General features: G+C 67.8%; 54 protein-coding genes, 3 pseudogenes and 1 riboswitch (2 of these 58 only partly in view). Of the genes and pseudogenes, 23 read left to right on the top strand and 34 right to left on the bottom strand.

The features are described from left to right. Positions 1-39 carry the start of a hypothetical protein gene (locus ACHAAJ_RS10390; protein ID WP_435728064.1) on the bottom strand. The gene continues 153 nt to the left of window position 1, outside the view, so only the first 39 of its 192 coding nucleotides appear in the window; it begins with the start codon at positions 37-39; its stop codon lies beyond the left edge, outside the window. Positions 40-187: 148 nt separating this feature from the next. On the opposite strand from ACHAAJ_RS10390, the pseudogene ACHAAJ_RS10385 reads away from it, so the two are divergent. Next, positions 188-412: pseudogene (locus ACHAAJ_RS10385) on the top strand (hypothetical protein); the annotation flags it as partial. 38 nt (positions 413-450) lie between these two features. Here the strand turns inward: ACHAAJ_RS10385 and ACHAAJ_RS10380 are convergent. Together ACHAAJ_RS10380 and ACHAAJ_RS10375 are read right to left on the bottom strand one after the other, a co-directional pair. Continuing rightward, the gene (locus ACHAAJ_RS10380; RefSeq protein WP_435728063.1) at positions 451-1,953 is read right to left on the bottom strand and encodes a multicopper oxidase family protein; all 1,503 of its coding nucleotides are present in this window, start codon (positions 1,951-1,953) and stop codon (positions 451-453) included. Continuing rightward, positions 1,950-2,216 carry an SHOCT domain-containing protein gene (locus ACHAAJ_RS10375; RefSeq protein ID WP_435728062.1) on the bottom strand — a complete coding sequence of 89 codons (267 nt, stop codon included), beginning with the start codon at positions 2,214-2,216 and terminating at the stop codon, positions 1,950-1,952. Before ACHAAJ_RS10375 ends, ACHAAJ_RS10380 begins: the two co-directional genes overlap by 4 nt. Positions 2,217-2,358: 142 nt before the next feature. On the opposite strand from ACHAAJ_RS10375, the gene ACHAAJ_RS10370 reads away from it, so the two are divergent. Then, positions 2,359-2,709 carry a hypothetical protein gene (locus tag ACHAAJ_RS10370; RefSeq protein ID WP_435728061.1) on the top strand — a complete coding sequence of 117 codons (351 nt, stop codon included), beginning with the start codon at positions 2,359-2,361 and terminating at the stop codon, positions 2,707-2,709. A gap of 221 nt (positions 2,710-2,930) precedes the next feature. Here ACHAAJ_RS10370 and ACHAAJ_RS10365 read toward each other — a convergent pair whose 3' ends face one another. Next, the gene (locus ACHAAJ_RS10365; RefSeq protein WP_435728060.1) at positions 2,931-3,440 is read right to left on the bottom strand and encodes a hypothetical protein; all 510 of its coding nucleotides are present in this window, start codon (positions 3,438-3,440) and stop codon (positions 2,931-2,933) included. 41 nt (positions 3,441-3,481) lie between these two features. Between ACHAAJ_RS10365 and ACHAAJ_RS10360 the strand changes: the two are divergent. The 3 genes and pseudogenes from ACHAAJ_RS10360 (at position 3,482) to pstS (ending at position 5,985) form a co-directional block, all read left to right on the top strand. Continuing rightward, positions 3,482-4,395, top strand: a pseudogene (locus tag ACHAAJ_RS10360) (DUF2254 family protein). Between the two features lie 14 nt (positions 4,396-4,409). Then, the gene (locus ACHAAJ_RS10355) at positions 4,410-4,670 is read left to right on the top strand and encodes a GlsB/YeaQ/YmgE family stress response membrane protein (protein ID WP_435728059.1); all 261 of its coding nucleotides are present in this window, start codon (positions 4,410-4,412) and stop codon (positions 4,668-4,670) included. Positions 4,671-4,842: 172 nt separating this feature from the next. Further along, positions 4,843-5,985 (top strand): phosphate ABC transporter substrate-binding protein PstS, encoded by a 1,143-nt coding sequence (gene pstS / locus ACHAAJ_RS10350; protein WP_435728058.1) that lies wholly within the window; start codon positions 4,843-4,845, stop codon positions 5,983-5,985. Between the two features lie 20 nt (positions 5,986-6,005). Here pstS and ACHAAJ_RS10345 read toward each other — a convergent pair whose 3' ends face one another. Next, the gene (locus ACHAAJ_RS10345; RefSeq protein WP_435728057.1) at positions 6,006-7,154 is read right to left on the bottom strand and encodes a lipid II:glycine glycyltransferase FemX; all 1,149 of its coding nucleotides are present in this window, start codon (positions 7,152-7,154) and stop codon (positions 6,006-6,008) included. A 105-nt stretch (positions 7,155-7,259) separates the two neighbouring features. On the opposite strand from ACHAAJ_RS10345, the gene ACHAAJ_RS10340 reads away from it, so the two are divergent. Genes ACHAAJ_RS10340 through ACHAAJ_RS10330 form a run of 3 tightly spaced genes read left to right on the top strand, consistent with a single transcriptional unit; the run spans position 7,260 to position 10,200 of the window. Next, positions 7,260-7,589 carry a metal-sensitive transcriptional regulator gene (locus ACHAAJ_RS10340; RefSeq protein WP_435728056.1) on the top strand — a complete coding sequence of 110 codons (330 nt, stop codon included), beginning with the start codon at positions 7,260-7,262 and terminating at the stop codon, positions 7,587-7,589. A 22-nt stretch (positions 7,590-7,611) separates the two neighbouring features. Continuing rightward, positions 7,612-7,836, top strand: a complete 225-nt coding sequence (locus ACHAAJ_RS10335; protein ID WP_435728055.1) for a heavy-metal-associated domain-containing protein — start codon at positions 7,612-7,614, stop codon at positions 7,834-7,836. 12 nt (positions 7,837-7,848) lie between these two features. Then, complete coding sequence (locus ACHAAJ_RS10330) at positions 7,849-10,200, top strand: heavy metal translocating P-type ATPase (RefSeq protein WP_435728054.1); 2,352 nt, start codon at positions 7,849-7,851, stop codon at positions 10,198-10,200. A 6-nt stretch (positions 10,201-10,206) separates the two neighbouring features. Here ACHAAJ_RS10330 and ACHAAJ_RS10325 read toward each other — a convergent pair whose 3' ends face one another. After that, the gene (locus ACHAAJ_RS10325) at positions 10,207-11,151 is read right to left on the bottom strand and encodes an EamA family transporter (protein ID WP_435728053.1); all 945 of its coding nucleotides are present in this window, start codon (positions 11,149-11,151) and stop codon (positions 10,207-10,209) included. 88 nt (positions 11,152-11,239) lie between these two features. Here ACHAAJ_RS10325 and ACHAAJ_RS10320 point away from each other — a divergent pair, with 88 nt between their 5' ends. Further along, positions 11,240-11,797: a CGNR zinc finger domain-containing protein gene (locus ACHAAJ_RS10320; RefSeq protein ID WP_435728052.1), complete on the top strand. Its 558-nt coding sequence runs from the start codon at positions 11,240-11,242 to the stop codon at positions 11,795-11,797. A gap of 90 nt (positions 11,798-11,887) precedes the next feature. Beyond that, a complete protein-coding gene (locus tag ACHAAJ_RS10315) occupies positions 11,888-12,214 on the top strand; it encodes a hypothetical protein (protein WP_435728051.1) in 327 nt (108 codons plus the stop codon). A gap of 2 nt (positions 12,215-12,216) precedes the next feature. Here ACHAAJ_RS10315 and ACHAAJ_RS10310 read toward each other — a convergent pair whose 3' ends face one another. From ACHAAJ_RS10310 to ACHAAJ_RS10295, 4 genes are all read right to left on the bottom strand, one after another. After that, a complete protein-coding gene (locus tag ACHAAJ_RS10310) occupies positions 12,217-12,519 on the bottom strand; it encodes a hypothetical protein (protein ID WP_435728050.1) in 303 nt (100 codons plus the stop codon). A gap of 36 nt (positions 12,520-12,555) precedes the next feature. Further along, the gene (locus tag ACHAAJ_RS10305) at positions 12,556-13,134 is read right to left on the bottom strand and encodes a hypothetical protein (RefSeq protein ID WP_435728049.1); all 579 of its coding nucleotides are present in this window, start codon (positions 13,132-13,134) and stop codon (positions 12,556-12,558) included. A gap of 28 nt (positions 13,135-13,162) precedes the next feature. Beyond that, positions 13,163-14,314 carry a S1C family serine protease gene (locus tag ACHAAJ_RS10300; protein ID WP_435728048.1) on the bottom strand — a complete coding sequence of 384 codons (1,152 nt, stop codon included), beginning with the start codon at positions 14,312-14,314 and terminating at the stop codon, positions 13,163-13,165. A 65-nt stretch (positions 14,315-14,379) separates the two neighbouring features. Continuing rightward, positions 14,380-15,744, bottom strand: coding sequence for an MATE family efflux transporter (locus tag ACHAAJ_RS10295; protein WP_435728047.1), 1,365 nt, complete (start codon positions 15,742-15,744; stop codon positions 14,380-14,382). Between the two features lie 62 nt (positions 15,745-15,806). On the opposite strand from ACHAAJ_RS10295, the gene ACHAAJ_RS10290 reads away from it, so the two are divergent. Then, positions 15,807-16,670 (top strand): NYN domain-containing protein, encoded by an 864-nt coding sequence (locus ACHAAJ_RS10290; protein WP_435728046.1) that lies wholly within the window; start codon positions 15,807-15,809, stop codon positions 16,668-16,670. Positions 16,671-16,684: 14 nt separating this feature from the next. Here the strand turns inward: ACHAAJ_RS10290 and ACHAAJ_RS10285 are convergent, their stop codons facing one another. The 5 genes from ACHAAJ_RS10285 to ACHAAJ_RS10265 all read right to left on the bottom strand — a co-directional run bounded on the left by ACHAAJ_RS10285 (position 16,685) and on the right by ACHAAJ_RS10265 (position 23,519). After that, entirely contained in the window at positions 16,685-17,851 is a 1,167-nt protein-coding gene (locus ACHAAJ_RS10285; protein ID WP_435728075.1) for an MFS transporter, read from the bottom strand. 60 nt (positions 17,852-17,911) lie between these two features. Then, positions 17,912-18,673, bottom strand: coding sequence for a CPBP family intramembrane glutamic endopeptidase (locus ACHAAJ_RS10280; protein ID WP_435728045.1), 762 nt, complete (start codon positions 18,671-18,673; stop codon positions 17,912-17,914). 55 nt (positions 18,674-18,728) lie between these two features. Further along, positions 18,729-20,750: an ABC transporter ATP-binding protein gene (locus ACHAAJ_RS10275; RefSeq protein ID WP_435728044.1), complete on the bottom strand. Its 2,022-nt coding sequence runs from the start codon at positions 20,748-20,750 to the stop codon at positions 18,729-18,731. Next, complete coding sequence (locus ACHAAJ_RS10270; protein WP_435728043.1) at positions 20,751-22,484, bottom strand: ABC transporter ATP-binding protein; 1,734 nt, start codon at positions 22,482-22,484, stop codon at positions 20,751-20,753. A gap of 237 nt (positions 22,485-22,721) precedes the next feature. Continuing rightward, positions 22,722-23,519, bottom strand: a complete 798-nt coding sequence (locus ACHAAJ_RS10265) for a dioxygenase family protein (protein WP_435728042.1) — start codon at positions 23,517-23,519, stop codon at positions 22,722-22,724. Between the two features lie 145 nt (positions 23,520-23,664). Between ACHAAJ_RS10265 and ACHAAJ_RS10260 the strand changes: the two genes are divergently transcribed. From ACHAAJ_RS10260 to ACHAAJ_RS10245, 4 genes are all read left to right on the top strand, one after another. Next, complete coding sequence (locus ACHAAJ_RS10260) at positions 23,665-24,777, top strand: WD40/YVTN/BNR-like repeat-containing protein (RefSeq protein WP_435728041.1); 1,113 nt, start codon at positions 23,665-23,667, stop codon at positions 24,775-24,777. 8 nt (positions 24,778-24,785) lie between these two features. Beyond that, positions 24,786-25,073, top strand: coding sequence for a MoaD/ThiS family protein (locus ACHAAJ_RS10255; protein ID WP_435728040.1), 288 nt, complete (start codon positions 24,786-24,788; stop codon positions 25,071-25,073). A gap of 32 nt (positions 25,074-25,105) precedes the next feature. Next, the gene (locus tag ACHAAJ_RS10250) at positions 25,106-26,140 is read left to right on the top strand and encodes a pirin family protein (RefSeq protein WP_435728039.1); all 1,035 of its coding nucleotides are present in this window, start codon (positions 25,106-25,108) and stop codon (positions 26,138-26,140) included. Positions 26,141-26,218: 78 nt separating this feature from the next. Continuing rightward, on the top strand, positions 26,219-26,734 hold the full coding sequence (locus tag ACHAAJ_RS10245; RefSeq protein WP_435728038.1) for a GyrI-like domain-containing protein: 516 nt from the start codon (positions 26,219-26,221) through the stop codon (positions 26,732-26,734). 42 nt (positions 26,735-26,776) lie between these two features. Here ACHAAJ_RS10245 and dnaB read toward each other — a convergent pair whose 3' ends face one another. Continuing rightward, positions 26,777-28,153 (bottom strand): replicative DNA helicase, encoded by a 1,377-nt coding sequence (gene dnaB / locus ACHAAJ_RS10240; RefSeq protein ID WP_435728037.1) that lies wholly within the window; start codon positions 28,151-28,153, stop codon positions 26,777-26,779. Between the two features lie 753 nt (positions 28,154-28,906). On the opposite strand from dnaB, the pseudogene ACHAAJ_RS10235 reads away from it, so the two are divergent. Next, positions 28,907-29,194 (top strand): annotated as a pseudogene (locus ACHAAJ_RS10235) (DUF1801 domain-containing protein); the annotation flags it as partial. A 28-nt stretch (positions 29,195-29,222) separates the two neighbouring features. After that, positions 29,223-29,669: a hypothetical protein gene (locus ACHAAJ_RS10230; RefSeq protein ID WP_435728036.1), complete on the top strand. Its 447-nt coding sequence runs from the start codon at positions 29,223-29,225 to the stop codon at positions 29,667-29,669. 37 nt (positions 29,670-29,706) lie between these two features. Here ACHAAJ_RS10230 and ACHAAJ_RS10225 read toward each other — a convergent pair whose 3' ends face one another. From ACHAAJ_RS10225 to ACHAAJ_RS10165, 13 genes are all read right to left on the bottom strand, one after another. Next, on the bottom strand, positions 29,707-30,213 hold the full coding sequence (locus ACHAAJ_RS10225; protein ID WP_435728035.1) for a flavin reductase family protein: 507 nt from the start codon (positions 30,211-30,213) through the stop codon (positions 29,707-29,709). Positions 30,214-30,228: 15 nt separating this feature from the next. After that, positions 30,229-30,344, bottom strand: a riboswitch (SAM riboswitch). 147 nt (positions 30,345-30,491) lie between these two features. Further along, positions 30,492-30,944 (bottom strand): 50S ribosomal protein L9, encoded by a 453-nt coding sequence (gene rplI / locus ACHAAJ_RS10220; protein WP_435728034.1) that lies wholly within the window; start codon positions 30,942-30,944, stop codon positions 30,492-30,494. A gap of 15 nt (positions 30,945-30,959) precedes the next feature. Further along, positions 30,960-31,199 (bottom strand): 30S ribosomal protein S18, encoded by a 240-nt coding sequence (gene rpsR, locus ACHAAJ_RS10215; protein ID WP_149956646.1) that lies wholly within the window; start codon positions 31,197-31,199, stop codon positions 30,960-30,962. 63 nt (positions 31,200-31,262) lie between these two features. Next, a complete protein-coding gene (locus tag ACHAAJ_RS10210) occupies positions 31,263-31,847 on the bottom strand; it encodes a single-stranded DNA-binding protein (protein ID WP_435728033.1) in 585 nt (194 codons plus the stop codon). Positions 31,848-31,888: 41 nt separating this feature from the next. Next, positions 31,889-32,194, bottom strand: coding sequence for a 30S ribosomal protein S6 (gene rpsF / locus ACHAAJ_RS10205; RefSeq protein ID WP_435728032.1), 306 nt, complete (start codon positions 32,192-32,194; stop codon positions 31,889-31,891). Between the two features lie 227 nt (positions 32,195-32,421). Then, on the bottom strand, positions 32,422-33,024 hold the full coding sequence (locus ACHAAJ_RS10200) for a GNAT family N-acetyltransferase (protein ID WP_435728031.1): 603 nt from the start codon (positions 33,022-33,024) through the stop codon (positions 32,422-32,424). Positions 33,025-33,061: 37 nt separating this feature from the next. Then, positions 33,062-34,342, bottom strand: a complete 1,281-nt coding sequence (locus ACHAAJ_RS10195) for a M18 family aminopeptidase (RefSeq protein WP_435728030.1) — start codon at positions 34,340-34,342, stop codon at positions 33,062-33,064. Beyond that, positions 34,332-34,547: a hypothetical protein gene (locus ACHAAJ_RS10190; protein WP_435728029.1), complete on the bottom strand. Its 216-nt coding sequence runs from the start codon at positions 34,545-34,547 to the stop codon at positions 34,332-34,334. Before ACHAAJ_RS10190 ends, ACHAAJ_RS10195 begins: the two co-directional genes overlap by 11 nt. 10 nt (positions 34,548-34,557) lie before the next feature. Then, positions 34,558-35,331 carry a response regulator gene (locus ACHAAJ_RS10185; protein ID WP_435728028.1) on the bottom strand — a complete coding sequence of 258 codons (774 nt, stop codon included), beginning with the start codon at positions 35,329-35,331 and terminating at the stop codon, positions 34,558-34,560. After that, positions 35,309-36,625: a sensor histidine kinase gene (locus ACHAAJ_RS10180; protein ID WP_435728027.1), complete on the bottom strand. Its 1,317-nt coding sequence runs from the start codon at positions 36,623-36,625 to the stop codon at positions 35,309-35,311. Before ACHAAJ_RS10180 ends, ACHAAJ_RS10185 begins: the two co-directional genes overlap by 23 nt. Positions 36,626-36,718: 93 nt before the next feature. Then, positions 36,719-37,537: an ABC transporter permease gene (locus ACHAAJ_RS10175; protein WP_435728026.1), complete on the bottom strand. Its 819-nt coding sequence runs from the start codon at positions 37,535-37,537 to the stop codon at positions 36,719-36,721. Beyond that, positions 37,534-38,460, bottom strand: a complete 927-nt coding sequence (locus ACHAAJ_RS10170) for an ABC transporter ATP-binding protein (RefSeq protein ID WP_435728025.1) — start codon at positions 38,458-38,460, stop codon at positions 37,534-37,536. The genes ACHAAJ_RS10175 and ACHAAJ_RS10170 overlap by 4 nt, the downstream gene beginning before the upstream one ends. 74 nt (positions 38,461-38,534) lie before the next feature. Continuing rightward, positions 38,535-39,992 (bottom strand): glycosyltransferase family 87 protein, encoded by a 1,458-nt coding sequence (locus ACHAAJ_RS10165; RefSeq protein ID WP_435728024.1) that lies wholly within the window; start codon positions 39,990-39,992, stop codon positions 38,535-38,537. Between the two features lie 229 nt (positions 39,993-40,221). Here ACHAAJ_RS10165 and ACHAAJ_RS10160 point away from each other — a divergent pair, with 229 nt between their 5' ends. Beyond that, the gene (locus ACHAAJ_RS10160; protein WP_435728023.1) at positions 40,222-41,307 is read left to right on the top strand and encodes an inositol-3-phosphate synthase; all 1,086 of its coding nucleotides are present in this window, start codon (positions 40,222-40,224) and stop codon (positions 41,305-41,307) included. A 93-nt stretch (positions 41,308-41,400) separates the two neighbouring features. Here the strand turns inward: ACHAAJ_RS10160 and ACHAAJ_RS10155 are convergent, their stop codons facing one another. The 3 genes from ACHAAJ_RS10155 to ACHAAJ_RS10145 form a co-directional block, all read right to left on the bottom strand. Next, complete coding sequence (locus tag ACHAAJ_RS10155; RefSeq protein WP_435728022.1) at positions 41,401-43,086, bottom strand: formate--tetrahydrofolate ligase; 1,686 nt, start codon at positions 43,084-43,086, stop codon at positions 41,401-41,403. An 834-nt stretch (positions 43,087-43,920) separates the two neighbouring features. After that, positions 43,921-44,511 carry a histidine phosphatase family protein gene (locus ACHAAJ_RS10150; protein WP_435728021.1) on the bottom strand — a complete coding sequence of 197 codons (591 nt, stop codon included), beginning with the start codon at positions 44,509-44,511 and terminating at the stop codon, positions 43,921-43,923. Continuing rightward, a complete protein-coding gene (locus tag ACHAAJ_RS10145; protein WP_435728020.1) occupies positions 44,508-45,959 on the bottom strand; it encodes a CCA tRNA nucleotidyltransferase in 1,452 nt (483 codons plus the stop codon). Before ACHAAJ_RS10145 ends, ACHAAJ_RS10150 begins: the two co-directional genes overlap by 4 nt. A 111-nt stretch (positions 45,960-46,070) precedes the next feature. Here ACHAAJ_RS10145 and ACHAAJ_RS10140 point away from each other — a divergent pair, with 111 nt between their 5' ends. From ACHAAJ_RS10140 to trxA, 5 genes are all read left to right on the top strand, one after another. Next, positions 46,071-46,604, top strand: a complete 534-nt coding sequence (locus ACHAAJ_RS10140) for an NUDIX hydrolase (protein ID WP_435728019.1) — start codon at positions 46,071-46,073, stop codon at positions 46,602-46,604. Further along, a complete protein-coding gene (gene murJ / locus ACHAAJ_RS10135) occupies positions 46,594-48,291 on the top strand; it encodes a murein biosynthesis integral membrane protein MurJ (protein ID WP_435728018.1) in 1,698 nt (565 codons plus the stop codon). Before ACHAAJ_RS10140 ends, murJ begins: the two co-directional genes overlap by 11 nt. Positions 48,292-48,391: 100 nt before the next feature. Then, a complete protein-coding gene (locus ACHAAJ_RS10130) occupies positions 48,392-50,149 on the top strand; it encodes an ABC transporter substrate-binding protein (RefSeq protein WP_435728017.1) in 1,758 nt (585 codons plus the stop codon). A gap of 107 nt (positions 50,150-50,256) precedes the next feature. Then, positions 50,257-51,237 carry a thioredoxin-disulfide reductase gene (gene trxB, locus ACHAAJ_RS10125; RefSeq protein ID WP_435728015.1) on the top strand — a complete coding sequence of 327 codons (981 nt, stop codon included), beginning with the start codon at positions 50,257-50,259 and terminating at the stop codon, positions 51,235-51,237. Between the two features lie 27 nt (positions 51,238-51,264). Next, complete coding sequence (trxA, locus tag ACHAAJ_RS10120; RefSeq protein WP_435728013.1) at positions 51,265-51,588, top strand: thioredoxin; 324 nt, start codon at positions 51,265-51,267, stop codon at positions 51,586-51,588. Positions 51,589-53,201: 1,613 nt separating this feature from the next. On the opposite strand, the gene ACHAAJ_RS10115 is transcribed toward trxA, so the two are convergent. Both ACHAAJ_RS10115 and ACHAAJ_RS10110 read right to left on the bottom strand, forming a co-directional pair. Continuing rightward, complete coding sequence (locus tag ACHAAJ_RS10115) at positions 53,202-54,350, bottom strand: ParB/RepB/Spo0J family partition protein (RefSeq protein ID WP_435728074.1); 1,149 nt, start codon at positions 54,348-54,350, stop codon at positions 53,202-53,204. Positions 54,351-54,840: 490 nt separating this feature from the next. Next, positions 54,841-55,145 carry the final stretch of a ParA family protein gene (locus ACHAAJ_RS10110; RefSeq protein WP_435728011.1) on the bottom strand. Its footprint extends 814 nt past the window's final position, so only the last 305 of its 1,119 coding nucleotides appear in the window; its start codon lies off the right edge, out of view; it ends in the stop codon at positions 54,841-54,843.

Below are 55,145 nucleotides of genomic sequence, written 5' to 3'. Positions count from 1 at the left end.
TGGTCCCGGACGGTCCCGCAAACGTCCGGACCGCGGCATGGCCGACAAAGCCTACTCTTCCAAAGCAATCCGGACGTACCTACGCGGCCTTGGCATTGAATGCGTCATCCCCGAAAAGGAAGATTAGAAAGCCAACCGAAAACGCAAGGGCACCACGGGCGGACGTCCCGTCACCTACGACAAGGACGCCTACAAGCAGCGCAACGTCGTCGAACGCAGCTTCAACACCCTCAAGCAATGGCGATCCCTGTCCACCCGCTACGACAAACTGGCCCTCACGTACCGCTCGGCGACCGTTCTGCCCACCGTCATCATCTCTCCCTATTGGGAGACACGCCCTAGTACCCGGCGGTCCCATGGGACGGGATTCTGCTCGGGGGTCCCCTGCCGTCGGACGCAGCTATGGCACTAACGGTCAGGCAGCGACCTCGCGCTCCGGCCGCCCTAGCCTCAGCGAGCTTCGACGATGCCCATCATTCCTTGATCCTCGTGGTCGAGGATGTGACAGTGATAAACGGTTCGTCCAGGGAAGTCGTCGAAGGCGATAAGGACTTTGACCTGCCCGAAGGCTGGGACGTTGACGACGTCCTGCCACCTCGGCTGGGAGACGTCGCGGTCACCGTCCTCGATGACCTGCATCGGCCACACGTGCAGGTGTACGGGGTGGTCCATGGGGCTGGAGTTGACCAGTGTCCACTCCTCCACGGCCCCAGCCGCCACCGTGGTATCAGTCCGGGCGGGGTCGAACTCCCGGCCGTTGATGGAGAAGGCCATCATGGTGTCTGCACCGCCTCCATCGCCCATCATCGGGCCGTCACCGTCCATACTGCCGGCCATACCCATGGAGAAATCCAAAGTGTGGCGACCGGTGACGGATTCCCCGCGCAGGTCCCGCAGCGCAGGCCCTGCCGGCACGGGCTCCGGCGTCTGCGCCGGGTCACCGGACACCTTGAGGGTGAGCAGCTCGATCACTCCCCCGCTGCCTGGACCGTTTCCGCCCATCATGCCCCCACCCATCATGGCGCCCATGCCGCCGCGGTCTACGGGCGCCGCGGCTAGGACCGATGAGCCCGCGGTGGTCTCGACGAGCAGCTCGATGCGGTTGCCGGGAGCGATCACCACTTCGGTGGTCTCCTCAGGGGTCGGCAGGCGCCCGAGGTCACGGCTGAGCAATCGGACCTGTTGGCCTTCCAGCTGCAGGCGCAGGTACCGGGAGGGGCAGGCGTTGACGATCCGCCACCGCTCCCGTTCCCCCGGTGCGGCGTCCAGTCGCGGGTGAACCTGACCATTGACGAGGACGACCTCACCCTCCCGGCCCATCATCTGTTGCATCCGGTCGACCTCAGCGAGGTTACCGGAGGAGTCCAGGGACAGGTCCGAGACGACCAGGACCCGCTCGCGGGTCACCGGAATCAGCTCTGGGTCCTCAACCACTATCGCCCCATACAGGCCGGCGGCGACCTGATCGGCAGCATGTCCGTGGCGGTGTGGGTGGTACCAGTAGGTGCCCGCCGGGTGGTCCTCGGGCAGGACGAATTCATATTCAAACGACTCTCCCGGGCTGATGCTCAGGAAAGGGTTGTCGCCGTTGCCCTCAGGGGAGACGTGCAACCCGTGCACGTGCAGGTTCGTCGGGGCCCGAAGCGCGTTCGTCATCGTCACCCGGATCGTGTCCCCGGGCGCCACACGCAGGGTCGGGCCCGGCAGGGACCCGTTGAAGGCCAGCACAGAGGCTTCACGCCCGCCGACCTGGAGACGTAGCGGGGCGGCCTCAAGATCCAGTTCCAGCACGCCGTCGCGGCTGGACAGCACCGAGGGCTCGGTCAGTTCCTCGGTGCCTACGTATCGGGGGTCGTTGCTGGTTATCCACCACATCCCCGCCCCGCCGAGGGCTGTGGCACCGGCACCGGCGGCACCCAGAGCCAGCAGCTGACGGCGGTTCAACGGACTCACCGGCCGCCCTCCTTCAGAATCCTCAGCCGCTCCCGGTACTCCTCGGTGCTCAGCTCCCCACGGGCGTAGCGCTCTTCAACGATCTGCCTCCCTCGGTCAGGATCCCCGCCCGGTCCCCGGCCGGCGTCGGGGCTGTCATTGTTCGAGGACTTGCCGGAGAAGGCCTTCACCAACACGATCACCAACACGAGCACCCCCACGAGCACCAGCAGCCCGAAGATCCATATCAATCCCATGCCGCCCATACCATCGCCGTTCATCATGATCGTGCTCCTCAATCTCTCGTCGTACGCGGTCAGTTCTCTCGTAGCTATGCGCCTTCTGGCGCGCACGCCCGAACAAGTCTTGACTCTCGCCGGCTAAGGATGTCAACCGAACGCAGCGACCAGCCCGGACCTGCCCATCATGATCCGTCCGCCCGCAGAGCTCTTCAAGGGCCGCGCCCTGGCCTACAACCTCAAGGACTTCGACGCCGCGGCCCTGAAGAACGCCGAGCACCGGCTCCTCACCCAGGACGTCTCCCAGCACCTCTGGACCCGCAGGAACCCCGACGGCTCGGACTTCTGCGACGGCATCCAGTTCCGCTCCCGGCACGGGGACGACCTGCTGCTCTGGGCCGTGTACGAACGGGACACCGACGGCCAGACCAGCAGCCACGTCACCGACCTCGAACCCCTGGAACTCACCGCCGACACCCCGGAACTCCAGACCGCCCTCGCCCTGCTCGGACTCACCCGCCGCAACGAACGCCCGTAGCCGCCACCCCGACGCCGGACGGACCCGACGGTGCCCTCCGGGATCAGGGCGACCGGTCCCCCACGCAAAAGCCGGCTCCAGCGGGTTCCCGCCCGGCGCACAGAGGCCATACAGTCCGGTTCCGTAGTGTCGGGAGCGCCTCTTGGAGGTGCGAGTGATGATGAAGGTCCCGGTCTCCCCCGGGCCGGGACCTTCGCGCGTGATAGGGGCGGCCCGCGCGCCTACCGGTCGGTGTCGTCCTTGTTCCAGTACAGCTCGGCCTGTTCCTGGAGGACGGCGAGACGTCCGCGCATTTCGGCGAGCTCCTCCCGTGCGGCCGCGGCGGCGGCCCGCTCGGCGTCCAGCGCCGATGCCGCGTCCCGGCGTTGGCCCTCGGTCTGGGCGATCAGGGCGGCAAGGCGTTCGGTCAGGTGCGCAACCTGCTCCTCGGCCGCCGCGGCGCGCTGCGCTTCGGCGTCGACGCGCGCGGCTTCGGTGTCGACGAGGTCCCCGGCGCCCCTGGCCTCGACCTGCGCCGCCTCGACGAGCTGGCCGGCCGCTTCGCGGTCCGCCTGGTACCGGGCGGCGGCCCACGCTCCGACGAACGCCCGCTGCACGGCCTCCGGGATCGCGACCTCGGACTGCCGCGCCTGGGCCCGCCACTCCTCGACGCCGAGATGGGCGGCCTCCATGGAGACGCCCGCGCGGGAGCGCACCGCCGAGACGGTGACCTTCTCCCCCGCGGCGTCCATCTCCTCGCACGCAGTTGGCGAGCAGCCAATACACGCCCCGCATGCTCAGGACCTTCGCCTTCGTCCTCGGACTCTGCAGTATCGCCGCGCTGGCGTTCTTTCTGGCACACCTGGCCCGCGAGATCCGGGCGGAGAACATCCTGGACCAGCTCCGAAAAAACGGCATCGCCGCCATCGAGCGCCACTACCCCATCGCGGGATCCGAAACGCGGATCACGGCCCGGGCCCAACCACGGGTCATCATCCTCTCGCAGGCAAGCGCGTTCCCGACGTCGGTCGAGGTCGCCGACGTCGCAGCGGTCGGAAGGGAAATCGAGAGCGTCGTCCACCTGAACGCCATGCCGGGGACGACGTCCTGGAGGGCGCCATCCTGGCGGTGGCCGGCGGCCCCGACCTTTCCGAGGAGGAGATCACGCGGATCACCGCCAGCATCAACGCCGCGGTCAAGCTGGGCCCTGAACGGACGCAGCTCATGGACACCGCACTCTCGCTCAGCCAACTGGCCGACGTCGCTGCCCGGGCACTACCCCCGGGCACCAACGACCCCACCATTGCGGTCCACGCCATCCACCATGCCTCCGCCGTGCTCGTCAGGGCCCTGCGCCGCGACTGCGGACCGGTGGCCCGGCTCGACGCCGAAGCGCCGGGGGGCGGTCCTGCCACTGCCCAACTTCACGGACCCGCTGGCTACGGCCTTCGGGTCCATCCGCACCTACGGGCGCCAGGACCCCCAAGTCGCGGTTGCGTTGGCGGGGGCCATCGGCGGCCTTTCCGCCAACGATCCGGCGCGCCGCCACCTCCCCGCCCTCTCCGTATCGCACGGTTCACTTTTCCAGTGGAAGAACGCGTCGGCACACGCACGCCGGTATCCACGGACCGCCCGGGAGGCGCAGCGGCGCACACTGGCATAGGATTGCTGGCCGAGGAGCCGCCAAGGAGCGGTCCCGGAACCTAGAGAAGGGCTGGAACATGATTGGATTCATCATCGCGGGACTCGTCATCGGCGCGCTTGCGCGGCTCATCAAGCCGGGCAAGCAGAACCTCGGCCTGATCGCCACCTTGCTGCTTGGACTCGCGGGCTCGGTCATCGGCGGCGTCGTCGCGAGCCTGTTGGACACCGGAGACATCTTCGAGCTCAACGTCCTCGGCTTCATCGTCGCCGTCGTCGCGGCCGTCCTGCTGATCGGGGTCGCCGAAGGACTGGCGGGCCGCCGCAAGTCCGTACGCTGACCCGCAGGGATTTCCTCGGCCCCCACAGGCGCCGCACAGCGTGGCTCGGTAACGTAGTGCCTGCCTCTCAAGGTGCGAGTGAGCGAGTGATGGTGAAGGCCCCAGTCCCCCGGACTGGGGCCTTCTGCCGCTGTCGTCAGCCACGCCGCCGGATGTCCGTAGACTGGCTCTCATGCATTTCAGGTCGACGCCCCGTCCCCTCCCCGGCCGGCGTCGCGGTGCCGCGGCCGCATTCGCCGGCGCCGCCGTCGTCCTGACGCTCGCCGCCTGCGGTTCCGACTTCCCGCTCGGCGAAGAGCAGCGGCGCGCCGCCGAGGCCAACGCGTCCGACCTCTCCGGCACCATCACCGGCGTCGGCTCCTCGGCCCAAAGCGCCGCGATGTCCACGTGGATCTCGAGCTTCGGTGCGCTGAACCCCGGTGTGCGCGTGCAGTATTCCCCGGCCGGCTCGGGCGCGGGACGCACCGCCTTCCTCGCCGGCGGCGCCGCGTTCGCCGGCTCCGACGCGTATCTCGACGACGAGGAGATGGAGGACGCGAAGGCGTACTGCGGACCCGGCGGCGCGATGAACATTCCCGCCTACATCTCCCCCATCGCCCTGGCCTTCAACCTCCCGGGCATCAAGGAGATCAACCTGGATGCCGAGACCGTGGCGAGCATCTTCCGCGGGGAGATCACCAACTGGTCGGACCCGGCGATCGCCGCGCTGAACGAGGGCGTCGACCTGCCGGACATGCGCCTCACGGCGGTCCATCGCTCCGACGACTCCGGAACCACGGAGAACTTCACCGACTACCTCCATGCCACGGCGCCGGACACCTGGACGGACGAGGAGGACGGCTCCTGGCCCTCGGGGTTGGGCGGCGAGAACGCGCAGGGCAACGCCGGCGTCATGAGCACCGTCACCCGCACCGCGGGATCCATCGCCTACGTGGACGATTCCGTCGCGGGAAAGACCGCGGACAAGGCCAAGCTGAAGGTGGGCGACGAGTTCGTGGCCGTCAGCGCCGAGGCCGCCGCGCTGGCCGTCGACGCGGCCGAGCCCGCCGAGGGCCGCGGCGAGCACGACTTCGCGTTGAAGCTGGACCGCGTCACCACCGCGCCTGGCGCCTACCCGCTGGTCCTGGTCTCCTACCAGATCTACTGCGCGTCCTACGCCGACCCGGAGACGGTGGAGCTGGTCAAGGCCTTCGGCAAGTACGCGGTCAGCAACGAGGGCCAGCAGACGGCCGCCGACTCCGTCGGGAGCGCGCCGATGCCGGACGCCCTCGCCGAGCGCGCGAACGCCGCCGTCGAGAGCATCACCACCCGGTAGACCACCGGGTACGACGCCGGCTAGTGCTTGGTGCGCTTCTTCATGTAGAGGTTGAATCCGGCCGCCAGCGGGCGGTTGAGCTGGTAGTCCCACTCGCCGACCGTCTGGACGACGTCGCAGCCCAGCGTCGTCTTGAACAGGGTCAGCCCCGCGAGGTGGTGCTCCTTGTCCAGGGTCGCCGAGACGCCGCCGTGGTCCAGGAAGCGGCAGCCCTCCGCCAGCGAATCCTCCACCATGCGGTGGATCAGGGCCTTTGGCGCGAAGAGCTTGCGTTCGGCGGCCGACGACGCCCCGTACACGTACCAGGCGCCGTGCCCGCTGTGCACGCGGATGGCGGCGGCGAGGTCGCGCCCCTCGTGCACGGCGAAGTACACCGTGCACGTCCCGGGCGCGTGCGCGTTGAGCTCGTTGAGCATGGTGGCGAAGTAGTGCGCCGGCCGCCCGGTGAATCCGTCGCGCTCGGCGGTCTCGCGGTAGATGGCGTGAAAGCGCTCGATGTCCCCCTCCCCGCCCGTCTGGACCTCGAGGGGTCCCGAAGCGGCCTTGCGGGTCTCGCGGCGGGCGTTCTGGTTCATGCCCGCGAGGACACCGTCGACGTCGAGGGGCGTTCCGTCGTCGGACACCAGCGGGATCCGGGCCTGGAACTCGGGCTGGCCGGCGGCGAAGTCCTCGCCGACGTCCTGCTTGCGCCAGCCCGTGGTGCGCAGCTGGGCCGCCACGAGGGCGGCGCGTCCGTCGTCGTGCGCCGGCTCCAGCTCGGTGACCAGCGCGTGGCCGCCCGCGGACAGCGCCTTGCGGACCGCCGCACCGGTCCAGCGGCGGCCGATCAGCGGCACGCCCATCCGCACCAGGAAAACGCGGTTGCGGCGAAAGTGCGCCAGCATGGGCTCGAAGACGTCCGGTGCGGAGACGGACTCCCAGTCGATCACCGGGCCCTCCGGGAGGTAGGCCAAAGTCCATTTGATGACGGGCGCCGGACGGTGGAGGACCTGCGCGGAACCCCGGAGCTCGCCCGCGGCATCGAACCAGCCCAGGTATTCGGCGCGCCATTCGCGCTTGACGCCGGACCAGGCCGGCAGCTGCAGGAAGCTGGACTCGGGGCGCGTGGCCAGGTGGGCGCGGTGCTCGTCGGGGGTGATCGGGCGGACGGAAAGCTGGTTCACTGGCACCGGGACAGCATAGCAACGGGGCCCGTCCCGGCGGTGTCGGCACACCGGAAAGATACCCCCCAGGGGTACTTGACCCCGGATACCCACCGGGGGTATATTCGCAGCATGTCAATGGAACCAGCGCGCGGGGACGAACACCGCGAACACGCCTACACCACGGACACGGAGGGGCTCCTCCGGCGGCTCGGCCGGATCGAGGGGCAGGTGCGGGGCATCGCCCGCATGGTCGAGAACGAAAAGTACTGCATCGACATCCTCACGCAGATCTCGGCCGTCAACGCCGCCCTCCACAAGGTCAGCCTGGGCCTGGTGGAGGGGCACATCGCCCACTGCGTCGTCGGCGCCGCGCGCGACGCCGAAGCCGCCGGCAACCCGGAGATCGTCAACGACAAGGTCCGCGAGGCATCGGCCGCCATCGGCCGTCTGCTTCGCTGACACCCACCTGAAAGGATCCACCATGAACACCAAGACCATCAGCATCGACGGCATGACCTGCGGCCACTGCGTCGCCTCAGTCACCGAGGAAATCCAGTCCATCGCCGGCGTTCAGGACGTCCAGGTGGAACTCGTCGCCGGGGGCGTGTCCACCGCGACCGTCACCTCCGCCACGGACGTCAGCGAGGCGACGCTCAGCGAGGCCGTCGCCGAGGCCGGCTACACCGTGGTGGGAAACAACGCGTAAGGAGGCAAAGACATGGGCAACGAGGACACGGCCGGAGGTGCCGGCCGGATTGTCGAGCTGGACATCCGGGGAATGACCTGCGCCTCGTGCGTAGGTCGGGTCGAGCGCAAGCTCGGCAAGATCGAAGGCGTCGAGGCGCTGGTCAACCTGCCGCTCGAGTCCGCGCGGGTCACCGTTCCGGACGAGGTCACCGACCAGCAGCTCATCGACACCGTCGGCTCGGCCGGCTACCAGGCCAGTCTCAAGCGCGATGCCCACGCCCACCACCCCCCGGGTGCCCGGGGCGCCACGACGGGGAACGACGACGGCGCTGGCCCGGGATTCGGCGGCTCTCCCGGGGCTCCCGCGGACCACTCGGACCACGGCGCGGGCGACCACATGGGACACGGGGGCACGGCACGCCAGCTGGCGCCGCGGCTCATCGTCGCCGCCATCTTCACGGTGCCGCTGTTCATCGTCTCCATGGTCCCCGCCGCGCAGTTCCCGCACTGGGGCTGGGTGGCGTTCGCCCTCGCGACGCCGGTGACCCTCTGGTCCGGTTGGCCGTTCCACCGGGCAGCCGCAATCAATGCCCGCCACGGCGCGTCCACCATGGACACGCTGGTGTCCATCGGCGTGCTCGCCGCCTACTTCTTCTCCGCCTGGCAGCTCATCGCGGACCCCGGCCTCACCGAACACGCGGGCACCGGCATGGCGATGGACGGGGCCGGACACCAGCTCTACTTCGAAGTGGCCGGCGTCGTTGCGACGTTCCTGCTGCTCGGTCGGTTCCTCGAGGCGCGGGCCAAGGCCCGCGCCGGCGACGCGCTGAAATCCCTGCTGGACCTGGGCGCGAAGGAGGCCACGGTCGTGCGCGACGGACGCGAGGTCCGCGTCCCCGCCGCCGATCTGGTCCCCGGCGACGAGTTCGTGGTGCGTCCCGGCGAGAAGATCGCCACCGACGGCTACGTCGTCGAGGGCGCCTCCGCCGTCGACACCTCCCTGATCACCGGCGAATCCGTGCCGGTGGACGTCGGCCCGGACGACACCGTCACCGGCGCCACGATCAACGCCTCCGGCCGGCTCCTGGTCCGTGCCACGCGCGTGGGCCGCGACACCACGCTGGCGCAGATGGGGCGCCTGGTCTCCGAGGCGCAGACCGGCAAGGCGCCGATCGCCCGGCTCGCCGACCGCATCTCGGCCGTCTTCGTGCCGATCGTGCTGGCCATCGCCGTGCTGACGTTCGTGCTCTGGCTGGCCATCGGCGGCGAACTGGGACCGGCGTTCACGGCCGCGGTCACCGTGCTGGTGATCGCCTGCCCGTGCGCGCTGGGCCTGGCCACGCCGATCGGCCTGCTGGTCGGCACCGGCCGCGGGGCCCAGCTGGGCATTCTCATCCGCGGCCCGCAGGTCCTCGAGGACACACGCCGGGTGGACACGGTCCTGCTGGACAAGACCGGCACCGTCACCGAGGGCAAGCTGTCAGTCGTGGACGTCGAAACGCTCGGGGACTTCGGCCGCGAACAATTGCTGTCCCTCGCCGGGGCGGCCGAATCCGGATCCGAACACCCGATCGCCCGCGCGATCGTCGAGGCCGCCGAGGAGGCCGACGGCTTCCGCCGGGTCGCCTCCACGGTGCGGGACTTCGCCTCCGAGGCGGGCGGCGGTGTCCGCGCGGACGTCGGCGGCGCCGTCGTGCTGGCCGGCAAGGCCCAGTGGCTGGCCGACAACGACGTCGAGCTCCGGGACACCGATTACGCCGCGCTCCACGCCGCCCAGGACAAGGGCACGACGGCGGTGCTGGTCGCCGTCGACGGCGGCGTGGCCGGCGTCCTCGGCCTGCGCGATACCGTCAAGGCCGGATCCGCGGACGCGATCTCCCGGCTGCGCGCCCTGGGCCTGCGTCCGGTGTTGCTCACCGGCGACAACGGACCGGTCGCACGCCAGGTGGCGGCCGAGGTGGGAATCGACCCGGATGCGGTGTTCTCCGACGTGCTGCCGGAGGGCAAGGTGGAGGCGGTTCGCCAGTTGCAGGCGGCCGGGGCCGTCGTGGCCATGGTCGGCGACGGCGTGAACGACGCCCCCGCGCTGGCGCAGGCCGATCTCGGCATCGCCATGGGATCGGGGACCGACGTGGCCATCGAGGCCGCGGACATCACCGTGATGGGCAACGACGTAGCCCAGGTCGGGCAGGCGATCGAGCTGTCCCGCAAGACGCTCGCGACGATCAAGGCCAACCTGTTCTGGGCTTTCCTCTACAACACGCTGGGCATCCCCGTGGCGGCGCTGGGCCTCCTGAACCCGATGCTCGCCGGCGCGGCGATGGCGGCCAGCTCCGTGCTGGTGGTCGCGAACAGCCTCCGGCTCCGGCGGTTCGGGCGGTAAGGCGAGTCAGGGCGAGCGGAGCTCATCGGCGCGCACCAGCAGAACGCCGCCGACGATCAGCGACCCTCCGAGCAGCTGGATCCCCGCCGGCATCTCGCCGAGCAGCAGCCAAGCCCACAGGACGGCGAACAGGACCTCGGTCAGCGAGACGAACGACGCCAGCTTGCTGCCCAGGGCGCGTGCGGCCATGATGCCGGAAACGTACGCGATCACCGTCGCGACCACCACGAGTCCGAGCAGCGCGACCCACCACGGCGTCGCGAAGCCCACGAAGTCGACGTCCGTGAACGTGGCCTCCATCGGCAGCAGGCGCACGGCGCCGAGCAGGAACATCAGGACGGCACCCACCACCAGGCCTCCGGTGGCCAGCACCAGCGGCGGGAGCGTGGCGTTGGCCTTGGCGGTGATGAAGAAATACACGGCCAGCCCGACGGCGGCGGCGAGCCCCCACAGCACGCCGATCGGGTCCACGCGCTCGGTTCCCGTCAGGTTCAGCACCAGGACGAGCCCGAGCAACGAGACCACGGTCCCGGCGATGGTGAGCGGGGCCGGAAGGCGCCGGCTCCGCGCCCAGAGGGTCAGGACGATCAGGACGGGCGCCAGGTACTCGAGGAGCAGCGCGACCCCCACGCTCAGCCGCTCGACGGCCTGGAAGTAGGAGAACTGGCAGATGCCGACGCCAAAGAGCCCGAACAGGCTGATCGGCTTCCAGTTCTCCAACACGGTCGCCCACCGCCCGCGCAGGACGACGAGCGTGGGAATCAGGAGGATCAGCGCCGCACCGGCCATGCGGGCCCCAACCGCCGCTCCGCTGGACCATCCCGACTCCAACAGCGGTTTCGCGAAGGATCCCGAGATCCCGAAAACCGCCGAGGAGAAGAGCGCGATCCAAATGCCCGTCATTGCGGGGCCACGGATGGCGGTCTTCCCCGGTGCTTGTTGCGTTGCCATGGTTTGCTTTCGGGTGTCATGAGTAAAATCGGATACACTGATGACAAGAAGCATACGCCCAATCCACCGAAAACCGACAGGAGCGAAAGTGAGCTTTGCGCCTGACACATTGGTTGCGCTCGCATCCGTCGTGAATCTGGTCAACACCGCGGAGACGGATGTCGACGGACTCCTCACCGGGGCCGATTTGGACGAGTTCCTAGCCCGGGAGCAGTTCACCGGATCGCGCACCCACTCGGCGGGTGAGTTGCGCGCGGTGCGCCAGCTCCGCGCCACGCTGAGGTCCATCTGGTTGGCCGACGAGGACGCGGCGGTCGCCACGGTGAACAACATCCTGCGCAACGCCCGCGCTCTTCCCCAGCTCGTGAAGCACGACCATTGGGACTACCACCTGCACGCCACGACGCCGGAGGCCCCGCTGGCCGAACGCATGGCCGTCGAGGCCGCCATGGCGTTCGTCGACGTCCTGCGGTCCGGGGAGCTGGAGCGGTTGCGGGTCTGCGCCGCGGACGACTGCGGCGCCGTCGTGCTCGATCTGTCCCGGAACCGCTCCAAGATGTACTGCGACACGGGGAACTGCGCCAACCGCGAGCATGTCCGGGCCTATCGGCGGCGGCGCGCACGGGCGGCCGGGACGGACGGGTAGCCCGCAGGTGTGCCGTCCACGCGGGGGCATCCGGTCATAGACTGGGGTCAGGCGGTTCCACCCGCCGCAGGAACCACGAAAGGAACGACCGTGACCCACGAGATTCCGGCCGCGCACGCCTCGGCCGACTACGACGTCGATCTGGAAAAGGCAACCGACGGACCGTTCAAGGCCGCCGGACGCTGGTTCGTGGGCATCGCGGACGCGGTGCTCGGCGGCGACGGCTCGGACGCCATGGGCGCGACGGCGGTGGTCCGCCGCATCGACAACAACGCCGAGGTACTGCGCATCACGGGCAACAACATCGACGAGGCGGAGGGTCTTGTGGCCCTCATCCGGCGCGACCTCGAGGAAATGACCCGCGAACAGTTCCTGCGGGAATGGGACGGCAAGGACGGCGTCGAGACCGCCTCCTGAGGCTAGCCCTTGGGCTTGCGGCGGTCCGGGTTCAGCGAGGAACGGTTCACGCCGGCACCCCCGCCGTGGCTCTTCGGGTTGTCCTTGCTTGCCATCGTCAGCACGGAAATAACCAGCAGGCTCGCCACGAAGGCGATGCCGAACGCGGTCAATCCGATGTCGATGCGGAACGGCTCGTCGGAGCCTCCGGTGGCGAAGACGGACGCGGCCACGCCTGCGACCAGGCCCAGGACCAACGAGAAGATCAACGGCGCCTTGATGCTCTGCTGCCAGTCGGGCTTCTGCTGGGACGGGTTGTTGCCCACGGGGGTTCCTCCTGAAGGGATGGTGTGGCTCCCAGTCTAGCGAGGTTCGGCGGGGCGTCTGGCATCGTGCCGGTACCCGAACGCGGCGATCAGGCCGAACACGGCCACGATGATCGCACCACCGCCGGCGATGCCGAACAGTCCATGCGCGTCCAGATCGAGTCCCATCGCGAGCGACCCGAGCAGGCCGACGCCGGTCCCGACGGAGACCACACCCGTCACCAGAAAATCCCGAACGGCCACGAGACCGGCGCGGTGACGGAGCCAGGCGGTCAGTTCCAGCAGTCCCGACAGCACCAGCGCGGAACCTCCGGCAAGGGCCACGGCACTCCCACCCGGCATGAGCAACATGGAGACGGCGGCGAGCGACCAGGCGATCGCGGCTCCGCCGAGGAGTCCGCGGACGGGGGAGGGAACGACGGCGGCCTGTGCGAAATCCCACACGGCCTTGGAGGTCAGAACCAGGTACGCGGCGAACGCGTAGGCGAACACGTTCTCACCCGGCGTTGGCCAGAACACGGAGAGCCCACCGAAGACCGCGGCCACCACGGCCCTGAACATCACGGGTTTCCAGAGCGCTTCGGCGATTTCGGGGGGTGTCGTCAGGGCAGGCACCTCCCGATTCTAGTTCGCGACGGCCCGGTCAGTTGGTGCCGCTGGCATCCAGGACCGCCGAACCCGTCCGGTTCGCGCCATCGGCGTCCTTCCACGACATCGACACCGTGTCCCCGGGCTCGTGGTCCGAGAGGGTCCGCGCCAAATCCCCGTGGTCGCCGACGTCGACACCGCCGATCGCCGTGATGGTCGAGCCGACGGTCAGGCCCGCCGCGTCCGCGACCGATTCCGGCGTTACGTCCACGACCGCGGCGCCCGCCTCCATCGGTTGTCCGTCACCCCGGGGCCCAGATGCAGCGGCGGCGGGCGAGGCGATCGCCACGCCGAGCGCCGCATCGGGGCCGATGTCCACGGCCCCCGACTCGTCGCCGGCTGCGACCTGTTCGGTGATGCCCAGCGCCGTTGCGACAGGAACCGCGTAGCCGTTGATCTCGCTTCCGGTCGACGCCGCGGTGGTCATGCCGACGACCTCGCCGTCCGCGTCCACGAGGGGTCCACCGGAGTATCCCGGAACCACGTCGGTATCGGTGGCGAGGAGTCCGGAGAGCCTCTCCCCCGCACCGCCCGCGTCCCGGGTGGTGAGAGATTCGCCGGTCGACTCCAACACGCCCGCGACGGTCGTCAGGTAGCCCTGGCCGCGACCGTTGCCGATCGCGGCGACCGCCTCGCCGGGCCGGGTTCCGTCGTCGTCCATGGACACGGTCTCCAGTGCGGACGCGTCCTTGAGTTGGAGGACGGCGACGTCGTTCGCCTCGTCCTTGCCCACGACCGTGGCGGTGTGGACGGCCCCGGTGTCCGCCACGGTCACCCGCACCTCGGTGGAGTCCTCCACCACGTGGTGGTTCGTGAGGGCCAGGCCGCCGGACGTCAGGACCATTCCGGTGCCGGCGCCTCCGCCGGAGGCGGTCTCGGTCTTAACCAGCAACACGCCCGCGGCGTCCGTGCGGGTGCCCGGGTCGACGGCGGTCGACGTGGCGGCCGCCGCGGTGCCGGGGGAGCCGCTGTAGCCGCTGTAGCCGTGGCCCAACGAGCTGCCGGCCCCCTCCAACGCGGGGTCAACGGCGGTTGCCGAGGCGGCCGGCGCGACGCACGCCACTGCGAAGGCGGCGATGCTGGCGCCGGCGCCGACACGGCGGGCAAGGGGGTGGCGGGTGGTGCAGTTTGCGGGATTCGTGTCCATGCATCCTTTCGGGAGGGCGATGTATCCATTCCATCCCATCCGCCCGTGCACCATCCCAGCGGAGGCTATGTCTGCGCTGTGAGTCCCGCGGACTCCCCCATCCATGCGTCGCCGCGCACGCGCCAGAGCAACGTGGCCGCCCGGGCGCACATGAACACGACGCCGAAGGCGAGCCACAGCCAGAGGATCGCCGACGTGCCGGGAAGGTCGGTCAGGGCGACGAGCCACAGCAGCGGCAGGTACACGACCAGGGTCACGACGCCCGCGATTGAGAGGTACCGTGCGTCCCCGGCCCCGATCAGCACGCCGTCCAGGACGAACACCAGTCCGCACACCGGCTGCGCGGCGGCCAGGACCCACAGGCCGACGGCCGCGGCGCGCTGGACATCGGCGTCGGATGTGAACAGCGCGCCGACGAACGGGGCGGCGAGCGCCAGCAGCACGCCGGTGGCCACGCCGAACAGCAGGCCCCAGCGCGTCATCGTCGCGGTCAGCCGGCGGGCCATGGCCGTGTTGCCGGTGCCGAGCTCCTTGCCGATCAGGGCCTGCGCGGCGATGGCGAGCGCGTCCAGGGCGAACGCCAGGAACGTGAAGAGCGTGAACACCAACTGGTGTGCGGCCAGCGTGAGGGTGCCGTGGGACGTAGCCACCCAGACGGTCGCCAGCAGGGCCAGCCGCAGGGAGGCGGTGCGCAGCATCAGCCAGGACCCGACCCTCCCGGTGGCGAGCATGCCGCCACGGCTCGGCCGCAGCCGCACGCCCTCCGCGCGGGTCCGGGGCACCAGCAGCCAGAGGTAGACGGCCGCCATGCCCCACTGCGCGATCGACGTGCCGAGCGCCGAGCCGGCAACGGACATCCCTGCGCCGTAGACGAGGGCGTAGTTCAGCACGATGTTCGCGCCGAATCCGACGCCGGCCACCACCAGGGGCGTCTTCGTGTCCTGCAGTCCGCGCAGGACTCCGGTCGCGGCGAGGACTAGCAGCATCGCGGGCAGGCCGGGCATGGACCAGCGGAGGTAGTCGACGGCGAAGCCGAGCGCGGCCCCGTCGGCCCCCATGGCGCCCAACAGCGCCGGCGCTGACAGCCATCCGGCCACCGCCAGCACCGCGCCCAGCGCGACGGCCAGCCAGATACCGTCCCGTCCCGCCGCGAGGGCGAGGTCCCGGCGTCGTGCTCCGACATGGCGGGCGACGGCCGGCGTCGTGGAGTAGGCGAGGAAGATCATGAGTCCGACGGCGGTGTGCAGCACCGTGGTGCCCAGGCCGGCGCCGGCGAGTTCGTCGATGCCGAGGTGGCCGACGATCGCCGTGTCGGCGATGAGGAACAGCGGTTCGGCTATGAGGGCGCCGAGCGCGGGGACGGCGAGCGCGAGGATCGTCCGGCCCAGATGGCGCGGCTCGGCGGCGTCCGCGCGGGGGTCAGGGGTCACCTTGACAGCCTAGTGCGACGCCGGCGGTAGGCTTGCCGGTAAATCGTGGACTGGGGGGTCTGATGGCTAGTGGTGTGCCACCGCGGCGAAACGTCGCCGTTCTTGTGGATTTGGAGAACCTGTTCGGCGGATACGGTCGGACAGTGGGCGCCGTCCCGCTCGGGAACCTGGTCACGGAGGTGCGCCGCGTGGTGGAACACACCGGCGTCGGCGCGGGCCTGGCCGTGGTCCGCGCGTACGCCAACTGGGCGCACCCGGACATGAACGCATACCAGGGCGACATCCAGCGCCACGGGATCGAACCGGTGCAGGTCTTCTCCTTCGGAGCCCGGGTGAGGAATGCGGCGGACATCGAGCTGTGCGTCGACGCGCTGGCCGTCGCCCACGACTCCCCGTGGATCGACACCTTCGTGGTGGTCACGGGCGACGGGGGCTTCATCCCGCTGGTGCGGCGGCTCCACGCGCTCGGGAAATACGTCGTGGTCGTCTCCGGTGGCCACGAGGACGCCGGCATCTCCAGCCACATGCTCCGTTCCGTGGCCGACGACGCGTACGAGTTCGGCCCGCTGGGGCTGACCGCCACCCCCGTCGCGGACCGGATCGAGGCGAAGGCGCCGGCGAAAAAGGCCATGACGCCGTCCGTCCCACCCAAGTCGGCAGCGAAGCAGGCCGTTCCGGCCGTCGCGGGCGCACCGACCCTCGAGGCCTACAAGGAGACCGTCCAGTCGCTGATCGGCGCGAACCCCGCCTTGGTCGTCGATGGCAAGGTCGCCGGCTCGGCGCTGGGCTCGCTCCTGCGGAAGCAGTGGCCCGAAACCACCCACAAGGACTTCGGCAGCGCAACGCTGGGCGCCTTCCTGCGGTTGCACCTGGCCCTCGAAATGGCGCGGCCCGTTGCGGGCGGCGGCAAGCCCGCCGGCACGTGACTGTCCCCCGCGGATCAGGCTCCGGCCGGTGCCGCGCCGTCCCGCAGCGCCCCGGTTGCGATGGCCGCGGCCAGGACCAGTAGCAACCCCACCAGGCCGGCCGCCCCGGGCCAACCCCACGGGGCGAACGCCAGTCCCACGGCCCAGCCGAAGAGGCTCGATCCGCCGTAGTAGGCCAGGTTGTAGAGGCTGGCCGCCTGCGCGCGGCCGCCCACCGCGAGCGCGGGGACCCAGCCGCTGGCCACGGCGTGGGCCGAGAAGAACCCGGCGGTCAGCAGTAGCAGGCCGGCGACGACGGCCGGAAGCCAGTCGATGAGCGTGACCGCGAGGCCCGCCCCCATGGCCCCGATCGAACCCAGCAGCACGGGCAGTCGTCCAAACCGGCCCACGAGGGCGCCGGACCTGCGCGAGGACCACGTCCCGGACAGGTACGCCAGGAACACCAGAGAACCCAGCGAGACCGGGATGAGGAACGGCGGCGCCTCCAGCCGGAAGCCCAGGTAGTTGTACACGGCGACGAATCCTCCCATCAGCAACAGGCCCTGCGCGTAGAGCGCCAGCAATCGCGAGCTGCGCAGGTTCCGGACGAGCAACAGGCGCAGCGGAACGGCGTCGGCCGATCTTCGTGGAACCGGCACGAACCCGCGCGGCCGTGGCGCCGACGCGATGAACACCGCCGCCGCGACCGCGGCGAGAAGACTCACGGCCAGGGTGCCCACGCGCCAGTTGACGAACTCGCTCAGCGGTCCGGCCACCAGGCGTCCGGCCAGGCCGCCCAGCGACGTCCCGGAGATGTACGTCCCCGCAGCGACGGCCGCGTGCAGCGGTGCGACCTCCTCGCTCAGGTACGCCAGAGCGACCGCCGGTATGCCGCCCAGCGCCAGCCCTTCGACGAAGCGGACGGCCAACAAAGTCTCGTAGGTCGGCGCCGCGGGAACCAACAGGCCCAGCGCGACGGCGGCGACGACCGCGACCGTCATGGTGCGGAGCCTTCCGTAGCGGTCGGCGGCAGCGGACCACCCGAGGACGGCGACGGCGAGGCCGAGGGTCGCCGAGGAAACGGCGAGCGCCGCCTGGGATTCGGCGACCCGGAGGTCGCGCGAGAGCTCCGGAAGGACGCCCTGGACCGAGTACAGCTGGGCGAACGTGGCCACGCCGGCCGCGAAAAGGGCCAGGATCATCCGCCGGTACCCCGGAGTTCCGTGCGCGTGGCCGGCCCAGCCGTCCGGTTCGCGGGCCACCTACTGTTCCAGCAGCGGGAGCACGGTGTAGGCGATCGCCAGGGCCACGCCGTTGTTGAACACGTGCAGGATGTACGCGTAAGCCAGGGACTTGCCGCTGAGGACGTAGGCCACGCTGATCACCGTGCCGAGCGTCAGGTACGGAACCAACGACGTCGGATCGAAGGACCCGGTTCCTATGAAGTGGATGCCCGCGAACAAGACGATCGAGATCGCGACGCAGACCCAGACGTTGATCCTGCGGCTCAGCTTGCCGATCAGGAGGTGGCGGAAAACGTACTCCTCCACGAACGGACCCATCACCACGGCCACGACGAACATCGTGGGGAACGGCACCGACGTCGTCATGCCTTCGATCGCCAGCTGGTTTTCGCTCTTCACCGCCTCGCCCATGGTCATCAGGACGCTGGCGGTGATGATGAGGCTCCCGAGCCACGCGCCGGGGATCAGGAAGCCCTTGGCCCACGGGTGGTACCGGAACGTGCGCAGCGAGGAGGCCAGGGCGCCGACGCCCATGATCATCGATGCCGTGAACAGCACCGCGTAGGCGACGAGGTTGACCGCGAACGACGCGCTGTCCGGCGTCGTGAACGTCTCGTGGAAGCCGGGCACCAGCGTGAGCAGGCCGGCGAGCCCCACAACGAACAACAGCACGTACGCCAGCAGGACCACCGCGTCCCCGCGGCGGAAGGGTCCCGGATCGAAGACGGGTTGCCGGCGCCGTGGCGCGGGTGTGGGGAACTGGCCCGGGACGTGCTGCATGCCGACCAGCCTATCTCCGCCCGCCCCCGCCACCCGAAGTGGACATTACCGGGGGTTAGTTAACCGCGGTATTGTCCACTTCGCGTGGTTCGGTGGGGGACGGGGCGGCGAACTGCGAGACGTAGAGGCGGTGGTACGCGCCACGGGCCGCCAGCAGCGCCTCGTGGTTGCCCTGCTCCACGATGCGCCCGGACTCCATCACCAGGATGGTGTCGGCGTCCCGGATCGTGGAGAGCCGGTGGGCGATCACGAAACTCGTCCGGTCCGTGCGCAGGGCGGCCATGGCGTGCTGGACCAGGAGCTCGGTGCGCGTGTCCACGGAGGACGTCGCCTCGTCCAGGATCAGCAGCGACGGGTTCGCCAGGAACGCCCGGGCGATGGTGATCAGCTGCTTCTCCCCCGTGGAGACGTTGGTCCCCTCGTCGTCGATCACCGTGTCGTAGCCCTCCGGCAGCGCCCGGACGAAACGGTCGACGTAGGTCGCCTCCGCTGCGGCCAGGACCTCCTCCTCGGTCGCGTCCAACCGCCCGTAGCGGATGTTGTCCCGGATGGAGCCGTTAAACAGCCACGCGTCCTGGAGCACCATGCCCACCTTGGAGCGCAGTTCGGCCCGCGACAGGGACGTGACGTCCACGCCGTCGACCGTGATCCACCCGCCGTCGAGCTCGTAGAAGCGCATGACCAGGTTCACCAGCGTGGTCTTGCCTGCCCCGGTCGGCCCCACGATCGCGACCGTGTGGCCGGGATGCGCCTCGAAGGACAGGTCCTCGATGAGCGGCTTCTCCGGATCGTAGGAGAACGTCACGCCGTGGAATCCCACGTGGCCGTCCGTGCGTTCCGGCAGGCTCGCCGTGGCGTTCTCGCGGTCCTGCTCGTCGGCGTCGAGCAGCTCGAACGTGCGCTCGGCCGAGGCGACGCCGGACTGCAGCATGTTCGCCATGCCCGCCATCTGGCCCAGCGGCTGGGTGAACTCGCGCGAGTACTGGATGAACGCCGTCGCGTCGCCCAGCGTCATCTGCCCGGAGGCCACGCGCAGGCCGCCGACGACGGCGATCCCAACGTACGCCAGGTAGGAGATGAACTGCATGACCGGGAAGATGGTCCCCGAGACGAACTGCGCGCCGAATGACGCCTTGAACAGCTCCTCGTTGCGTTCCTCGAACCTCGCCCGCGCATCGTCCTCGCGGCCGAAGACCTTCATCAGGTCGTGGCCCGAGAACGACTCCTCGATCTGGCCGTTGAGCGAGCCGGTGGACTTCCACTGCGCGGCGAAAAGTCCCTGCGCCCGCGTGCCGATCAGGGCGGCGGCGGCTCCGGAGAGCGGCAACGCGACGAGCGCGATCAGCGCCATCTGCCAGGACACGATGAACATCATGACGATGATGCCGATCACCATCAGAAGTGATTGCACCAGCTGGGCGAACGCCTGCTGCAACGCGTTCTGGATGTTGTCCACGTCGTTGGTCACTCGCGAGAGCACGTCGCCGCGCTGGCGGGTGTCGAAGTAGTTCAGGGGCAGGCGGTTGAGCTTGTCCTCGACGTCCCGGCGTAGGTTGTACACCACGCGCATGACGAGGCGGTTGAGGATGTAGCCCTGCGCCCACATGAACGCCGACGCCACGAAGTACATGGCCAGCACGATCATGATCAGGCGGCCGAGCTCCACGAAGTCGATTCCGGCGCCCGGGACCACGGCCATCCCGGAGAGCATGTCCGCGAGGTCGTTCTGTCCCTCGGCGCGCAGCCCCGCGATGACCTGGTCCTGCGTGGCGCCCTGCGGCAGGTTCTTTCCGACGACGCCGGAGAAGATCACGTCCATCGCCCGGCCGAGGATCCGGGGGGCGATGACGGTCAGCACCACGCTGGCCGAGACGAACACCAGCACCACGGCCATGGCCAGCCTCTCCGGGGCCAGCAGGCCGATCAGCCGCGCGGCGGACGGCCAGAAACGCTTGGCCTTCCGGACGGACTGCTGCCCGCCCCAGCCGTCGTCCATGGACATGTCCTCGAATTCCTCGACCTCGGGCGTCGTAGTGGACCCGGCCCGCGCTTCGCTTTCCCTGTTGCGCTTTCCCATCTAGGCCACCTCCTCCACGCTGCTCTGCGACTCGACGATTTCCCGGTACGTTTCCGAGGTTTCCAGCAGCTCGCCGTGCGATCCGCGGGCGACGACGGCGCCCCGGTCCAGCACCAGGATCTGGTCCGCCTCGGTGATGGTGGAAACCCGTTGGGCGACGATGACCACCGCCGCGTCCCGCGTGGGCCCCTTGAGGGCCGCCCGCAGCCGCGCGTCCGTCGCGACGTCCAACGCCGAGAACGAATCGTCGAAGAGGTACACGGAGGGACGGGCCACCAGCGCGCGGGCGATGCAGAGCCGCTGCCGCTGTCCGCCGGACACGTTCGTCCCGCCTTGGGACACGGGTGATTCGAGACCCTCGGCCCGCTCGCGCACGAAGTCGGCGGCCTGCGCTGTCTCGAGGGCCTCCCACAGCTCGGCCTCGGTGGCCTCCGGCTTGCCGAAGCGCAGGTTGGACGCGATGGTCCCGGAGAAGAGGTACGGACGCTGCGGCACCGCGGCCACGCGCTCGGAGATCTGCGCGCGCGTCATCGCCCCCACGGGGACGCCGTCCAGCAGGACGTCGCCCGCGTCGGCGTCGTACAGCCGCGGGATGAGGTTCAGCAGCGTGGTCTTGCCGGCTCCCGTGGAGCCGATGATCGCCGTCGTCTTGCCCGGTTCGGCGGTGAAGGTCAGGCCCGACAAAACCGGCGCGGCGGCGCCGGGGTACCCGAACGCGACGCCGCGGAACTCGACCGTTCCCGTGCGCGGGACCTCGACGGCCGGCGTGGGCGGGTCGCGAAGCGAGGGCTCGACGTCGAGCACCTCGGCGATGCGCTCGGCGCACACCGCGGCGCGCGGGATCATCATCGCCATGAAGGTGCCCATCATGACGGCCATGAGGATCTGCAGCAGGTACTGCAGGAACGCGGTCAGCGCGCCGACCTGCATCTCGCCGGAATCAACGCGCTGCCCGCCGAACCAGAGGACGGACGCGGTGGCGAGGTGGAGGACCATCCCGATGAGCGGGAACATCAGCACGAACAGGTTGCCGACCTTGACGCCGACTTCGGTCAGGCGCTCGTTGGCGGCCGCGAAGCGCTGGGTCTCGTACGGTTCCCGGACGAACGCGCGGACCACGCGGATCCCGATGATCTGCTCGCGCAGGACGCCGTTGATGGAGTCGATGCGCTCCTGCATCAGGCGGAAGAGGGGCATCAGCAGGTAGACCAGGAAACCGACGACCAACACGAGCACCGGCACGGACACCCAGACCAGCCAGGACAGGCCCGGGTCCTCGCGGAGGGCCATGATGATGCCGCCGATGCACATGATCGGCGTGGAGACCATGAAGTTCAGCCCCATGAGCACCAGCATCTGCACCTGCTGGACGTCGTTCGTGCCGCGGGTGATGAGCGTCGGTGCCCCGAACCGGTTCACCTCGCGCGCCGAAAACGCGGACACGGTGTGGAAGACGCCACTGCGCAGGTCCCGCCCGATCGCCATGGCCGTCTTCGCGCCGAAGTACACGGCGGCGACGGCGGTCAACACCTGCACGAACGCGACGGCGAGCATCACGCCGCCGGTGCGCCAGATAAAGTCCGTGTCCCCCTGCGTGACGCCCTCGTCGATGATCCGGGCGTTGAGGCTGGGCAGGAACAGCGTCGCGATGGTCGTGGCCAGCTGGAGCAGCAGCACGGCCGCGATCCAGCGCTTGTATGGCTTGGAGTACTGGAGGATGAGTCGCAAGAGCATGGGTCCAAGTCCTTCTTCAAACGCCCCACGGCCTCGCGGTGGCGGAGGATCTCGGGAGCGACCGACGCAATTGCGACGGGGCAAGGCACACTTTAGCCTCCGGACTTCGTGCGGGGGATCCGCCGGAGGGATGATTTCGCGACTACCCACCCCACCGCGCCCCGCCTCCCGAAGTGGACATGACCGCGGTTTATTACCCGCGGTCATGTCCACTTCGGGGGGTGGGGGTGCAGGAGGTCAGCCCAGGGTCCAGGACCGTTTCGACAGGCCGAACCAGAATCCGTCGATGGCGGTCTTCGCCTCTATGCCGCCCGAGGCATATGCCGCTCCGAGGGCGACGTAGAGGGGCGCCCAGTGCTCGGACCGCGGGTGCGCCTCGCGGGCGGCGGGGGCCTTGTGCAGGAAGTCCAGGATGGAATCGATGTCGCCGCGGCCCATGGCCTCCTCGGCCCAGTGGTCGAATTCGCTGGATGCCGACGGCGGCGCCACGTCCGGTCCCGCCGACGGGTTGAACCAGCGGAGGTTGTGCGTGGTGAACCCCGAGCCCACGATGAGCGTTCCTCGCTCGCGCAGCGGCGCCAGGGACTTCCCGAGTTCGAAGAGTCCCTGCGGATCCAGCGTCGGCATGGACATCTGCACCACCGGCACGTCCGCATCCGGGAACATTTCCTTCAGCGGAACGTAGGCACCGTGGTCCAACCCGCGCTCCTCGTCGCGCTCGACGTGGTGGCCGTGGTCGCCGGCCAGGCGGGCGACCACGTCGGCCAGCTCGGTGGCCTGCGGCGCGTCGTAGCGCACGTCGTAGTACTTCTGCGGGAAGCCCCAGAAGTCGTAGACCAGCTCTGTGGGACGGCGCGTGGCACTGAGCGTGACGGGCGCGTTTTCCCAGTGGGCCGAGACCATGAGGATGTCCTTGGGCTTGCCGATCTCCCCGGACCAGTCGGCCAGCTCGCGCGTCCAGCGCGCGTCGTCGGCCAGGGGCGGGGCGCCATGGCTGAGGAACAGGACGGGGGGCCGCTCGATTGTCTGCGTCATGGGTCCAGTCTAAACGTTTTTGATTGAATGTTCAAGCATGAAATCACGGTGTGGCTACCTTGGTGGCGAGCGTACGCGGACCCGACGGTAAATGGCATGCCGTAGGCCCTTGCCGGGCAACCAATGCGGTGGTGGACTGTGGGCCATGAGCACCGGAACCACCGATACGGCCACGACGACACTGATCGCCATCGGTACCAAGAAGGGCCTGTGGTTGGCCACCAGCGGGGACCGAGCCAGCTGGAACCTGGGTGAACCGCACTTTCTCAACATCGAAGTCTCCTCGGTGGCGATCGACACGCGAAACGGCGGCACGCGCATCCTCGCCGGCGTGACGGATTGGCACTGGGGGCCCACCGTCGTGTATTCGGACGACCTCGGCGCCACCTGGTCCGAGCCGGAGAACGGCGCCGTCAAGTTCCCCGCGGACACGGACGCCGCACTGGAGCGCATCTGGCACATCCGCCCGGACACGGCGGCCAGGCCCGGCGTCGTATGGGCCGGCTGCGAACCGATCTCCGTGTGGAAGTCGACCGACGGCGGCGAGCACTTCGAGCTCAACCGCGGCCTCTGGGACCATCCCCACCGAACCCAATGGCAACCCGGCGGCGGCGGCGCGACGGCCCACACGATCCTCCCGAACGCCGTTGACGAGAACACCGTCCACGTGGCCATGAGCACGGGCGGGGTCTACCGCTCCCGCGACGCGGGCGCCTCCTGGGAACCCCGCAACAGGGGCATCGCGGCCGGCTTCATGCCGGACGAGGAACCGGAGTTCGGGCAGTGCGTCCACCGCATCGCGGCGGACGCCGGAAACCCGGACCGTCTCTACGCGCAGAACCACGGCGGCGTCTACCGGACGGACGACGCCGGAGACCAGTGGGTCAGCATCGCCGGCGGCCTGCCGGCCGACTTCGGTTTCGTGTTCCTGAGCCACCCGCGCACCCCGGACACCGCGTGGACGGTGCCCCTGCAGGGCGACTACCAGCGCACGCCCGTGGGAACCCGGCTCAGCGTCTACCGCACGAAGGACGCCGGGACGACGTGGGAGGAGCAGCACGCCGGACTTCCCGACGTCGAATGGAACTCCGTGCTGCGCGATGCCGCCGGCGCCGACGACCACGACGGCGACGTGGGCGTCTACTTTGGAACGCGCTCGGGCGAGGTCTTCGCCAGCACCGACGAGGGCGCGAGCTTCACGACCGTCGCCGAACGGCTCCCCGACGTGCTCAGCGTCCGCGCCGCCGTCGTGCGCTAGGGGTTCGCATGGCCAGCGTCACCCTGCAGGTCCCGGCGGTCCTCGCTCCCACCGTGGGCGGGCGCCGCGTCTTCGAGGTGGAGTGCGACGCCGGGGCGACCGTCGGCGCGGTCCTCGACGCCGTCTCCGCCCAGTTCCCGGTGTTCGCGAGGCGGGTGCGCGACGAGACCGGCAGGGTCCGGCGGTTCGCCAACGTGTTCGTCGGCCGCGACAACATCCGCGACCTCGCCGGGCTGGACACGCCGGCGCCGGACGGCACGCGCATCATGGTCATCCAGTCCGTGGCCGGCGGGTAGCACCCCCGCCGCGGCGCGCCTAGGCTCTCACCATGAGCAACCTGGATCCCGCGCCCGACGAACTGCTGTGCGACGGCCGCGAGGCGGCATCCGCCGCAGTCGAACTCCTGGAGCCCCGCAAGGTCCCGCTCGGCGGACCCCGCGCCATGGACGTGCGGCGCACGCTGCCGCAACGCCAACGGAGCCTCATCGGCGCGTGGTGCTTCCTGGACCACTACGGTCCCGACAACGTGGCCGCCTCGGGCGGCATGCAGGTGCCGCGGCATCCACACACGGGCCTGCAAACGGTGAGTTGGCTCTTCACGGGGCAGGTCGAGCACGTCGACTCGGCCGGCAACGAGGCGACCGTCCGTCCCGGGGAGCTCAACCTGATGACCGCGGGCCGCGGCATCACGCACTCCGAGTTCTCCACACCGGAAACGGAGGTCCTCCACGGCGCGCAGCTGTGGACGGCGTTGCCGGACGCGACGAGGCACATCGAACCGGGCTTCGAGCACTTCCGTCCCGAACCCGTCTCCGGCGACGGGTGGGAAATGCGGGTCTTCCTGGGATCGCTCGGCGGCGGCGTGTCCCCCGTCCGCACACACACGCCGCTGGTGGGCGCCGAGCTGCTGCTCGAACCGGGGACGGAGTGGTCCCTCGCCCTCGATCCGTCGCACGAACACGGCATCCTGCTCGACGCCGGCGAACTGCGCGTCGACGGCCATCCCGTTCCCCGGGACAACCTGGCGTACCTGCCCACCGGGCGCACCGGCGTCGTGCTTGCGGCCGGGGATGAACCGGTGCGCGCGTTGCTGATCGGCGGGGAGCCGCTGGGCGAACAGATCGTCATGTGGTGGAACTTCGTGGGCCGCTCGCACGACGAGGTGGTCGCCTACCGCGCCGCCTACCAGGCCGAAATCGGCCGCGAACCGGCCGTACCGACGGCGGCGGGCGGAACCCCGGAGGAAACCGGAGCGTACGACGACGGAGCCCCCTACCCGCGCTTCGGCCCGTTTCCCGACGGCCGGCCCGCGCCGCTGCCGGCACCCGCCCTGCCCCAGGTCCGGATGCGGCCCCGGGGCTAGCGTGCCCTGTTGCCGGTGGCGGGGCGGGCGTAGGGTAGCGCCCACCAAGGCTTTCGTCCCCGCAGCGAGGAGCAGACCATGACCCAGCAGCACCCGCATGTGGCTCCCGCCCGGGAGGCTCCCGCGATCCTGAACCTCGCCGAGGCGCGCACCGCCGTCGTCCGCGGCCGGGACATTCCCGCCGAATCTATCGGAGGCTTCTACGACGACTCGTTCCGTGTACTTACCGCATTCCTGAGGGAACGATCGCTGACCGCCGTGGGCCCGGCCTTCGCCCTGCACACGCGCATGCCGGGGCAGACCATGGACCTCGAGGTGGGCTTCGCGATCGACCATCCCCTCTCCGGCGAGCACGCCACGGAGGACGGGACCCTGGTGCACGCGTCCGTCCTGCCCGGAGGAGCCGCGGCCACCGTCTCCCATCTTGACGGCTACGAACAGCTCGCCGCGGCATGGTCGTCGCTCACGGAGTGGGTCCAGGCCAACGGGCACACGCCGGGACTGCCGTTCTGGGAGGTCTACGTCACCGGGCCTTCGCCGGACGGCGACCCCGCGGCAATGCGGACGGACCTCTACCTGCCCGTCGACCGGTAGCCCCGTGTCGCGTCGCGGCGGCGCGCGGGCCGGTGGCCGCGGTTAGAACCCGCCGCCGCCCTCGCTGGCCATGTTGTTGAACCGGGAGTAGTGGCCCTGGAAGGCGACGACCATCGTCTTGGTGGGGCCGTTTCGGTGCTTGGCGACGATCACGTCGGCCTCGCCGGCGCGTGGGGACTCCTTGTCGTAGATATCCTCGCGGTGCAGCAGGATGACCATGTCCGCGTCCTGCTCGATCGATCCGGATTCGCGGAGGTCGGAGATCATGGGCTTCTTGTCGGTGCGCTGCTCGGATCCACGGTTCAGCTGGGAAAGCGCGATGACCGGGACGTCGAGCTCCTTGGCGAGAAGCTTGAGCGCACGCGAGAACTCGGAGACCTCCTGCTGCCGGGATTCCACGCGCTTTCCCGAGCTCATGAGCTGGAGGTAGTCCAGGACGACCATCTTGAGGCCGTGCTTCTGCTTCAGCCGACGGCACTTAGCCCGGATCTCCATGAGCGACATGTTCGGGGAATCGTCGATGTACAGCGGGGCGTCGTTGAGGCGGCCCATGGTCGTGGCGATCTTGCCCCACTGCTCGTCCTTGACGGTGCCCTTGCGCAGGTCCTGGAGGCCGATGCTCGCCTCGGCGGAGAGCAGACGCATGGCGATCTCGTTCCGGCCCATTTCCAGGGAGAAGAAGACGGTGGTCATGTTGTTCTTGATGGCCGCGGACCGGGCGAAGTCCAAGGCGAATGTGGACTTTCCGACCGCGGGCCGCGCGGCGATGACGATCATCTGGCCGCCGTGGAGCCCCTGCGTCAACTCGTCGAGCTCGTAGAACCCCGTCGGGACGCCGATCATGCCCTCGCCGCGGCTGCCGGCGGATTCGATCTCGTCGACGGTCCCTTCGATGATGTCGCGCAGCGCCACGTAGTCCTCGGCGGTGCGCCGCTCGGCGACGGCGTAGATCTCCGCCTGGGCCTGGTTGACGATCTCGTCGACCTCGCCGTCCTGCGAGTAGCCCATCTGGACGATCTTGGTGCCGGCTTCGACCAGACGGCGCAGCACCGCGCGCTCGCGGACGATCTCCGCGTAGAACCCGGCGTTGGCCGCCGTGGGAACCGACTGGATCAGCGTGTGCAGGTAGGCGGGGCCGCCGATCCGGGAGATCTCACCCCGCTTCGTCAACAGGTCCGAGACGGTTACTGCGTCCGCGGGCTCGCCCCGGCCGTAGAGGTCGATGATCGCCTCGTAGATCGACTCGTGCGCGGGACGGTAGAAGTCGATGCCTCGAAGGACCTCGACGCAGTCCGCAATGGCGTCCTTGGAAAGCATCATGCCGCCGAGCACACTTTGCTCGGCCACGAGGTCCTGCGGCGGGGTGCGCCCGAACTCCGCCTCCCGCGAACCCTTGGGCTCCGCTTGCGTCAACGACACGACAATTACCTTCCAGGTGAACGTGGGCGGCCTGCGGCGCGCCCTGAAGACTCCAGTATCACAGCGGGTTCCCACACCCGGGGGCCATTGAGTAGCCATGTGGATGGAGCTGTGGCAAACCAGCCTCTTATCCACAATTGGACCGAAGACCTTGCCACCATAGACCCTTAATCGGCCCAACCCAACACGCTTATCCACAGCCCGTGTGGAGAACCTGTGGGTACTACGGCGTGTTGTGTGCACAGACTGGGGATGACCCTGTGGATGACAAAGTATTTTAGTCCTCAATAGGCCTCTGACTAGGCAGTTAGTAGATGTCGGACAATTGCGGGAAATTAGTTTCCCGAGAACATTCAGGGCGACGTTGCATGTTTACTGCCGAGTAAACACCTAGGGGTGCCACCGGTTACCCACATATCCCCAACTTATCCACAGACACGCCCGCGATTCGTCTCCGCAAGCCGCGCGGGTCGTCCGTTTCCACCGCGTAGGTACCGGGTTCATGCTGGATGCCGCAGGGATGACAGGGGCGCCGTGGGTTGGTGGGAGGCGGCGTGGACTGGCCAGGTGTCCCTCGTGCCTGCTTTCGCAGGGTCGGCCACCGCACCATCAGAAGGTCCCCGACCGTGCCGTACCCGACCGGCGGCCAGAGAGCCCCTCTGGCCGCGAACGGTCCTTGTGGCCCGTCTGGGGCACTGCGATACTGTGCGCATGACCGAAGCCAAGACGAAACCGCGCCACGGGGATCCGGCCGGCTTCGGCGCCTACCACTACCGCTACGCGTCCGGTCGCGAGGGCGACGCGTGCGCCGTCGGATTCTCACCCCGGGGCGCCGGGCTCTCGCTGTACGGACTGACGTACGGCTCCGACGCCGCAGCGCTCCTGCCGCGACTCGGCAAGCACCGGACCGGGGCCGCCTGCCTCTACGTCAACAAGCTCGACGACGTCGACCTCCGCGTCCTCGCGGAACTAACCGCCGCGGGATACCGTCACGTCATGGCCGAACTCCACGCCGGCGGCACGGCACCCCAAACCACCTAGCGGCCCGCCCGCCACAAAGGAGCACACGATGTTCGGAATGAGCCCTCCGGAGCTGTTGATCACGGTTCTGGTCGCCGGGGCCCTGGTCTGGCTCCTGGTGGCCTCCATCGCCAACAGGCCACGAAACCAGACCAACGAGGAGGACGACTACATTGCGCGCCTGAACGCGGCGGCGGCGGAGCAGCAGCGGCAGGAGACGGAGCGCGCCGACAGGATCCGGCGGGCCACCGTGGAACGCTCAACGGCCGCCGCCAGGGCTTCCTCCGGCCGCACCGGCCAGGGCGCTTCGTACGCCGCGAGCCGCGCGGCCAGTGCGCAACACCCTCCCGGAGGGACACCGGATCCCGCCTATCTGGAGACACTGCAACTGATCCGCGCGGGCAAGACGGTGGAGGCGATCCGCAAGGTACGCCGGGACACGGGCGCGTCTCTGGGCGAGGCCACGAAGGTCGTCAATTCCATGCGCTCCGCCTGACCGCGCCAACGCGGCCGGGACGGCTTATCACGGCGGTTTAAACGAGCGCGGATTCCTGCAGCTTGCGGAATTCGGACCCGTGGAAGACCAGCGGTTCGTTTACGTCGCCGTGGGACTCGTGCCCGTGTACGCGCAGGATCACCACGTCGTGGTCGCCGGCGGATACTTCCTGTTCCACGCTGCAATCCAGCCAGAGGGCTGCGTCGTCCAGGAAGAGCGCACCCTCCTCGGTGGTTTCGATCTTGAGTCCCGCGAAACGGTCCCCGTCGCGGGAAGCAATCTGTCGGCAGACACCCTCGTGGAGTTCCCCCAGAACGGACACGCCGATCCGCGCGGCGCCGCGCACGATCGGCCAGGTCCGGGAGGTCTTTTGGACGGCGAACATGACGAGCGGTGGATCCAACGAGACGCCCACGGTGAAGGACGAGGCGACGATGCCCTGCGGCTTTCCGTCCACCGTGGCGCACAGAGCGGCGATCCCGGAGGGGAAGCGGGCGAACGAGTTGCGTAGCGAGTCCGGCTGGAGTCTTCCTGTCAGCGGCATGGTGTTCCTTCGCGTGCTCGGCACTTGCCGCTCCGGGGCATCCGGGCGGCCGAATCATCACCTGGAGCACCCCACTACCGAAAGAGGGTTGCCGTCCAACGAGCCAGGGCTTCGCGTTGGCGCTCTTGATTCACCCACAACGCTAGGCCGGACGGAGGGACGGGGTCAAAGACCCACGCAACATTTCGCAAGGAGACGCGGAAGGGCCCCGCCAACAGGCGGGGCCCTTCCGTGTTCAAGCACTCGTTCGGACGGGACGGATCCCGCCGCGTACGTGACTACTTTGCCGCGACGACCTGCAGGTCGAGCGTGGCGGAGACGTCCTCGTGCAGTCGCACGGTCGCCTGGTAGTTGCCGGTCGACTTGATGTGCTCCGGCATTTCAACCTTGCGCTTGTCGATGGCACCGAGACCGGCGGCCTGGACCGCCTTGGCGATGTCCTCGGCCTTGACGGTTCCGAACAGACGGCCGGAAGCACCGGCCTTGACGGTCACCTTGACCGGCTTGGCGGACAGCGCAGCAGCAAGCTGCTGCGCGTCTTCCAAGTTGGCAACGGCGCGGGCGGCACGGCCGGCCTTGATGGACTCGACCTGCTTCTCGCCACCCTTGGTCCAGGTCAGGGCGAAACCGCGGGGAAGAAGGTAGTTACGGGCGTAACCGTTCTTCACCTCGACAATGTCGCCTGCGGCACCGAGTCCGGTGACTTCGTGGGTCAGAATGAGCTTTGCCATGTTGGTATCCCTTCCTTAGCCGCGGCCAGCGCCGGAGTAAGGCAGCAGGGCAACTTCGCGCGCGTTCTTGATGGCCTGGGCGATCTTGCGCTGCTCCTGGACGGAGACGCCGGTCACGCGACGGGCACGGATCTTTCCGCGGTCGGAGATGAACTTGCGCAGCAATGCGACGTCCTTGTAGTCGATGACCTTGACGTCAGCGGCCTTCAGGGGGTTGGACTTTGGTTTGGGCTTACGGAGTTCAGCCTTAGCCATCGTGGAGCTCCTTTGATCTAGTGGAGCCCGCAGAAAGGTTCTGCGGGATGGTGAATATGGTGTTTAGAAAGGCGGTTCGTCAGAGCCGGGGTTGCTGCCCCAGCCACCACCGCCGCCGCCGGAGGACGACGAGGAGGACGCCCACGGGTCTTCCGCCGGGGCGCTCCAGTTTCCACCGGAGTTGCCGCCCGCGTTGCCGCCGGAGTTGCCGCCGCCGAATCCGCCCGAGTTGCCGGCGTTGCCGCCGCCGAACCCGCCGGAGTTGCCGCCGCCACCGCCGGAGCGCTGGGTGCGGGCGACCTTGGCAGAGGCGTAGCGCAGCGAGGGGCCGATTTCATCGACCTCAAGCTCGGTGACCGTGCGCTTTTCGCCTTCCTTGGTTTCGTAGGAACGCGACTTCAGCCGACCCTGGGCGACGACTCGCATGCCCTTGGTCAGCGTCTCGGCGACATTTTCGGCAGCTTCGCGCCACACCGATGCGCGGAGGAACAGCGTTTCGCCGTCCTTCCACTCGTTGGTCTGGCGGTCGAAGGTCCGCGGGGTGGAAGCGATGGTGAAGTTCGCCACCGCCGAACCCGACGGAGTGAAACGAAGCTCCGGGTCACTGGTGAGATTACCGATGACCGTGATGATGGTCTCGCCTGCCATGGTGCCTCCTGTTGTCGGTCTCTACGTAAAGGAAACGCAGACTACTCTGCGGTGACCTTCTGCTCTTCCGGACGGGTGATCTTGGTGCGCAGGATGGTCTCGTTCAGAGACAGCTGGCGGTCAAGTTCCGCGGAAGTCGCCGGGGTGGCGGTGAAGTTGACGACGGCGTAGATCGCTTCGGTCTTCTTCTGGATTTCGTAGGCCAGACGACGGCGGCCCCAGATGTCGACGTTGTCGATGGTTCCACCATCGTTGCGGACGACGTCCAGGAACTTGCCGAGAGTCGGCTCCACGGTACGCTCATCGACCTCGGGGTCGATCAGTACCATCAATTCGTAATTACGCATGTGAACCCACCTCCTTTGGGCTAAACGGTCACGGTCTTTCCGTAACAGGAGGTTCTTTGCGTTGGCTGCCGCCACGCCCGACTACGGGCACGGCGGAAACAGCCTGAACCATCCTACCGGATGTCCGAACCCCAGACTAACCCCGCCGTGCCGCCCGCACTCGGCCGCCGGTCGACTTGTGGATCGCGCCCGCCGCCCCCGGGCGTGTGGACGCCGAGTCCACCCGCCTAGGTTGCGTCAGCGTCCATCCAGTCCCGCAGCAGCACACACATGGTGATGACGTCGCTGCGCACGCCGTCGAACACGTGGGCGGCAAGCCGCCGGCCCTCGACGACGAACCCCGCCTTCTCGTAGGCCCGCAGCGCGCGCGGATTGAAGGCGTGGACCTCCAGCCCGATGCGGAACAGGTCCGTTTGCGTGAACACGTACTCCAGCAACAGCCGAACCGACGCCGTTCCGAGACCGCGGTCCCGTCCGCCCGGTCCCAGTAGGATCCGCAGTCCGCACGCCTGGTTCCGCGGCTCCCAGTCGTTGAGGACGATCTCCCCGAGGCAGGCGCCGGTGGCGGCATCGACGACGGCAAGATCCATGCGGTCCGGCTGGTCCGCCCGGGTCCGGTACCAGTCCAGCGTCTCGTCGTCGAGCACGCCCGTGGCCGCCTCTAGTTCCGCCGTGCTGTGCACGCTTCCGGTGAGGCGCAGCACCTCGGGATCGGCGAGGATCGGCCCCATCGCCCCGATGTCCGCCTCGGTGAACGGCCGCAACAGAAAACCCTGTCCGAGCAGGGTCGGCTTGTGCGTGAAGATCGTCTGACGCGTCGGTCCGGACATGTCCGCTCCCCCATCTACTTTGCCGCCGTTGGTGGTGTCAGTCCCGGAAGAAGGCCTCCGCGACCCTGGCCAGTCCCAGAGGGTCCTCGACGCCGCACATTTCCCGGGCCGAGTGCATGGAGAGCAAAGGGATGCCGACATCCAGCGTGCGGATGCCGAGACGCGTTGCGGTCAAGGGACCGATGGTCGAACCGCACGGCAGCGCGTTGTTGGAGACGAATTCCTGGTAGGGAACGCCGGCCACGCCGGATAGGCGGGACCACAGCGCGGCACCGTAGGCATCGGTCGTGTAGCGCTGGTTGGCATTGATCTTCAGTAGCGGCCCGCCGCCGGGCAGGGGCCGGTTGGCCGGGTCGTGCCGCTCGCCGTAGTTGGGGTGCACCGCGTGCCCCGCGTCGGCCGAGACGCACACCGAGTCCGCATAGGCCCGCGCGCGCTGGTCGGCACCGGCCCCGAGCCCGGCGGAAATCCGCTCCAGGACCTCCTGCAGCAACGGACCGCAGGCGCCGGAGCGCGACGCGGAACCGACCTCCTCGTGGTCGAACGCCGCCAGCACCGCAATGTGGTCTCCGTCCCCGGCCCGGCGGTGCGCCTCGAGCGCTGCCAGCGAAGCGTGCACGGACGAGAGGTTGTCCAACCTTCCCGAGGCGAAGAACTCGCCGTCGGCGCCGAAGACGGCGGGCGCCTGTGCGTCCGCGATGACGACGTCGTAGCCACCGATGTCTTCCGGCTCCAGCCCCGCGGAACCCGCCAGCACACCCAGGAGATCGGCATGTGAGGGATCGCCGAGTCCCCAGACGGGATTCATGTGCCGCTGCTTGTCCAGCGTCAGGCCGTCGTTGACATTGCGGTCCAGGTGGATGGCCAGTTGCGGAAAGCGCAGCAGCGCTCCGGTGCGGGCCAGGTGTTCCGTCCCGTCCCGCGCGACGAGCCGGCCCGCCAGGAGCAGTTCGCGGTCCAGCCAGGAGTTCAGCAGCGGTCCGCCATAGACCTCGACGCCCGCCTGCAGCCAGCCGTCGCGGCCCGTGGTCGGCTTGGGCTTGAGTTTGAAGGTCGGCGAGTCGGTGTGCGAGCCCAGGATGCGGAATCCGGTGGTGGGGCCGGCGCTTCCGGGTACCATCCACGCGACGACGGCGCCGTCGCGCACCGTGTAGCGCGCGCCCGGTGTTCCCTCCCAGGCCTCGCGCTCCGACACCCGCTCGAACCCGGCGGCGTCTAGCCGGCGCGCGGCCTCCTCGGCCGCGTGGAAGCTCGACGGCGAGGCCGAGACGTAGCGACCCAGGTCCTCGATGTGTTCCAGCGCGGCACTACTGGGCATGTCCGTCCTTCGGTCCTTGTCCGGGATGGTTTCGCGGGGCTCCGGGGCCCTGTCGATACCGGGCGAATGCCATGGCGGCCACGCCCACCACGATGCTACTCCAGCCCGCGGGCGCCCAGCCGAGCACCCAGAGGAGGAAGGCGCCGCCCGCCATGAGGATCACGGACAGCATGAACCAGGGGCTGCGGAGGAATTCGATGTCCACGCCGGTCCCCTTAGTAGTCCAGGCCCTGGGTGGGCACGACCAGGCCGGTTTCGTAGGCGTACACCACCGCCTGCACGCGGTCGCGCAGGTGCAGCTTCATCAGGATCCGCCGCACATGCGTCTTCACCGTGGCCTCCGACAGGAAGAAGCGGTGCGCGATTTCGGCGTTGGACAGTCCCTCGGCGATCGTTCCGAGGACCTCTAGTTCCCGCGGCGTCAGGTCCTGGAGCAGCGGGTCGCGTTCCGCCGCGACCGCCCGCGCGCCGGCGTCGTCACGCGTGGGCCCGCCATCGGCACCGGAGGCGCGCACGTAGGTTTCCAGGAGCCTCTGCGTGACCCGCGGCGCCACCACCGCGTCGCCGCTGGCGACCAGCCGGACGGCGCCGACGAGCTCGTCCGGTGCGACGTCTTTCAACAGGAACGCTGAGGCCCCGGCGCGCAGGCCCGCGAACGCATACTCGTCGAGATCGAACGTGGTCAGGATAATGATTCGGGCGTCCGCATTCGCGGCGGCGATGCGACGGGTGGCCTCGATGCCGTCCATTTTCGGCATCCGCACGTCCATCAGAACCACGTCCGGACTCAACAACGCCGCGCTGGCGACGCCCTCCTCGCCGTCACCCGCCTCTCCGACCACGCGGAGATCACCCTCCCCCTCGAGAATCAGCCGAAACCCCATGCGCAGCAGTGGCTGGTCGTCGACGAGCAGGATCCGGATAGGCCGACCCGATTCGGCCGGCGAGGCCTGAGCGGACCCGCCGTCAGCGTCCGTTTGCTTGGTCATCTTTCGGTTCCCCCTGGAAGGATCGTGGTGTGGTTTCGACGTCCGGGGCGGTCAGGATGGCGTGGACCACCCAACCGCCCCGCGGGCCGGGCCCCGCGTAGACGGACCCCCCGTAGATGGCGGTCCGCTCGGCGATGCCCTGGAGCCCCTGGCCGCTGCCGACGGTCTCGCGCGCCGATCCGGCCGACTGCCCGTCGTCGGCAACCTTGATGCGCACGGTTTGTCCGTCGCGCTCGATTCCGACGTCGACGCGGGTCACGTCCCGGCCGTAGCGCAAGACGTTGGTGAGCGACTCCTGGACGATCCGGTAGACGGTCAACTGCAGGGCGGCATCGTGGGGTAGCTCGGGGCCGGTATGACTCACGCGCAACGGGAGTCCGGCGACCCGGAACCCCTCGAGCATCTCGCGCAGCGAGGACGTGGCGGGCTGGGGCGACAGGGGCGCGTTGGAGCCGTCTCGCAGCACCCCGATCACCCGGCGCATGTCCGCCAGCGCGCTCCGGCCCGTGGAGGAGAGCTCGCACAGGACCCCGGCCGCCCTCTGGGGATCGCGTTTGAGCACGACGCCGGCGCCGTCGGACAGCGCGATCATCACGGACAGCGAGTGGGCGACCACGTCGTGCATCTCGCGTGCGATGCGGTTGCGTTCCGAGGTTTGGGCCAAGGCCTGGACGCGACGGGCCCAATTGGCCAACTCGGCGTCGTGCAGCCTGTTGTTGCGAACCATCGCTCCGACGGCGACCCAGGTGAGGTTGAGCGCGAGGATCAGCGCCGCGATGAATCCGAGCATCAGTGGCGTGCGCTCCTCGCCGGTGGGGACTGCGGCGGGTTCCAGACCCAGGAGAGTGGGATCGACCCACGCCATCAGCGTCATCGTCTCCATGGCGCTGATCAGGACGGCCAGTGGGAACATGCGCCTGGCAGTATATTTGGTGGCCGCGGTATAGAGGGCGATCCACAGCCCAACCCCCGCGGGACTCTCAATCGGGTTGGAGAAGAGCGCCACGGCCTCCAGCACAAACACCATGGCCAGCACCAGGAGAGACCGCCGGCGCCGGAACCACAGCACGATGGCGATGAGCACCGCACCTCCCATCTCGAGTGGGCGTGCTTCCGGCCCGGTGGCGACCATCGGCGTGACCGTGAGCGCCAGGTAACCCGCGCACACCAGGGCGTCCAGCACGCGGGGATGGTTCCTCAGGTAGTGCATGAGCGGTCCGCGGCGCCGTTGAGCGAGCTCGGCGAAGGTGGCGTCGGGGGTTCCCGAGCCTTCGTGAGGCCGCTCTGTGATCATGGTGCGAGCTTAGCTTTCGCGGTCGGCGATTGGTGGTGGGCCGCGGGGACGACGGCCGTTCGTTCCGTGTCCCCGCGGCGGGTCGGGGGGCCGCTACACGTCGCGGCGCTGGGCCACGATGCCGGCCACGGCCAAGGGGACGGCGGCCCACAGGCCGAGCACCAGCCCCGACTGCCACTTCTCCAGGGCGTCGGGCGCCGTCTGCGCCGCGAGGAGGTTGGTGTAGGCGGAGTCGGGGAAGAACCGCGCGGTCTTCGCGACGAGTTCCCCCGGAAGCAGGGCGAAGGCGATCGGAGCCACGAACGTCAACCCGGCCAGTGTCACGATGCCGCCGGCGGAGTTCCGCAGCAGCGAGCCGAGGGCGAAGCCGATCAACGAGATGGCGCCCACGTAGGCGGCGGATACCCACAGGCTCCGCTGGAACCCCTCCGACGCGAAGTCCAAGGGGATCCCGTAGTGATCCGTGATGGGGCCGATGGCCAGATACGCAATCAGGATGGACACCGCGGCGACCAGGAACGAAACAGCGGCCACCAGCAGGGCCTTGGCCAGGAACACCGGATAGCGCTTGGGAACCGCCGCGTAGGTGGCCCGCGACATGCCCGTCGCGAATTCGGAACTCATCACCAGAACGGCCAGCGATCCCATGATCAACTGGGCAAAGACCACTCCGCCGGCAGCGACGCTGTCCGCGGCGGCCTGGACCTCGTCCGCTCCCGCGGCCATGTCCGCGTTGCCCGGCGCGTTCTCGAAGAACGAACCGATCGCCCAGGCGTTGAGGGCCGCGAAGCCCACCATCACTGCCATCGTGCACAGGATGAGCACCGGCGTGGACGGCACGGACGTGAACTTGATGGTCTCCGACCTGAGGACCCGGAAGAAACTCGTGTTGCGCACCATCGTCTCTGTCATGGTTGCGCCTGCTTTCCCGCGGTTCCGGAGTGGTACTCGACCTCGTCCTTGGTCAGATCCATGTACGCGTCCTCAAGGGAGACCACCAGCGGCGTGAGTTCGTAGACCAGGATCCCGCGGTCAAGGGCGCGACCGGCGATGTCCCGCGGAGGGATGCCCGTGACCTCGAGCGTGTCGCCTCCGACGAGCGTGACTTGGACGCCCGGAGCGGCGAGCGCCCTAAAGAGCTCGTCCGGTTGCTCGGTCTTGACGCGGCTGCGTGCGGAATCCCGCCCATTCAGGATCTCCGCCATCGGGGCGTCCGCGAGGATGCGTCCGCGGCCGATCACGATCAGGTGGTCCGCGGTCACCGCCATCTCGCTCATGAGATGCGAGGACAGGAACACGGTGCGGCCCTCGGCCGCGAGGCCGCGCGCCAGGTTGCGAACCCAAAGGACCCCCTCGGGATCGAGCCCATTGACGGGTTCGTCCAGAATGAGTGTCTGCGGGTCCCCCAACAGGGCCGCGGCGATGCCCAGCCGTTGGCCCATTCCCAGCGAAAAACCACCCACGCGCTTGCGTGCGACGGCACCGAGACCGGTCAATTCGATCACCTCGTCCACGCGGCGGTCCGGGATGGAGTGCGTCGCGGCCAGGACCCGGAGGTGGTTCCTGGCGCTGCGTGATTTGTGCACCGCCTTGGCCTCGAGCAGGGCCCCGACCTCCCGTAGAGGGGCAGCGTGTTCGGCAAAGCGCTTTCCGTTGACGGTAACCTGGCCGGACGTGGGCCGGTCGAGTCCCATCGCCATGCGCATCGTGGTGGATTTCCCCGCGCCGTTTGGCCCCAGGAATCCAGTGACGCGGCCGGGCTCGACGCTGAAGCTTATGCCATCCACGGCATGCTTTGCGCCGTAGGACTTGGCTAGGGAGCTCGCCTGGATCATGTTCCCAGACTACGGAGGTCGCCGCGCGCGGGAGCCGCCCCTGCGGATGATCTTCGGTGGGCCGCCCTACGCCTTCAGGAGTAGTTCCCTACTCTGCGCCCGGCCAAGAGCGCCCGGAGGCCGCCGTCGGGAAGCCCGGCGAAGGGTCCCGCTTGCGGATCGTCCTGGCCGACGCGTCGGACCGGATCGAATTCGGGGTGCATCATGCTGTGCGCGACGCAGTACATGATATATGCCGTTGCCAACATATGGGCGACGACGGCGTAGACGTAAAACGCCTCGGGGAACGTATTCTGTGGCTGGATGTCCGCGGTGGAGGCGTAGAGGTACATCCAGATCGCCCAAAAGTGGAGCACTTCGACCAGCTGCCAGAGGAGAAAGTCGCGCCATCTGGGCCAGGCCAGCGCCGCCAAGGGAATGAGCCACACCACGAACTGGGGCGAATACACCTTGTTGAACAGGACGAACGCGGCAACGGTCAGGAACAGTAATTGCGCCATCCGGGGGCGCCGCGGCGCCGTGAGGCCAAGTACCGCAATGCCCGCGCAACTGGCGGCGAAGAGCCAGAAGCCGGCCGAGTTGATCGTGTCCGCACCCAGGTTCGGCACACCGGGCAGGACCCCGGCGGCCACGTTCCACGCGTGCCACAGGGAGGACAACCCCGCCTCGCGCTCGCGTGTGAATCGGAGGAAATGCAGCCACGCATCGAAGTTGGTGAGCATGAACGGAAGATTCACGGCCAACCACGACGCCGCGGCCCCGCCCGCGGTCACGACCAGTGGCTTGACGCGGCCCGTCCGCAACGCGAGGACGAGTACGGCACCGATGAACAGGATGGGATACAGCTTCATGGCGACCCCGAGCCCCACCAGCACGCCCGCGAGGAAGGACTCGTTGCGCGCGAAGGCCAGCAGGGCAAGCGCCAACAGGGCCACGGCCCACATGTCCCAGTTGATGCTCGACGCAAGGATGATTCCGGGCGCCACCGCCACCATCGCGGCGTCCCACGGTCGTCTGCCGGCGCTTCGAGCGGTGGCCAGCACCGTCACGATCCACAGCAGGAAAACGAAGAACAGGTTGATGTCGAAGTACGCGAGGGTCCGGTCGTACTCGCCCGGAACCACCAGAAAGGCCGTGAGGCTGGCGACGACGGACATCAGCACGGGGTATTCGAATTGCGCCCCCGCCGCGAACGGCGCAAACGCGTTCTCCGCGAACCCCCGAGCGTGGAACAGGGCGGGCCAGTCGGAATAGCAGGCCCAGATGTACGGGTTCGATCCGCCCCACCCCAGCGTCCGGCACATGTTCTTGGCCAGTACCGCCACGACTGCGGCGACCACGGTCAGCAACACCAGCACCCGCTCGACAGTCCAGAACCCCGGGGAGACGCGGCCCGGGTCGGCGTGGCGACCCAGCGGGCCGCCGATAACCTCGACGAGGCGGCGGAGCAGCGGATCGTTGCGGCTGGGCACCGTGATGCGCACAGGCCCGAGGGACGGCCGGTGCCCTGGATCCTTGGGTGGTTGCGCCATGTGTTTCAGCCTACGTTGCGCGCGGGTCCCAACCGTATCCCGAGGCATCACGTCGGCACCGGCGGACGGAGTTGCTCCCCGGTAGCGGCAGGACACGGAGTGCCGCCCGTCTGAATGCGCTTTTGTCGCACCTCCAAGGAATAAAAGTTGGGGATCCGTTCATTTAGACTCGTGAAGGCTTTAACGCGGCCCCCGGCCGCGTTTCATGAATTTCTGCTGAGGAGTCACATTGTCGGGAAACCCCATTCGGGTCGCAATAATCGGCGTGGGAAACTGCGCCACGTCACTGGTTCAGGGCGTCGAGTACTACAGGAACGCCGACCCGGACGCGACGATCCCTGGCCTGATGCACGTCCAGTTCGGCAAGTATCACGTCAACGACGTCCAGTTCGTTGCGGCGTTCGATGTCGATGCGAAGAAGGTGGGCCTCGATCTGTCCGAGGCGATCCTCGCCAGCGAAAACAACACCATCAAGATCGCGGACGTCCCCCCCACCGGTGTGACCGTCCAGCGCGGCCACACCCTCGACGGCCTCGGGAAGTACTACCGCGAGACCATCGTTGAGTCCGACTCCGAGCCCGTCGACATGGTCGCCGCCCTCAAGGAGTCCCGCGCCGACGTCCTGGTCTGCTATCTCCCCGTCGGCTCCGACGCCGCCGCCAAGTTCTACGCCCAGTGCGCCATCGACGCCGGCGTCGCGTTCGTCAACGCCTTGCCGGTCTTCATCGCCGGAACCAAGGAATGGGCCGACAAGTTCACCGCCGCCGGCGTCCCGATCGTCGGCGACGACATCAAGTCCCAAATCGGAGCGACCATCACCCATCGGGTCATGGCAAAGCTTTTCGAGGACCGCGGCGTGACGCTGGACCGCACATACCAGCTCAACGTCGGCGGCAACATGGACTTCAAGAACATGCTCGAGCGCGACCGACTCGAGTCCAAGAAGATCTCCAAGACCCAGGCCGTCACCTCCAACACCTCGGCCAGGCTCGGGGCCGACGACGTCCACATCGGCCCGTCCGACTACGTCGCGTGGCTGGATGACCGCAAGTGGGCGTTCGTTCGTCTCGAGGGCCGCAATTTCGGCGACGCCCCCGTCTCCCTCGAGTACAAGCTCGAGGTCTGGGACTCCCCGAACTCCGCCGGCGTGATCATCGACGCAGTCCGCGCCGCGAAGATCGCCCTGGACCGCGGCATCGGCGGCCCGATCCTCTCCGCATCCTCCTACTTCATGAAGTCCCCGCCCGAGCAGTACAACGACGACATCGCCCACGAGAAGGTCGAGGCCTTCATCCGCGGCGACATCGAACGCTAGGAACCGTAGCCGCGATCCCCGCGCCCCTCAGCTAAAGGGGTGCGGGGTCGGGTTGGCCAAGTCCGCCAAGACCCCCGTCTCGTCGGGTGCGTCCTAGAAGAGTCCGGCCACGTTTCCGTCGGCGTCCACGTCCATGCGCATGGCCGCGGGAACCTTGGGCAACCCCGGCATGGTCATCACCGTCCCCGTGAGGGCAACGATGAAGCCGGCACCCGTCTTGGGGATCAGGTCCCGGACGTGCACGGTGAAGCCGTCGGGCGCACCGAGCAAGGCCGGGTTGTCGGAGAACGAATACTGCGTTTTCGCCATGCACACCGGAAGGGAGTCCCAGCCGTTGGCACGGATCTCCTCCAGCCGACGCCTGGCTTGGACGGAGAATTCGACGCTGGCCCCGCCGTAGATGTCCCGCACAATCGTGGCGATCTTCTCCTCCACGCCCAGTTCCAAGGGATACAGGTGCCGGAAATCGGTGGGTCGTTCGATCGCCGCGAGTACCTTCGCCGCCAGTTCGGCGCCGCCGGCGCCGCCCGACGCCCACACGTCCGCAACGGCTGCCTCCACGCCGTGTCCTGCGCACCAGTCCAACACCAGCGACAGCTCCTCTTCGGTGTCGCTGTGGAAGCGGTTCAGCGCCACGACGGGCGCGATGCCAAACTTCCGGACGTTGCGGACATGGCGTTCGAGGTTGGCGAGCCCGGCGTGTACCGCCTCCGGGTCCGGGTTGGCCAGGCCGTCCTTCGAAACGCCACCGTGCATCTTCAGCGCCCGGATCGTGGCGACAAGCACGACGGCGGAGGGCTCGCATCCCGCGCAGCGCGCCTTGATGTCCATGAACTTCTCCGCGCCGAGGTCCGCGCCGAACCCGGCCTCGGTTACCACGATGTCCGCCAGATTCCGCGCGGTGTTGGTGGCGATCACGGAATTGCAGCCGTGCGCGATGTTGGCGAACGGCCCGCCGTGGACCAGCGCCGCAGTGCCGGCGATGGTCTGAACGAGGTTCGGCTTGATGGCGTCCTTGAGGAGCATCGCCATGGCGCCCTGCGCACCGAGATCCGCGACGGTGATCGGCCGCCGGTCGTAGCCGTAGCCCACCGTCATCCGGGCCAGCCGCTCCTTGAGGTCCGCGAGGTCCGCCGCCAGGCAGAACACCGCCATGACCTCGGAGGCCACGGTGATGTCGAAGCCGTCTTCCCGGGGAACGCCCTCGCTGGGGCCGCCGAGTCCGATCACGATGGACCGCAGCGCCCTGTCGTTCATGTCCATGACCCGGCGGAACGTGATCCGCCGCGGATCGATCCCGAGTTCGTTGCCCTGGTGGATGTGGTTGTCCACGAGCGCCATCAACAGGTTGTTGGCGCTGGTGATGGCGTGGAAATCTCCGGTGAAGTGTGTGTTGATGTCCTCCATGGGCAGCACCTGGGAGTATCCGCCCCCGGTGGCGCCGCCCTTCATGCCGAAGATGGGTCCCAGCGAGGGTTCGCGAAGCGCGATCATGGTGCTGCGGCCGGCCCGCGCCAACGCATCCCCGAGCCCGACCGTGACCGTGGACTTCCCCTCGCCCGCCGGCGTCGGGGACATGGCGCTCACCAGAACTACCTTGCCCGGCGCGGCGTCCCGCGGCAGCAGCGCGCCGACGTCGATCTTGGCCTTGTGTCGACCGTAGGGCTCCAGCGCGTCCTCGGGAATGCCGGCCGCCGCGGCGATCTCCGCGATGGGCCGGAGCGTGGCGCGGCCGGCGATGGCGAGGTCGCTTTGGTCGGTGGATGACGTCGTCGTCATGGGATCACTTGGCCTTCTCGGCTTGTGGCCGCGTCGGTTCTCGGCCGCCCTATCGGCCGCCGTGGAAACCAAGCTATCTTAAGCGGCAAAACCCGCCGGTGAAGCCGGCGGGCTTTGCGGTCGGTAAGTGGAAATTGGCCATTCGTCCTCCTGTGGCGGGCCGCTCATCTGGCCGGCTGGGCCGGCTGCGTGCCCTACCGGATGCGGAAGAGCATCTCCAGGGGAAACTGTGCCTCGGTGCGTTGGCGCGGCTCCGGATTGAACCGGGTGGTGCGCTCCTGGCGTGGATCTCGGCGATCCTTGCGCATTCCTCTCACCTCCCTTCGCGACGGCGGGGGGACAGGGTCCGCACGGGGACCGTGCGGTTCGCCGGCCTGGGGCTGAGTACGTCCGGACCGGAGAAGATGAACTCGGCGGAACGCGCCGGGGTCGGCGAATTGGTGCTGGTTTTTGCGGACATCGCTGCTCTTCCTGGGGAACCTCTGAGGCGGGAGGCCTCGGGAGCAGCGTCTTCGGCAGACGGCCGGTGTGCGCTTAGCGGAGCGCTGTTCCAGAGGCGGGGGCGATTGCACGGGCTCGGTGGCCGGTGCCGGCCGGAGTGCTAAACACTCCTCTGAATTCCATTTCAGTAATCACGAATCCCACCTCCTTTTAGGTGAACAGGCCGGCTAACCGGCTCCAATATTGTCCGCTGATCGAGAGCTCGCATTGAGTTTTCTCAATCACCGATTTCAAGCTACACAGTACGACGCCGGAAAGCCACCGTCTGCGCCGAATTTTCTCAGCTTGTTGAGATACCAACCGGCGCGTCGCGTACGACACGCCGTGCCCGAGTCAGATCCCCCAGGCCTCCACGGCGGGCGACCGCTTGTCCCAGCCCAGCCGGCACAGTTGCGCCGTACCCAAGACGAAGTGCCGTCCGTAGCTCGCGTCCAGGCCGAGCCAGCGCGCGGTCAACACGCGGCTGAAATGGCCGTGGGACACCAGCAGCGCGTCTCCGCCCGAGTGGAGCTCGGTGCGCACGCGGTCGATCACGCTGTCCGCGCGGGCCCCGACCTGTTCCAGGGTCTCGCCGTTGGGCACGCCGTTGTCCCAGATGAGGTACGCGGGATCCTCGGCGCGCACGTCCGCGGAGTTCACGCCCTCATAGTCCCCGTAGTCCCATTCGTGAGCCCAGGGCACCTGGTCCGCGTCGGGAAAGCCGGCGAGTTCCGCCGTACGACGCGCCCGCTGGAGCGGGCTGGTCATCACCAGGCCGAAGTTGGTTCCCGCCTCGCGGACCGCCGCCAGCTTCCGCCCCGTTTCGAGGGCCTGCACCTCCCCTTCGGCCGTGAGGGGCAAATCCGTCAGGCCCGTGTACTGGCCGCTGCGCGACCACTCGGTCTCGCCGTGGCGCACTAGCCAGAGGCGGGGAAGTTCGATCATGACTGGGTCTCCTCGGTTGATGATTCGGGTTGCTGCAGCCACCACGCCGTGAGCGCCGCCTCGGCGGCCGCCCGGTCCATGGGTCCATTGTCGAGCCGCAGTTCAAGCAGGTACCGGTAGGCGCATCCCACCACGGGCCCCGGGGAGATCCCCAGAATGCCCATGATCGCCTGGCCGTCCAGATCCGGCCGGATGGCTTCCATCTCCTCCCGCTCCGCCAATTCGGCGATGCGGTGTTCGAGGTCGTCGTACGCGAAGGCGAGGCGCTCGGCCTTGCGCCGGTTGCGCGTGGTCACGTCCGATCGGGTCAGCCGGTGCAGCCGTTCGAGCAGGGGTCCGGCGTCCGTGACGTACCGGCGCACCGCGGAGTCGGACCATCCGGCCTCGCCGTAGCCGTAGAAGCGCATGTGAAGCTCCACGAGCCGTGCCACCGACTTGATGGTCTCGTTGTCGAAGCGCAGGGCGCGCATCCGCTTCTTGACCAGCTTGGCGCCGATCGCGTCGTGGTGCCGGAAGGTGACCGCGCCGGAGGGTTCGAAGCGCCGCGTCGCCGGCTTGCCGACGTCGTGCAGCAAGGACGCGAAGCGTAGCACGAAGTCGGGGGCCGGCGCGGGACCGTCCGGTCCGGTCTCGAGTTCGGTGGCCTGCTCGAGTACCTGGAGCGAGTGCTGGTAGACGTCCTTGTGGCGGTGGTGCTCGTCCACCTCCAGCTTGAGCGCGGAGACCTCGGGCAGGACCCGGTCGGCCAGGCCGGTCTCCACGAGCAGGTCGATCCCGGTGCGCGGATCGGCGCCGCAGACCAGCTTGACGAGTTCGTCCCGGACCCGCTCAGCGGAGATGATGTCGATTCGTGCGGCCATGTCCGTCATGGCCTGGCTGACCTCGGGAGCGACCGCGACGCGCAACTGGGAGGCGAACCGCGCGGCGCGCATCATTCGCAGCGGGTCGTCGGAGAAGGACGACGACGGGGCGCCGGGTGTCCTGACGACGCCGGCGGCGAGGTCTTCGTACCCGCCGAACGGATCGACGAGCTCGAGCGAGGGAAGGCGCAGGGCCATGGCGTTCATCGTGAAGTCGCGCCGGTATAGGTCGTCGCTCAGCGAGGTGCCGAAGGCGACGGCCGGTTTGCGGGAATCGGCGTCATACGCGTCCGCACGATAGGTCGTGACTTCAATGGTGTCGTTGCCCTTCCGCAGCGCAATGGTCCCGAAGGCACGCCCGACCTCCCATGTGGCGTCGGCCCATCCGGCGACCGCCGCGAGGGTCTGGTCCGGGTCCGCGTCCGTCGTGAAATCCAGGTCCGGCGAGACCCTGCCCAGGAACAGGTCCCTCACGGGTCCGCCGACGAGCGAGAGCTCGTGTCCGGCGTCGGTGAAGCGGCGCGCCAGGTCGAAGACGACGGGAGGCAGGAGCGCGGTGAGCGCAGTCGGGTCTGGAAGCTGCTGCATAGTGCTTTAACCCTGCCAGACTTTCACCCGTTCGGCCTGCTCGGGGCCGTGTTGCCTCTCCGCGCGTGGGGACAACACGGTGCCGCGCGAAACATAGATAGAGTGGAGCGCATGGCCCATCCAGTTCCCAGCGCCCCGAAGCGCACGCCGTTGACTGCGTCAATGGCGCACGCGCAGCCGCAGCCGGGACACCACGCGCTCCCCACCGTCGAGGAGGTTTCCTCCGGTGGGGTCATTGTGGACACCTCCAAGCCAAAGCTGCCCGTGGCGATCATCGCGCGCTACAACAGGGGCGGCCGCCTGGAATGGTGTCTTCCCAAGGGCCACCCGGAGGGCCGGGAAACGAACGAGGAAGCCGCCGTCCGCGAGGTCGAGGAGGAAACCGGCATCGCCGGGCGCGTCTTGGCACCGCTGGGGAGCATCGACTACTGGTTCACCGTCACCAGCTACCGCGTGCACAAGACGGTGCACCACTTCCTGTTGCGGGCCACCGGCGGGGAACTGACCATCGACAACGATCCGGACCATGAGGCCGTCGACGTCGCGTGGGTCCCCATCGCGGAGCTCGGCAAGCGTCTGTCCTTCCCCAACGAGCGCCGCATCGCCGACCTCGCGCGGGAAGTCCTTCCACAGCATGTCGACTAGCAAGACCCCCACGGCCTCCGGCGGGCACTCGAGGGCCTATGCGCTGATGGCGTCCGGTACGCTCGTCTCGCGGATCCTCGGCTTCGTGCGGACGGCGCTGCTCGCCGTCGCGATCGGCTCCATCACGACCGTTGCCGACGTCTTCGAAAAAGCCAACATCATCCCCACGATCATCTTCATGCTGCTCGCGGGCGGCATCTTCAACGTGGTGCTGGTGCCTCAGCTGATCAAGGCGTCCAAGAAAGCGGACCGTGGCTCCGACTACACCAGCCGGCTCATCACGCTAACGGTGGTGGTGATGGCCGGGTTCGCCGTCCTGTTGACCCTGCTCGCCGGGCCCATCATCACGCTACTCACCAAGGGTTGGACGCCTTCCATGCTGGCCCTGGGCACGGCGTTCGCCTACTGGAGCCTGCCGCAGGTCTTTTTCTACGGCGTCTACGCCGTGGTGGGCCAGGTGCTCAACGCCCACGGTCGTTTCGGAGCCTACATGTGGGCCCCGGTGGTTAACAATGTGGTGCAGATAGCCGTGATCGGCACCTACATGGCCCTCTTCGGCGCCTATGGCGGCACCGACGATCCCTTCGCCTCCTGGACACGGCAACAGACGCTGCTGCTGGCCGGCGGGTCGACGCTCGGGATAGCGCTCCAGGCGCTCGTGCTGTTCCTTCCGCTGGCCCGGATGGGACTGCACATCCGCCCGAGATTCGGGTGGCGCGGCATGGGGCTTCGCCACGTGGGGCGCCTCGCCGTCTGGACGCTGGTTTCGATGACGGTCGGCAACGTCGCGTCTCTGGCCTACGCACGCCTGGTCTCCAGTGCGACGCCGGCCCGTGCGGCCCTGGACTCGGGCGGCGCCTCGGTGGCGGGCGAGTACGCGCTGAACACCTCGCAGCTCATCACCGTGCTGCCGCACTCGATTTTCGCGCTGTCGCTGGCCACGGTCCTGTTCAACGAATTGTCGCGGTCCTTCGCGGACGGCGATCGCGAGGCGATCGGGCCCCTGCTCTCGCGCGGACTACGGACGACTGCGGTGCCGGTTGTCTTCGCCTCGGTGGCGTTCATCGTCCTGGCCGGCCCCGTGGGCAGGATCTTCGGCGGAACGGGCAGCACGGCCGCGGCTGCGGGCGCAGCGATCGGCCAGCTCGTGGTCCTGACGGCCCTGGGGCTTCCGTTCAAGAGCATCCATTTCTTCCTCATCCGGGTGTTCTTCGCCGAGGAGGACACCAAGACGCCGATGCTGATCCAGACGACCATCGCCGCCGTCGGACTCGCCGCCGCGTACACCATGGCTGCATTCCTGCCCGCGACGCGGATCGCCGTGGGCATCGCCCTGTTGTACGGCCTGACGAACGTCCTGTCCGCCGTGCTCGCCCACGTCCTCGTGGTGCGCCGGTACGGCGACTACGGAACGTCCGAGGTGGCCGGCACCTACATCCGGATCGGCTGGATGGCGGCGGCGGCCGGCGCAGTGGGGGCGGCGGTCCTTTGGCTGATGGGAGGCTACAGCGACGGCTACCCCTGGGACGGCATTCCGAACGCCGTGGTGAGCATCGCCGTCGTCGGTTCGGTCATGCTGGTAGTCTTCCTGCTGCTGTTGCGGGCCGCGCGCCTACCGGAGCTGGAGGAGTTCCTGGGCCCACTGGCCCGCCGAATTCCGGATCTGGGACGCCTTTCGCGCCGATAGGGACCATGGCTTCGTGGGTCGCGGCGCGCGCACCGGTAGCATGGTATGAGCAACTGAGACGGGTGCAACCGCACCCACCATCCAATCCCGGGAGTCAATAGTGTCGCAGCCCATCGATGTCGGAACAGTTCTCGGCGGCCGTTACAAGGTCTCCGGCGTGGTTCTGGCCTCCGCTGACGGCGACGTGGTCCTGGACGGGACCGATCAGGTTCTCAACCGCGAGGTCAGCATCCTGGTGGCATCCGCGGAGAACGCCAGCCAGGTGGCCACCAGCGCCCGCGAGATCGCCACGGGGGAACGCTATGGCGCCATGCAGGTCCTGGACCTCGGCATCTCCGACGGCACCACCTACCTGATCACGAACACCGCGGCGCCCGCGGACCTGCTGGACCTCGTAATTCAGCGCGACGAACCCTTCGTGGAGCCGTTCTACACCGACACCCTCGGTTCCGAGATCTTCGGCGAGTCGCGCTCCATGGAGCCGCACGTCTACGAGGACGACGACGAGTACTACGAGGAACTGCGCGCCCAGGAGCAGAACCGTCCGGGCATGATCGACCGGCTCCCCGAAATCAACCTCACGGACCGCCTGTCCGGCTTCAAATCCCGTTTCGCCAAGGGCCGGAACGCGCCGGGCTCGGGCGACGACGCGGCAACGGGTGGTGCGGCCGCAGGCGGGGCGGCCGGTGCCGCTGGAGCGAGCGCCGCGGCGGCGGCGAACGCCACGGCTTCCGGTGCCGGCGCGGCAGGCGCCGCCGACCCCGCCGCGCGTGTTCCCCCGCGGCCCACGGAGGCCCCGCGCTCCGCCGCGGATTCGTCCCCTGCCGACCATGGCGCGGCGACGCAGGCGCAGCCCGAGGCCCCCCAGCCCCCCGCCGCGGCCCACCCGACGTCCTCCAAGGTTTCGATTTACGACGCCGACGACTTCGCTGCCGACGAGGCGCCAAGTCACCGGCACGAACCACGCGACGACACCAACACCCCGCCAACGGCCGGGACGGCTGCCGCCAGTGCAGCTGGTGCCGCCGGCGTTGGTGCCGGTGCCGGTGCGCCGGGCTCACCCCCCGCGGAGGACGGCGGCCTGCGCAAGGCGTCCGTTTTTCCCGCCGGGGCCCGCTCTTTCCAGGATCCGGCCGAGACTGCGGATTATGCGGACGACGAATACGAGGACGCTTCCTCCGGCGGCAGGAAGGGCACGCGCCTTCTGGTTGGCGCGGTGTTGGCGATTCTGTTGATCGTCGCGGTGGTGTTCGCCTTCAACAACCTCGGTCCCGGTGAGGAACCCGGGCCGGTGGCCGGCACCAGTTCCGCGCCGGCCGCAAGCGAGGACGAGAACGAAGGCGGATCCGCGGAGTCCAGCGCCGCCCCCGAATCGTCCGAAGCCCCCGTGGTGGAACCCCGTATAACCGGTCTCTCGCGTCTGGTTCCGGGTAACCAGGCGCTGAATGCGGAAACCGATGCGACTCTCGTCAACGCGATCGACGGGAGCCAGGGCAGCATGTACCGGTCGTATTCGTTCACGCAGCCGCAGTTTGGCGGGTTCGCGTCGAACATGGTTTTGGTGGTGGAGCTCGAGGAGGAGTCCGACGTTTCGTCGGTGGAGTTGTCGGGGCTTAACGGCACCGGCGGCGCATTCGAGATCCGGATCGGCGACACCAACGACCTCGGATCAGCGCGGGAAATCACCTCGGGCTCCTTTACCGGACCGACCGTCACCGTTCCCGTCGCGGGTGACGACGGGGGTCCCGCCAAGGCCCAGTATGTGTTCATCAACGTCACGGAGCTTCCTCGTCTGGCGTCCGGCTCCAACAACTCGCGGCCATACGGCCTACAGGTCGCGGAGATCAAAGTCTCCTAGACACCGGCCGGGAATACCGGCATGCCTTGGCTCGTTGTGCAGGGCAGACTCGATCACCGATCCGGAGGGCACCATGCTCCCTGGACCTACAGAGAGGTTCACCGAGCGTGGCCACTGAGACTACCAATGACATCCGCGACGTCATCATCGTCGGTTCCGGACCCGCGGGATACACGGCCGCCGTGTACACCGCCCGCGCCAATCTTTCCCCCTTGGTCATCGCGGGTTCCGTGACCGCCGGCGGCGAACTCATGAACACCACGGACGTGGAGAATTTCCCGGGCTTCCGCGACGGGATCATGGGGCCGGATCTCATGGACAACATGCAGGCCCAGGCCGAGCGTTTCGGCGCCGAGATCCTGTTCGAGGACGTCGCCTCCGCCGCGTTGGGCGGCGAGGTAAAGACCGTCGTTCTGGCCAATGGGGACACGTACCGCGCCCACAGCATCATCGTCTCCACCGGGTCCGCGTATCGCGAACTCGGTGTGCCGGACGAGAAGCGTCTGTCGGGCCACGGCGTGTCCTGGTGCGCCACGTGCGACGGCTTCTTCTTCCGGGACCAGGAAATCGCCGTCGTCGGAGGTGGCGACTCGGCCATGGAGGAGGCTCTGTTCCTCACGAAGTTCGCCTCGAAGGTGACCGTCGTTCACCGCCGGGACACGCTTCGGGCGTCGAAGATCATGGCGGACCGGGCGCTCGCGCACCCGAAGATCGAGTTCGTATGGAACACCGGTGTGGAGGGCTTCGAGGGCGATGCGAAGGTCACGGCCATCAAACTGCGCAACCTCGTCGATGGGACGGCGTCCAAGCTCCCCGTGACCGGCGTGTTCGTCGCCATCGGCAACGATCCACGAACCGAGCTCGTCAAGGGCCAGTTGGACCTGACGGCGGAGGGGACCATCGCCGTCGAGGGGCGTACATCCAAGACCAACATCCCCGGTGTCTTTGCCGCGGGCGACGTCATCGATCCCACATACCGTCAAGCGGTCACTGCTGCCGGTTCGGGTTGCGTAGCCGCCCTGGACGTCGAGCATTTCCTTTCCGATCTCCACTCCTCCCAGACAGAGACAGCCGGCGCAAGCCTGTAGTCGAACCAACCAGAAAGGGCCATGCACATGAGCCACGCCAAGGACGTATCCGACGCCACTTTCCAGACCGATGTCCTCGATTCCGCGAAGCCGGTACTCGTGGACTTCTGGGCAGAATGGTGCGGCCCGTGCCGCCAGCTGTCCCCGATCCTCGATCAGATTGCCGCAGAGCATGCGGAAAAGATCGAGGTCGTGAAGGTCAATGTTGACGACAACCCGGCCATCGCCGCGAAGTACGGCATCACCAGCATTCCGGCCGTCTTCGTGTTCCAAGGCGGCGAGCACGTCGCCAGTTCGATCGGAGCGAAGCCAAAGCAAGTCATCGAACAGGAATTCGCGGCCTACCTCTAATCCGTGAAATTGCTTCTGGACCCAAACGTCCGGAGGAAGGGTCCATACCGGAGCAACCGGTGTGGACCCTTTCTGCGTCGAGGTGCTTTTGCCGGGTCCAGAGACCTGGCTCTGCCCGGGCAGACGCCCTGTCAGCAAACTAACCACGTATTACAAACGTTTTGGTTTGTTCTCTAACTATATTCCGCTCACGGACGTTGCGCCGAGGCAGTGATACTTGTCATCAAGCTACGGCCGGACCACCCGCCGCCACGGACGCCAGTTCCTCGCGTCTCGCTTCGCGCTGACCATATAGCTCGAGCTTTTTGATAGACCCTGAGTCCGCGCCGGCCTGCACCGCGGCATTGAGACTCCGCTTCGAATGCGATTGTTCTGCTCACGCATGCGCCATTCACCCGAGCCATTACGGCAGTACAAAACCTCGGTCGGTATCGCAACCTGCGATTGACTCCGTGCCGGGGATCGGTGGATCTTCGAAACCCCTCACCGCTGGATCATATGGTTTCACGTGAAACACGGGAAGGCATGGGGTTCAGAATCCAGGAACGGCGGGTTCGAGGGGACCCGTTTTTGGGAGATCACCGCGTCTCCACACTCGATCAATGAAGCGCCTGGATACGAGACGCACTTCTCTAGCAGACTAGGAAAAGCACATGGGCGGCAAAGCATCGAGTGAGCACCGCTACTCGACGGAGCGCGGTCTGGTACTTTGCAGCCACAACGCCCAACCGTCGTGGAAGGCGAGCATGGACGCATCGCACAACAAGGCGCCTTTGATTTCAATGGTCGCTTGTACTTACCCGCTCAAAGCATCACAACACGGTAACCGCTTGCCCGCCATCGTCCGTGCGCGCGATCACGACGCTTCCAACGCGCAATGTGCCCTGACCTCTACGCTATACGCGGCGATCAATGGAGCGTTCAAAACGTGTAACGCGATGGAAGCTGCGACGGTTTCACGTGAAACACGGGTGTCCCGCGGCATCAGGGGGGACCGCTGTACTCTGGCCAGATCACGGATGCACCGAGCAGTCGTCCCAACCGACTGATCTGATGCAAAGACGCCCATCGTGAACAGGAGTCCCTCGAGGCTGTCATCTAGAACTATAGTCTTCGTCTCGAGTTAGAAGTTCGCAGAGTGTTTAGCGTGGAGAACGGCACAAAAACACGCATTCGCGCCGTCGGCCACGCCTACTTTGACCCAAGGACGGCGTCACCGCAAAAGATTCTCGGAGATTCGTCGATAGTTTCACGTGAAACACAACGCCATGACGCGCGGGGTCGCGACTTTCGAATATCGCCGTGTTTCAAGTGATGCAATACCGGATTGTAGGCCAAATCAAGTCTGTGTGGGGGCCGGACGCGACACCGAGCAAACTAAGTCTGTGAAGACCATAACCATGGTTAACCAGACTCTTGAACTACAAGCTTGGTATGTGCGGTCATCATCCCTAACAAATTCATGAGACGCCCGGATCAAAGTGGGCGGACTGTCCAGGCGCGGATCCCGCTGACGGGTATTCTCGGACCAAACGCCGAAGACGAACCGGTTACGAATCGGTGGGAGTGTTTCACGTGAAACACACCCACCGATTCGCTCTCTTGTTGATCGTTCAGTTGGGCGAACCGGGAGAAATGACGCCCATGATGCGGTTCAAGTCGTCGACGCTGGCGAATTCGATGCTGACGCGGCCCTTTTTTGCCCCCAACGTGATCTTTACGCTGGTGTCCAAGCGATCTGAGAGTGACGTAGCCAAAAAATCCAGGCGCTCGTGACGAGCCGTCGTCCGCGGCGACGATTCCTTGGCCGGCCGACGGAGTCCATCGCTGAGCGCGACGATCTCTTCGGTGGCCCTGACAGAGAGCCCCTCATTCACGATACGTTGAGCAAGCCGTTCCATATCGCCCACATCGGCCAGCGCGAGGAGTGCGCGCGCGTGTCCAGCGCTCAAGACTCCCGCTGCAACACGTCGCTGCACCAGTGCCGGCAGTTTCATGAGACGTATCGTATTGGAAATCTGTGGTCGCGACCGACCAATCCGCTCCGATAACTCGTCCTGGGTGCATCCAAATTCCTGCAAAAGCTGCTGATACGCTGCCGCTTCCTCAAGCGGATTCAACTGGGAACGGTGGAGGTTCTCCAACAAAGCGTCGCGGAGAAGATCCATGTCCGTGGTGGCACGGATAATGGCCGGTATCGTTGTGAGGCCAGCCTCCTGGGTTGCTCTCCAACGACGTTCACCCATGACCAGTTCATAAGCTGCATCGCCGCCTTCAGGGGACGGGCGGACTACGATCGGCTGAAGCAGGCCCACTTCCTTGATGGAGTGGACAAGCTCTGCCATATCCTCCTGGTCGAAGTCCGTGCGAGGTTGCTTCCGATTCGGGTGGATTTTGTCCACCGGGATCTCGGCAAAGGAAGCGCCCGGAACGGCGACGAGTGTTTCACGTGAAACTTCCGAGTCGCTCGAACGATCGGCTTCCTCCGCAGATGAAGTCCGCGCACTGTCCTCGGAAGGCCCAGAAATGCCCGCAGTCGTCTCGTGGACTGCTGACGAATCAACTTCAGATCGTGACCGTGCACCGTCGGAACCACGTCCACGCACTTCGCCGATGAAGTCCGGCATTTGAGGACGCTTTCCAGTTGCCTTTGTCCGCGGTGAACGGGTTTCGGCGCGCGCGTCATCGCCAGCGCCGTTGCTAGCTGCTGGCTTCTCGTTTGTCAGTGAATCTCCGGCGGACTTACCCGGCGTAAAGAACATATCCACCGGACGCGTCTTGCGATCAGCAGATTTCCCTCCGCTGGCCGTCGGAGCTTGGAATTTAGAATCGGCAGCTGCATTCAGGGCAGGTTTGCGCTCAGATGCCCTCGTGACCTCCACAGGAGACTCATCGGAGATGGCGCCGACATCGGCCCCCTCAGACCACGTTGAGCCCATCCTGGGCGTGCCAGAGGCCCGAGAGTCGCCAATGGGTTCCGACTCGGTGCGTAGCGTTTCACGTGAAACGGATTGGGCTTCGGCCGTCGAGTCGCCTCCGGCCACAGCGTGCACTGAACGATCCGCGGTACCTCCGTCCGAAACTTCAGACGCCTCGCCGCTGCTGGGTGCACTGGAGATCAAAGCTCCTAAGCCGCGCCCCAAACCCCGTCGCTTTTCCGCCATGTGACTTCCTCTCGGCGATGTGCCCGTATTGCCGGGCGTGAATGCTCGAGAACGAGTCTACTTGGCGCAATGCGTCGTTACGCGGAGGCTAGGCGCGTTCCGCAATCTCCGTGGCTGCCTCGAGATAGGAAAGCGCGCCTGTTGAGTTGCGATCGTAGGTCATAACGGTCTGTTGGTAGCTGGGCGCCTCGGAAATCCGGACGCTCCTGGGAATCAGGGCTCCAAGTACCTGCTTCGGGAAATGCTCTCGCACCTCGGCTGCCACCTGGGACGCCAGATTGGTCCTGCCGTCGTACATGGTGAGAAGAATGGTCGAAACAACCAGATCCGCGTTCAAATGCTTCTGGATCATCTCGATGTTCTTCAGTAGTTGGCTCAACCCCTCCAAAGCGT

This window comes from Arthrobacter arnarulunnguaqae, assembly GCF_051262515.1.
Classification (GTDB): Bacteria; Actinomycetota; Actinomycetes; order Actinomycetales; family Micrococcaceae; genus Arthrobacter_N.
This window is presented reverse-complemented; position numbering and strand designations above follow the sequence as displayed.

Excerpts from the sequence above, each read along its gene's own strand:
- ACHAAJ_RS10375 (WP_435728062.1), bottom strand. The coding sequence starts at position 2,216 with ATGATGAACGGCGATGGTATGGGCGGCATGGGATTGATATGGATCTTC.
- ACHAAJ_RS10370 (WP_435728061.1), top strand. The coding sequence starts at position 2,359 with ATGATCCGTCCGCCCGCAGAGCTCTTCAAGGGCCGCGCCCTGGCCTAC.
- ACHAAJ_RS10365 (WP_435728060.1), bottom strand. The coding sequence starts at position 3,440 with ATGGACGCCGCGGGGGAGAAGGTCACCGTCTCGGCGGTGCGCTCCCGC.
- ACHAAJ_RS10355 (WP_435728059.1), top strand. The coding sequence starts at position 4,410 with ATGATTGGATTCATCATCGCGGGACTCGTCATCGGCGCGCTTGCGCGG.
- pstS (WP_435728058.1), top strand. The coding sequence starts at position 4,843 with ATGCATTTCAGGTCGACGCCCCGTCCCCTCCCCGGCCGGCGTCGCGGT.
- ACHAAJ_RS10340 (WP_435728056.1), top strand. The coding sequence starts at position 7,260 with ATGTCAATGGAACCAGCGCGCGGGGACGAACACCGCGAACACGCCTAC.
- ACHAAJ_RS10335 (WP_435728055.1), top strand. The coding sequence starts at position 7,612 with ATGAACACCAAGACCATCAGCATCGACGGCATGACCTGCGGCCACTGC.
- ACHAAJ_RS10330 (WP_435728054.1), top strand. The coding sequence starts at position 7,849 with ATGGGCAACGAGGACACGGCCGGAGGTGCCGGCCGGATTGTCGAGCTG.
- ACHAAJ_RS10325 (WP_435728053.1), bottom strand. The coding sequence starts at position 11,151 with ATGGCAACGCAACAAGCACCGGGGAAGACCGCCATCCGTGGCCCCGCA.
- ACHAAJ_RS10300 (WP_435728048.1), bottom strand. The coding sequence starts at position 14,314 with ATGGACACGAATCCCGCAAACTGCACCACCCGCCACCCCCTTGCCCGC.
- ACHAAJ_RS10290 (WP_435728046.1), top strand. The coding sequence starts at position 15,807 with ATGGCTAGTGGTGTGCCACCGCGGCGAAACGTCGCCGTTCTTGTGGAT.
- ACHAAJ_RS10285 (WP_435728075.1), bottom strand. The coding sequence starts at position 17,851 with ATGATCCTGGCCCTTTTCGCGGCCGGCGTGGCCACGTTCGCCCAGCTG.
- ACHAAJ_RS10280 (WP_435728045.1), bottom strand. The coding sequence starts at position 18,673 with ATGCAGCACGTCCCGGGCCAGTTCCCCACACCCGCGCCACGGCGCCGG.
- ACHAAJ_RS10275 (WP_435728044.1), bottom strand. The coding sequence starts at position 20,750 with ATGGGAAAGCGCAACAGGGAAAGCGAAGCGCGGGCCGGGTCCACTACG.
- ACHAAJ_RS10270 (WP_435728043.1), bottom strand. The coding sequence starts at position 22,484 with ATGCTCTTGCGACTCATCCTCCAGTACTCCAAGCCATACAAGCGCTGG.
- ACHAAJ_RS10265 (WP_435728042.1), bottom strand. The coding sequence starts at position 23,519 with ATGACGCAGACAATCGAGCGGCCCCCCGTCCTGTTCCTCAGCCATGGC.
- ACHAAJ_RS10260 (WP_435728041.1), top strand. The coding sequence starts at position 23,665 with ATGAGCACCGGAACCACCGATACGGCCACGACGACACTGATCGCCATC.
- ACHAAJ_RS10255 (WP_435728040.1), top strand. The coding sequence starts at position 24,786 with ATGGCCAGCGTCACCCTGCAGGTCCCGGCGGTCCTCGCTCCCACCGTG.
- ACHAAJ_RS10250 (WP_435728039.1), top strand. The coding sequence starts at position 25,106 with ATGAGCAACCTGGATCCCGCGCCCGACGAACTGCTGTGCGACGGCCGC.
- ACHAAJ_RS10245 (WP_435728038.1), top strand. The coding sequence starts at position 26,219 with ATGACCCAGCAGCACCCGCATGTGGCTCCCGCCCGGGAGGCTCCCGCG.
- ACHAAJ_RS10230 (WP_435728036.1), top strand. The coding sequence starts at position 29,223 with ATGTTCGGAATGAGCCCTCCGGAGCTGTTGATCACGGTTCTGGTCGCC.
- ACHAAJ_RS10225 (WP_435728035.1), bottom strand. The coding sequence starts at position 30,213 with ATGCCGCTGACAGGAAGACTCCAGCCGGACTCGCTACGCAACTCGTTC.
- rplI (WP_435728034.1), bottom strand. The coding sequence starts at position 30,944 with ATGGCAAAGCTCATTCTGACCCACGAAGTCACCGGACTCGGTGCCGCA.
- rpsR (WP_149956646.1), bottom strand. The coding sequence starts at position 31,199 with ATGGCTAAGGCTGAACTCCGTAAGCCCAAACCAAAGTCCAACCCCCTG.
- ACHAAJ_RS10210 (WP_435728033.1), bottom strand. The coding sequence starts at position 31,847 with ATGGCAGGCGAGACCATCATCACGGTCATCGGTAATCTCACCAGTGAC.
- rpsF (WP_435728032.1), bottom strand. The coding sequence starts at position 32,194 with ATGCGTAATTACGAATTGATGGTACTGATCGACCCCGAGGTCGATGAG.
- ACHAAJ_RS10200 (WP_435728031.1), bottom strand. The coding sequence starts at position 33,024 with ATGTCCGGACCGACGCGTCAGACGATCTTCACGCACAAGCCGACCCTG.
- ACHAAJ_RS10195 (WP_435728030.1), bottom strand. The coding sequence starts at position 34,342 with ATGCCCAGTAGTGCCGCGCTGGAACACATCGAGGACCTGGGTCGCTAC.
- ACHAAJ_RS10185 (WP_435728028.1), bottom strand. The coding sequence starts at position 35,331 with ATGACCAAGCAAACGGACGCTGACGGCGGGTCCGCTCAGGCCTCGCCG.
- ACHAAJ_RS10180 (WP_435728027.1), bottom strand. The coding sequence starts at position 36,625 with ATGATCACAGAGCGGCCTCACGAAGGCTCGGGAACCCCCGACGCCACC.
- ACHAAJ_RS10175 (WP_435728026.1), bottom strand. The coding sequence starts at position 37,537 with ATGACAGAGACGATGGTGCGCAACACGAGTTTCTTCCGGGTCCTCAGG.
- ACHAAJ_RS10170 (WP_435728025.1), bottom strand. The coding sequence starts at position 38,460 with ATGATCCAGGCGAGCTCCCTAGCCAAGTCCTACGGCGCAAAGCATGCC.
- ACHAAJ_RS10165 (WP_435728024.1), bottom strand. The coding sequence starts at position 39,992 with ATGGCGCAACCACCCAAGGATCCAGGGCACCGGCCGTCCCTCGGGCCT.
- ACHAAJ_RS10155 (WP_435728022.1), bottom strand. The coding sequence starts at position 43,086 with ATGACGACGACGTCATCCACCGACCAAAGCGACCTCGCCATCGCCGGC.
- ACHAAJ_RS10150 (WP_435728021.1), bottom strand. The coding sequence starts at position 44,511 with ATGATCGAACTTCCCCGCCTCTGGCTAGTGCGCCACGGCGAGACCGAG.
- ACHAAJ_RS10145 (WP_435728020.1), bottom strand. The coding sequence starts at position 45,959 with ATGCAGCAGCTTCCAGACCCGACTGCGCTCACCGCGCTCCTGCCTCCC.
- ACHAAJ_RS10140 (WP_435728019.1), top strand. The coding sequence starts at position 46,071 with ATGGCCCATCCAGTTCCCAGCGCCCCGAAGCGCACGCCGTTGACTGCG.
- murJ (WP_435728018.1), top strand. The coding sequence starts at position 46,594 with ATGTCGACTAGCAAGACCCCCACGGCCTCCGGCGGGCACTCGAGGGCC.
- trxA (WP_435728013.1), top strand. The coding sequence starts at position 51,265 with ATGAGCCACGCCAAGGACGTATCCGACGCCACTTTCCAGACCGATGTC.
- ACHAAJ_RS10115 (WP_435728074.1), bottom strand. The coding sequence starts at position 54,350 with ATGTTCTTTACGCCGGGTAAGTCCGCCGGAGATTCACTGACAAACGAG.